Annotated in this window: 46 protein-coding genes and 1 pseudogene; 16 read left to right on the top strand and 31 right to left on the bottom strand. The window is 42.1% G+C overall.

Annotation, left to right across the window (positions count from 1 at the left end; translation table 11 throughout):
- Positions 1 to 79: 79 nt before the first annotated feature.
- The 3 genes from NBH15_RS21725 to ppdK all read right to left on the bottom strand — a co-directional run bounded on the left by NBH15_RS21725 (position 80) and on the right by ppdK (position 4,231).
- Positions 80 to 961, bottom strand: coding sequence for a fimbrillin family protein (locus tag NBH15_RS21725; protein ID WP_250823535.1), 882 nt, complete (start codon positions 959 to 961; stop codon positions 80 to 82).
- Between the two features lie 157 nt (positions 962 to 1,118).
- Positions 1,119 to 1,343 carry a hypothetical protein gene (locus tag NBH15_RS21730; RefSeq protein WP_244051049.1) on the bottom strand — a complete coding sequence of 75 codons (225 nt, stop codon included), beginning with the start codon at positions 1,341 to 1,343 and terminating at the stop codon, positions 1,119 to 1,121.
- Positions 1,344 to 1,510: 167 nt separating this feature from the next.
- Positions 1,511 to 4,231, bottom strand: a complete 2,721-nt coding sequence (gene ppdK / locus NBH15_RS21735) for a pyruvate, phosphate dikinase (protein ID WP_244051048.1) — start codon at positions 4,229 to 4,231, stop codon at positions 1,511 to 1,513.
- Between the two features lie 193 nt (positions 4,232 to 4,424).
- On the opposite strand from ppdK, the gene rlmD reads away from it, so the two are divergent.
- Together rlmD and NBH15_RS21745 are read left to right on the top strand one after the other, a co-directional pair.
- A complete protein-coding gene (gene rlmD, locus NBH15_RS21740; protein ID WP_244051047.1) occupies positions 4,425 to 5,840 on the top strand; it encodes a 23S rRNA (uracil(1939)-C(5))-methyltransferase RlmD in 1,416 nt (471 codons plus the stop codon).
- 11 nt (positions 5,841 to 5,851) lie between these two features.
- Entirely contained in the window at positions 5,852 to 7,246 is a 1,395-nt protein-coding gene (locus NBH15_RS21745; protein ID WP_244051046.1) for an MltF family protein, read from the top strand.
- Position 7,247: 1 nt separating this feature from the next.
- On the opposite strand, the gene NBH15_RS21750 is transcribed toward NBH15_RS21745, so the two are convergent.
- The 6 genes from NBH15_RS21750 to NBH15_RS21775 form a co-directional block, all read right to left on the bottom strand.
- Positions 7,248 to 7,772: an ATP-binding protein gene (locus NBH15_RS21750; protein ID WP_244051045.1), complete on the bottom strand. Its 525-nt coding sequence runs from the start codon at positions 7,770 to 7,772 to the stop codon at positions 7,248 to 7,250.
- A 150-nt stretch (positions 7,773 to 7,922) separates the two neighbouring features.
- Positions 7,923 to 8,666, bottom strand: coding sequence for a PHP domain-containing protein (locus NBH15_RS21755; protein WP_244051044.1), 744 nt, complete (start codon positions 8,664 to 8,666; stop codon positions 7,923 to 7,925).
- Positions 8,663 to 9,001, bottom strand: a complete 339-nt coding sequence (locus tag NBH15_RS21760) for a DRTGG domain-containing protein (protein WP_007656800.1) — start codon at positions 8,999 to 9,001, stop codon at positions 8,663 to 8,665. Before NBH15_RS21760 ends, NBH15_RS21755 begins: the two co-directional genes overlap by 4 nt.
- Positions 8,988 to 10,367: a [Fe-Fe] hydrogenase large subunit C-terminal domain-containing protein gene (locus NBH15_RS21765; protein WP_250823536.1), complete on the bottom strand. Its 1,380-nt coding sequence runs from the start codon at positions 10,365 to 10,367 to the stop codon at positions 8,988 to 8,990. The genes NBH15_RS21760 and NBH15_RS21765 overlap by 14 nt, the downstream gene beginning before the upstream one ends.
- A 6-nt stretch (positions 10,368 to 10,373) precedes the next feature.
- A complete protein-coding gene (locus NBH15_RS21770) occupies positions 10,374 to 10,796 on the bottom strand; it encodes an ATP-binding protein (RefSeq protein ID WP_007656804.1) in 423 nt (140 codons plus the stop codon).
- A 14-nt stretch (positions 10,797 to 10,810) separates the two neighbouring features.
- The gene (locus tag NBH15_RS21775; protein WP_007656807.1) at positions 10,811 to 11,155 is read right to left on the bottom strand and encodes a hypothetical protein; all 345 of its coding nucleotides are present in this window, start codon (positions 11,153 to 11,155) and stop codon (positions 10,811 to 10,813) included.
- Positions 11,156 to 11,351: 196 nt separating this feature from the next.
- On the opposite strand from NBH15_RS21775, the gene NBH15_RS21780 reads away from it, so the two are divergent.
- Positions 11,352 to 12,725 (top strand): aminopeptidase P family protein, encoded by a 1,374-nt coding sequence (locus NBH15_RS21780; RefSeq protein ID WP_250823537.1) that lies wholly within the window; start codon positions 11,352 to 11,354, stop codon positions 12,723 to 12,725.
- Between the two features lie 87 nt (positions 12,726 to 12,812).
- Here the strand turns inward: NBH15_RS21780 and NBH15_RS21785 are convergent, their stop codons facing one another.
- The 3 genes from NBH15_RS21785 to NBH15_RS21795 all read right to left on the bottom strand — a co-directional run bounded on the left by NBH15_RS21785 (position 12,813) and on the right by NBH15_RS21795 (position 16,665).
- On the bottom strand, positions 12,813 to 15,116 hold the full coding sequence (locus tag NBH15_RS21785) for a family 20 glycosylhydrolase (protein ID WP_244051042.1): 2,304 nt from the start codon (positions 15,114 to 15,116) through the stop codon (positions 12,813 to 12,815).
- Positions 15,117 to 15,222: 106 nt separating this feature from the next.
- Positions 15,223 to 15,723 (bottom strand): thioredoxin domain-containing protein, encoded by a 501-nt coding sequence (locus NBH15_RS21790; protein WP_250823538.1) that lies wholly within the window; start codon positions 15,721 to 15,723, stop codon positions 15,223 to 15,225.
- Positions 15,724 to 16,140: 417 nt separating this feature from the next.
- Positions 16,141 to 16,665 carry a hypothetical protein gene (locus tag NBH15_RS21795; protein ID WP_128133364.1) on the bottom strand — a complete coding sequence of 175 codons (525 nt, stop codon included), beginning with the start codon at positions 16,663 to 16,665 and terminating at the stop codon, positions 16,141 to 16,143.
- Positions 16,666 to 16,820: 155 nt separating this feature from the next.
- Here NBH15_RS21795 and serB point away from each other — a divergent pair, with 155 nt between their 5' ends.
- The 3 genes from serB to NBH15_RS21810 are packed head-to-tail and all read left to right on the top strand — an operon-like array spanning position 16,821 to position 18,855.
- On the top strand, positions 16,821 to 18,047 hold the full coding sequence (gene serB, locus NBH15_RS21800; protein WP_044246285.1) for a phosphoserine phosphatase SerB: 1,227 nt from the start codon (positions 16,821 to 16,823) through the stop codon (positions 18,045 to 18,047).
- A 15-nt stretch (positions 18,048 to 18,062) separates the two neighbouring features.
- Positions 18,063 to 18,365, top strand: a complete 303-nt coding sequence (locus NBH15_RS21805) for a Dabb family protein (RefSeq protein ID WP_007656822.1) — start codon at positions 18,063 to 18,065, stop codon at positions 18,363 to 18,365.
- 16 nt (positions 18,366 to 18,381) lie between these two features.
- Positions 18,382 to 18,855, top strand: a complete 474-nt coding sequence (locus NBH15_RS21810) for a C-GCAxxG-C-C family protein (protein WP_250823539.1) — start codon at positions 18,382 to 18,384, stop codon at positions 18,853 to 18,855.
- 4 nt (positions 18,856 to 18,859) lie between these two features.
- Here NBH15_RS21810 and NBH15_RS21815 read toward each other — a convergent pair whose 3' ends face one another.
- Positions 18,860 to 19,564 carry an MgtC/SapB family protein gene (locus NBH15_RS21815; RefSeq protein WP_007656826.1) on the bottom strand — a complete coding sequence of 235 codons (705 nt, stop codon included), beginning with the start codon at positions 19,562 to 19,564 and terminating at the stop codon, positions 18,860 to 18,862.
- Between the two features lie 139 nt (positions 19,565 to 19,703).
- On the opposite strand from NBH15_RS21815, the gene NBH15_RS21820 reads away from it, so the two are divergent.
- Positions 19,704 to 20,885, top strand: coding sequence for an MFS transporter (locus tag NBH15_RS21820; RefSeq protein WP_250823540.1), 1,182 nt, complete (start codon positions 19,704 to 19,706; stop codon positions 20,883 to 20,885).
- Positions 20,886 to 20,969: 84 nt separating this feature from the next.
- On the opposite strand, the pseudogene NBH15_RS21825 reads toward NBH15_RS21820, so the two are convergent.
- The 6 genes and pseudogenes from NBH15_RS21825 to NBH15_RS21850 form a co-directional block, all read right to left on the bottom strand.
- A pseudogene (locus NBH15_RS21825) lies at positions 20,970 to 23,128 on the bottom strand (alpha-galactosidase).
- 429 nt (positions 23,129 to 23,557) lie between these two features.
- Positions 23,558 to 24,469 (bottom strand): dihydroorotate dehydrogenase, encoded by a 912-nt coding sequence (locus NBH15_RS21830; protein WP_007656831.1) that lies wholly within the window; start codon positions 24,467 to 24,469, stop codon positions 23,558 to 23,560.
- A complete protein-coding gene (locus tag NBH15_RS21835) occupies positions 24,457 to 25,239 on the bottom strand; it encodes a dihydroorotate dehydrogenase electron transfer subunit (RefSeq protein ID WP_250823541.1) in 783 nt (260 codons plus the stop codon). Before NBH15_RS21835 ends, NBH15_RS21830 begins: the two co-directional genes overlap by 13 nt.
- Positions 25,240 to 25,302: 63 nt before the next feature.
- Complete coding sequence (locus tag NBH15_RS21840; protein WP_250823542.1) at positions 25,303 to 25,752, bottom strand: helix-turn-helix domain-containing protein; 450 nt, start codon at positions 25,750 to 25,752, stop codon at positions 25,303 to 25,305.
- Between the two features lie 891 nt (positions 25,753 to 26,643).
- On the bottom strand, positions 26,644 to 27,666 hold the full coding sequence (holA, locus tag NBH15_RS21845) for a DNA polymerase III subunit delta (protein WP_128135385.1): 1,023 nt from the start codon (positions 27,664 to 27,666) through the stop codon (positions 26,644 to 26,646).
- Positions 27,667 to 27,682: 16 nt separating this feature from the next.
- Positions 27,683 to 28,459 carry an AMP nucleosidase gene (locus NBH15_RS21850; RefSeq protein WP_007656836.1) on the bottom strand — a complete coding sequence of 259 codons (777 nt, stop codon included), beginning with the start codon at positions 28,457 to 28,459 and terminating at the stop codon, positions 27,683 to 27,685.
- 58 nt (positions 28,460 to 28,517) lie between these two features.
- Here NBH15_RS21850 and NBH15_RS21855 point away from each other — a divergent pair, with 58 nt between their 5' ends.
- Positions 28,518 to 28,970 (top strand): type I restriction enzyme HsdR N-terminal domain-containing protein, encoded by a 453-nt coding sequence (locus NBH15_RS21855; RefSeq protein WP_048315716.1) that lies wholly within the window; start codon positions 28,518 to 28,520, stop codon positions 28,968 to 28,970.
- A gap of 491 nt (positions 28,971 to 29,461) precedes the next feature.
- Here the strand turns inward: NBH15_RS21855 and NBH15_RS21860 are convergent, their stop codons facing one another.
- The 7 genes from NBH15_RS21860 to NBH15_RS21890 all read right to left on the bottom strand — a co-directional run bounded on the left by NBH15_RS21860 (position 29,462) and on the right by NBH15_RS21890 (position 35,881).
- Positions 29,462 to 29,644 (bottom strand): hypothetical protein, encoded by a 183-nt coding sequence (locus NBH15_RS21860; protein ID WP_007656839.1) that lies wholly within the window; start codon positions 29,642 to 29,644, stop codon positions 29,462 to 29,464.
- Positions 29,645 to 29,901: 257 nt separating this feature from the next.
- Entirely contained in the window at positions 29,902 to 31,191 is a 1,290-nt protein-coding gene (gene nqrF, locus NBH15_RS21865) for an NADH:ubiquinone reductase (Na(+)-transporting) subunit F (protein WP_007656840.1), read from the bottom strand.
- Positions 31,192 to 31,218: 27 nt separating this feature from the next.
- Entirely contained in the window at positions 31,219 to 31,836 is a 618-nt protein-coding gene (gene nqrE / locus NBH15_RS21870) for an NADH:ubiquinone reductase (Na(+)-transporting) subunit E (protein ID WP_028729401.1), read from the bottom strand.
- A 25-nt stretch (positions 31,837 to 31,861) separates the two neighbouring features.
- Positions 31,862 to 32,491, bottom strand: a complete 630-nt coding sequence (locus NBH15_RS21875) for an NADH:ubiquinone reductase (Na(+)-transporting) subunit D (RefSeq protein ID WP_044214429.1) — start codon at positions 32,489 to 32,491, stop codon at positions 31,862 to 31,864.
- A 3-nt stretch (positions 32,492 to 32,494) separates the two neighbouring features.
- Positions 32,495 to 33,292 carry an NADH:ubiquinone reductase (Na(+)-transporting) subunit C gene (gene nqrC / locus NBH15_RS21880; protein WP_128135387.1) on the bottom strand — a complete coding sequence of 266 codons (798 nt, stop codon included), beginning with the start codon at positions 33,290 to 33,292 and terminating at the stop codon, positions 32,495 to 32,497.
- A gap of 8 nt (positions 33,293 to 33,300) precedes the next feature.
- Positions 33,301 to 34,509: an NADH:ubiquinone reductase (Na(+)-transporting) subunit B gene (locus NBH15_RS21885; protein ID WP_128135388.1), complete on the bottom strand. Its 1,209-nt coding sequence runs from the start codon at positions 34,507 to 34,509 to the stop codon at positions 33,301 to 33,303.
- Positions 34,510 to 34,531: 22 nt separating this feature from the next.
- The gene (locus tag NBH15_RS21890; RefSeq protein WP_128135389.1) at positions 34,532 to 35,881 is read right to left on the bottom strand and encodes a Na(+)-translocating NADH-quinone reductase subunit A; all 1,350 of its coding nucleotides are present in this window, start codon (positions 35,879 to 35,881) and stop codon (positions 34,532 to 34,534) included.
- 132 nt (positions 35,882 to 36,013) lie between these two features.
- Here NBH15_RS21890 and NBH15_RS21895 point away from each other — a divergent pair, with 132 nt between their 5' ends.
- Entirely contained in the window at positions 36,014 to 37,282 is a 1,269-nt protein-coding gene (locus NBH15_RS21895; RefSeq protein WP_350472290.1) for a type IX secretion system plug protein, read from the top strand.
- Between the two features lie 16 nt (positions 37,283 to 37,298).
- Here NBH15_RS21895 and NBH15_RS21900 read toward each other — a convergent pair whose 3' ends face one another.
- Positions 37,299 to 38,039 carry a DUF5131 family protein gene (locus tag NBH15_RS21900; RefSeq protein ID WP_128135390.1) on the bottom strand — a complete coding sequence of 247 codons (741 nt, stop codon included), beginning with the start codon at positions 38,037 to 38,039 and terminating at the stop codon, positions 37,299 to 37,301.
- A gap of 86 nt (positions 38,040 to 38,125) precedes the next feature.
- Positions 38,126 to 40,438 (bottom strand): ABC transporter permease, encoded by a 2,313-nt coding sequence (locus tag NBH15_RS21905; protein ID WP_250823544.1) that lies wholly within the window; start codon positions 40,436 to 40,438, stop codon positions 38,126 to 38,128.
- Positions 40,439 to 41,243: 805 nt separating this feature from the next.
- Between NBH15_RS21905 and NBH15_RS21910 the strand changes: the two genes are divergently transcribed.
- On the top strand, positions 41,244 to 41,471 hold the full coding sequence (locus NBH15_RS21910) for a putative signal transducing protein (RefSeq protein WP_250823545.1): 228 nt from the start codon (positions 41,244 to 41,246) through the stop codon (positions 41,469 to 41,471).
- Complete coding sequence (locus NBH15_RS21915; RefSeq protein ID WP_250823546.1) at positions 41,440 to 42,438, top strand: 4Fe-4S binding protein; 999 nt, start codon at positions 41,440 to 41,442, stop codon at positions 42,436 to 42,438. Before NBH15_RS21910 ends, NBH15_RS21915 begins: the two co-directional genes overlap by 32 nt.
- Here NBH15_RS21915 and guaD read toward each other — a convergent pair.
- On the bottom strand, positions 42,403 to 43,743 hold the full coding sequence (gene guaD, locus NBH15_RS21920) for a guanine deaminase (RefSeq protein WP_250823547.1): 1,341 nt from the start codon (positions 43,741 to 43,743) through the stop codon (positions 42,403 to 42,405). The two genes, NBH15_RS21915 and guaD, sit on opposite strands and share 36 nt — an antisense overlap.
- 466 nt (positions 43,744 to 44,209) lie before the next feature.
- Between guaD and NBH15_RS21925 the strand changes: the two genes are divergently transcribed.
- Complete coding sequence (locus tag NBH15_RS21925) at positions 44,210 to 44,740, top strand: dihydrofolate reductase family protein (RefSeq protein WP_128135394.1); 531 nt, start codon at positions 44,210 to 44,212, stop codon at positions 44,738 to 44,740.
- Between the two features lie 947 nt (positions 44,741 to 45,687).
- Here the strand turns inward: NBH15_RS21925 and NBH15_RS21930 are convergent.
- Both NBH15_RS21930 and NBH15_RS21935 read right to left on the bottom strand, forming a co-directional pair.
- Positions 45,688 to 46,239, bottom strand: a complete 552-nt coding sequence (locus NBH15_RS21930; RefSeq protein WP_128133559.1) for a DJ-1 family glyoxalase III — start codon at positions 46,237 to 46,239, stop codon at positions 45,688 to 45,690.
- 6 nt (positions 46,240 to 46,245) lie between these two features.
- Positions 46,246 to 47,886 carry an ATP-binding protein gene (locus tag NBH15_RS21935; RefSeq protein WP_250823548.1) on the bottom strand — a complete coding sequence of 547 codons (1,641 nt, stop codon included), beginning with the start codon at positions 47,884 to 47,886 and terminating at the stop codon, positions 46,246 to 46,248.
- Between the two features lie 197 nt (positions 47,887 to 48,083).
- On the opposite strand from NBH15_RS21935, the gene NBH15_RS21940 reads away from it, so the two are divergent.
- From NBH15_RS21940 to NBH15_RS21950, 4 genes are read left to right on the top strand one after another with little or no spacing between them, the layout of a single operon-like run.
- Positions 48,084 to 49,385: a phenylacetate--CoA ligase family protein gene (locus NBH15_RS21940; RefSeq protein WP_250823549.1), complete on the top strand. Its 1,302-nt coding sequence runs from the start codon at positions 48,084 to 48,086 to the stop codon at positions 49,383 to 49,385.
- Between the two features lie 31 nt (positions 49,386 to 49,416).
- On the top strand, positions 49,417 to 49,842 hold the full coding sequence (locus NBH15_RS21945) for an ACT domain-containing protein (protein ID WP_007656879.1): 426 nt from the start codon (positions 49,417 to 49,419) through the stop codon (positions 49,840 to 49,842).
- Between the two features lie 57 nt (positions 49,843 to 49,899).
- Entirely contained in the window at positions 49,900 to 50,040 is a 141-nt protein-coding gene (locus NBH15_RS29410; RefSeq protein WP_199676250.1) for a symporter small accessory protein, read from the top strand.
- Positions 50,037 to 51,596 carry a sodium:solute symporter family protein gene (locus NBH15_RS21950; protein ID WP_128133561.1) on the top strand — a complete coding sequence of 520 codons (1,560 nt, stop codon included), beginning with the start codon at positions 50,037 to 50,039 and terminating at the stop codon, positions 51,594 to 51,596. The genes NBH15_RS29410 and NBH15_RS21950 overlap by 4 nt, the downstream gene beginning before the upstream one ends.
- The last annotated feature ends 197 nt before the right edge of the window (positions 51,597 to 51,793 follow it).

Raw genomic sequence — 51,793 nt, forward strand, 5'->3', positions numbered from 1 at the left:
ATGACCATTATCAATGCTTTACGGGCAAAACTTGTGGCGAGAATGTTCGCCGTTATCAAAAGGGATGAATTTTATTCTCCTATTTTATCGGAAAATTTTTGCTAAAAACATAAGAATATGAATTACCGGCTTTTAATGCACCGTCGGGAACAGGAACATCAACGGTGTAAATTCGTGATGCACTTTCTCCGTTTGCCATTATCTCCAAAGTCAAAGACATCGGTTCGGATGTTTCCAGCGGGAGCATGATATACTGAGCCAGAAAACCATTTATACCCATTTTGTCCGGTCTGTCGAATGTAGTTGCCGGAGGTATGGTTCCCGTTGCCAAATCCATGCTTGCTCCCGGTTCCGGCGGAGTGATCATTGCTGAAATTAATTTGTTTAACTGAATGCTTTCTCCTTCCGATATTTCAATAACCACTTGTGTCGCTGCATGCAAATAGACAATCGGTATATTAATCTGTGAACTTGCCACATCCAGATTCGGATTATGCCACCAAAGGTAATCGATCCCATTGAATAAAGGTTCTGATTTTCCTGCTGAGAATTTAGGCGGTATAGTAGAAAAATTATCCGATACTGCATAAAAGTCAAAAATACCGTTTCCCAGATACATTTTATATCCATCCACTCCGGTTAATACTCCGGGAGCAGAAGTGATGTATAATCCCTGTGCCGAAGGAGTTCCTTTTGTCCCGTTTTGGGTAGAGGGTTCGAATACTAATACTTTGCTTTTTATTCCCTGATTCATGGGTGACATTGCACGTGTCATCAAATTACGACCTTCAATTGAAGCATTGAAAGTCACCAAGTTAGATCCTTCCGTATTATTTCCTCCCGAAGGTTTATTCTCATCACCGACCTCCAGGATTATTGTGTTTTTGGAGCATCCGGCAAAGAAGAAAATCACATAGATTAATACCAGCAATTGTGTTGTTTTGAGTAATTTAGTTTTCATAACCAGCCATTTTATAATTATTCGTCTATATAATACATTTTAAAACCAGTTTTGGTTCAAATGAGTGGCGGATATGATCTCATTTAATAAAAAAAGAGAGATACTCCATTGGATGGAATATCCCTCTTTTATCGAAGGTATAAAACCTACATTCGATTTAACTCTTCATTTTTGCATTAATTGCGCGCACTAAACGCGTCTGAATTTTCATTAAGGTAGCCAGGTCCTCAGTTTCGAAATCGATATCAGAAATCTTAGTCTTTGTTTTCTGTTCTACAACTTCTTCTCCTTTCTTAGAACCATTTTCAATGTCCTTAACTAGCTCATCCAACTGAGCTTTAATTTTCCCAATCTTCTTTGAATAATTTACTGTACGTGCCATATAATTCTTTATACATTAATGGATAATATAAAATCATTAGTACAAAAGTAATTATTATTTGAAAATAAAGAAATAAATAACCAATAATACGTACATTTTAAAACGAATTAAGAAGGATATTCAAAGAAAATACCCTTCTTAATCACATTATTTATTATTTTTTCAGATCAATCCTCAATAGCGGCCTGTGCTGCGGCAACACGAGCAATAGGCACACGGAACGGAGAACATGATACATAATTCAAACCTACTTTGTGGCAGAACTTAACTGAAGACGGTTCACCGCCATGTTCACCACAGATACCACATTTCAGATCCGGACGGATAGCACGTCCTTTTTCCGTAGCCATTCTTACCAGCTGACCTACTCCATTCTGGTCTAATACCTGGAACGGGTCTACCTTCAGGATCTTCTTTTCCAGATAAATCGGCAGGAAGGAAGCGATGTCGTCACGGGAATAACCGAATGTCATCTGAGTCAAGTCGTTTGTTCCGAATGAGAAGAACTCAGCAGAAGAAGCGATACGGTCGGCTGTCAAAGCTGCACGAGGAATTTCGATCATTGTACCTACTTTAAAGTCGATACGGTCTCCTACTTCGGCAAATAACATTTCAGCAGCAGCACGGATTACCTTTTCCTGTTCTTTAAATTCATACAGAATACCGGTCAGCGGAACCATAATTTCCGGTTTAGCCACAATACCTTCTTTCTTCAATTCCAACGCAGCACCTAAAATAGCGCGTGTCTGCATTTCAGTGATTTCAGGATATGTATTACCCAGACGGCAACCACGGTGGCCCAACATCGGGTTATGTTCGCAAAGCGATTCAACACGCTGCTGAATTTCTTTTACAGAAATACCCATTGCTTCAGCCATTTCTTCCTGACCTTTCTGATCGTGAGGAACAAATTCGTGCAAAGGAGGATCGAGCAGACGAACGGTAACAGGCAGATCATGCATAGCCTTGAAGATACCCTTGAAGTCTGCTTGCTGATAAGGCAAAATCTTCTTCAATGCATTCTTACGTCCTTCGGCATCTTCCGCCAGGATCATTTCACGCATTGCTTTGATCTTTTCGCCTTCGAAGAACATGTGTTCCGTACGGCATAATCCGATACCGCTTGCTCCGAATGCACGGGCAATCTCCGCATCATGAGGAGTATCTGCATTTGTGCGAACCTGAAGTTTGGTATATTTATCGGCCAACTTCATTAATTCAGCGAAATCATCCGACAATTCAGCTGCCTGCGTTTCGATTTGTCCTTCAAAGATTTCTCCGGTAGAACCGTTGATAGACAGGAAGTCACCTTCTTTCAGCGTGATACCTCCTACTTCGATTGTTTTTTTCTTGTAATCGATATTCAAACCACCGGCTCCCGATACACAGCATTTACCCATACCACGGGCAACAACGGCAGCATGAGAAGTCATACCTCCGCGAGCTGTCAGGATACCTTCGGCAACAGCCATACCGGCCAAGTCCTCCGGCGATGTTTCGATACGCACAAGAACAACCTGTTTTCCGGCAGCATGCCATTCAGCAGCGTCGTCGGCAAAGAATACAATCTGGCCGGTAGCAGCACCCGGAGATGCAGGTAAACCTTTTACCAATACTTTAGCCTTCTTCAGCGCAGCCTTATTAAATACCGGGTGAAGCAATTCATCCAGTTTATTCGGTTCGATACGTGCCAGGGCAGTCTTTTCATCAATCATTCCCTGATGCAACAAATCCATGGCAATCTTTACCATAGCAGCACCAGTACGTTTACCGTTACGAGTCTGAAGGAACCACAGTTTACCTTCCTGTACGGTAAATTCCATATCCTGCATGTCGCGGTAATGATTTTCCAGTTTCGTCTGCAAAGCATCCAGTTCCTTATAGATCTCAGGCATAGCCTCTTCCATTGAAGGATAGTTGGCAGCTCTTTCTTCTTCAGGAATACCGGCGCGTTCAGCCCAGCGCTGTGAACCGATTTTAGTGATCTGCTGCGGAGTACGGATACCGGCCACAACGTCTTCACCCTGTGCATTAATCAGGTATTCACCGTTGAACAAGTCTTCACCGTTACCGGCGTCACGAGAGAAACATACACCGGTTGCGGAAGTTTCACCCATATTACCGAATACCATAGCCTGAACAGTTACAGCTGTTCCCCACTCTGCCGGAATACCTTCCATCTGGCGGTACAGGATAGCACGTTCGTTCATCCATGAGTTAAATACGGCACAGACAGCACCCCACAACTGTTCGTAAGCACAAGTCGGGAAGTCGCTTCCTGTTTGTTTCTTTACTGCGGCTTTGAACTTTGTAACCAATGTCTTTAAGTCGTCGACAGTCAGTTCGTTGTCCAGCTTCACCCCTTTGGCTTCTTTCACCTCTTCGATGATTGCTTCGAACGGGTCGATGTCTTCCTTGCTGGTCGGTTTCATACCCAGAACCACATCACCGTACATTTGTACAAAACGGCGATAAGAGTCCCATGCAAAACGAGCGTTACCGGTTTTACGTGTCAACCCTTCTACTACTTCGTCGTTCAATCCCAGGTTCAGGATAGTATCCATCATACCCGGCATAGAAGCGCGTGCTCCAGAACGGACAGAAACCAACAACGGGTTTTCTACATCTCCGAACTTGGAGTTCATCAACGTTTCTACATTAGCAATAGCTTTTTCAACGTCCGACTTCAGTAGTTCTACGACTTTGTCCTGGCCCAGTTCATAATATTCCGAGCAAACTTCTGTTGTGATAGTGAATCCCGGAGGAACCGGAACTCCAATCAAATTCATTTCGGCAAGGTTTGCACCTTTACCACCCAGCAGATTTCTCATATCTGCTTTTCCTTCGGCTTTTCCATTTCCGAATGTGTAGACTCTTTTTCTTTCCATATGTCAGACAGTATTATGTTTATTAGATTTCAGTTTTGCTATCTCTACTTTGCAATGCTGCAAATATATGCTATTTCAGAGTATGAAGGATATGGAAAGTTAAATAATTTTATGTGTTTTATAGCTATTCCTTATTATTCGTATTACCTAAATATGTACATTTGCGTGGGAAAAATTTAAAACTCAGATAAAATTGGCAAGAAATAAGAAGCAGTTACCCTTGTTGGAAAAGGTAACAATTACAGACGTAGCCGCTGAAGGTAAAGCGATTGCACGAGTAAATGAGAAAGTAGTGTTTGTTCCTTTTGTTGCTCCCGGCGACGTAGTAGACATCCAGCTCACCCGTAAAAAGAACAGTTATGCCGAAGGTAAAGCAGTGTACTTCCACGAATATTCTCCGGAACGTGCCGTTCCTTTTTGCGAACATTTCGGTGTTTGCGGCGGTTGTAAATGGCAACATCTGCCCTACGAAGCGCAGTTGAAATACAAGCACAAGCAGGTCATAGACAATCTCACCCGCATCGGAAAGATAGAAATGGAAGAGATTTTGCCTATATTGGGTTCCGAACGCACCACCTTCTACCGGAATAAACTCGAATTCACATTCTCCAACAAGAAATGGCTGACGGAAGAAGAAGTAAAATCCGGAGCTACTTTCGATTGCATGAACGGGGTCGGTTTCCATATTCCCGGTATGTTCGACAAAGTGCTGGATATACACAAATGTTGGTTACAGAATGATCTTTCCAACCGTATCCGCCTTTGCATCAAGGAATATTGCCTGTCACACGAAGGATATCCTTTCTTCGACCTGCGGAATCAGGAAGGTTTTATCCGTACATTAATGATACGTACGGCATCGACGGGCGACCTGATGGTGGTTGTCGTATTCTACCATGAAGATAAGGAACGCCGCGAAGCCCTGCTGTCTCATGTGGCAGAACAATTCCCGGAAATCACTTCCTTATTATATGTCATAAACGAAAAGTGCAACGACACGATCACCGACCAGGAAGTCCTGGTGTTCCGTGGTAAAGATCATATCATTGAAGAGATGGAAGGCCTTCAGTTCAAGGTTGGTCCTAAATCGTTCTATCAGACGAATAGCGAACAGGCTTATAACTTATATAAGATTGCCCGCGAGTTTGCCGGACTGACCGGAAATGAAATGGTTTACGACCTTTATACCGGTACCGGAACGATTGCCAACTTCGTTTCCCGCCAGGCTAAGAAAGTAATCGGCATCGAATATGTACCGGAAGCAATCGAAGATGCTAAAGTTAATTCGGCTTTGAATAAGATTGACAATACGTTGTTCTATGCCGGAGACATGAAAGATATCCTGACAGCAGATTTCATAAACCAACATGGCCGTCCGGATGTTATTATTACTGATCCTCCACGTGCCGGCATGCACGATGATGTAATCAACACCATCCTTTTCGCCGAACCGGAGCGTATCGTTTATGTAAGTTGTAACCCGGCAACACAGGCCCGCGATTTGAGCCTGCTTAGCGTGAAGTACGACGTGAAGAAGGTTCGTCCGGTCGATATGTTCCCACATACACATCATGTGGAGAATGTCGTTTTATTAGAGAAGAAAAAGTAACATATATAATAATGTATAGGAAAATCGTCTCCCTTTTGTGTATCACTTTGCTTTTGAGTAGCTGTTCCGGCAAGAAGCAAGAGCAGAAGGAAGACGATTTTGTGTCTATGGACCTCCCCCAGTTGAAGGCACAGGGCGAAATTACAGCTGTCACACTCTACAGTTCCACGTCTTATTTCCAGTATAAGATGGAGCCGATGGGTTACGAATACGACCTGATAAAAGACTTTGCCCGTTCCGAAGGACTGAAGCTGAATATCAAAGTGGCCGAAAATGCCACCCGCCTGATTGAAATGCTCGAAGCCGGAGAAGCCGACGTTATTGCCTATCCCATCCAGGTAAGCAATAACCTGAAAGAAAATTATCTCTACTGCGGACGGGAAGAGTTTACCAGCCAGGTATTGGTTCAGCGTGCCAACAAAGGCGATACGATTCTTAAAGATGTCACCCAACTAATCGGGAAAGACGTATATGTGAAACCTGATACAAAGTATTACGAACGCCTTAAAAACCTGGATAAAGAATTAGGTGGCGGCATCCATATAAAAGATATAAAGAAAGACACGGTAACAACCGAAGACCTGATAGCGATGGTCTCGCAAGGTGAAATCCCCTATACCATCAGTGACGATAATATTGCTCGTCTGAACAAGACCTATTTCTGGAATATCAATGTCTCACTGAAAATCAGCTTCATGCAGCGTTCTTCCTGGCTGGTGCGTAAGAGCAGTCCGCAACTGGCCGAAGCTATCAATGCATGGGCATCGGATAAATCAGGCTCGCACGTCTATCGAGCAGTAGTGAAACGTTATTTCGAGCTAGGTAAGCAACCATTAACGGCAGATCTTCCCCCGGTAAAGAACGGGCATATTTCTCCTTATGACGATTTGTTCCGTCGGCATGCCAAAAACATCGGATGGGATTGGCAGCTGCTTGCCTCCATTTCCTATCAGGAATCCCATTTCAACCCTTCCGTCGTATCCTGGGCAGGGGCCGAAGGTCTGATGGGCATTATGCCGAACACGGCAAAAGCACTTGGTGTTACTCCCCACGAACTCAAAGACCCGGATATCGGAATCCGTACGGGTGTAGATTGCCTGCGTAAATTCCGCCAGGGCTTTTCCGAGATTACCGACCCGCTGGAAAAGATAAAGTTTACATTAGCCTCTTACAATGCCGGCATCGGACATGTCTATGACGCTCAACGCCTGGCCGAAAAGTATGGAAAGAACCCGAACGTCTGGGAAGACAACGTTGCCGAGTATATCCGCCTGAAAAGCGATCCCGAATATTATAACGACCCTGTCTGCAAACATGGATATCTCCGCGGTTCGGAGACATTCAATTATGTGCGTGAAGTGATAGAGCGTTACAATTACTACAAGAGCAAGACTAAGCATAGTTGAATCACGCCAGATTCTCTGCAATCATCTCCTTTATGGCAAGTATTACCTTCGGATGACTTAGCGGTATGTCTTCAAAGACAGCCAGCAACTCTTCCGTACTCACTTCAAAAAGCTGTTCTCCCTTTTTATATGAAAAGCAGACATTGATTTCCGGATTGCCGCTTATCAACATGGCGACTGTTCCGGGAAGGTCTCCCCAGGGAGGACAATCAATATTAGCGGTTATAAAACAAGCTGTAACCTCCGTCCTCGCCCCCGGTTGGGAACTTATCTTGACAAAACCTCCGGTCTGTTCCGCATTTTGTATCAGGAAAGGGATTCCCAGACCTACCTTTCGGGTCGTACGGGTCGTATAGAACGGATCCGTTACCCGGGCAATCGTCTCTGCATCCATTCCACAACCGTTGTCTGCAATACGGATGGTTGTATTCTCCTCATTTATAGCAATATCCAATAAGATACGAGTCGCACCGGCACGAACACTGTTTGATGCTATATCCGTAATATGAAATGTAAGTGTATTCATCCTGATATTTATTTCCTGATATGCTGAATATTAAACTTTTTTCTCCTTTATTTTATAAAAGGAAGGTATGCCTTACATATTGGCAAGTATAGCCTTACTTATATGTAGAATATACCTTACATTTATGTATAGTATATCTTCCTATTTTAATTATGCGGAGGAAAAGACTAAATGTTCCTGACTTTTGGCGTAAGCCATCCTGATGTTTTCGAATAAAGGTGCAGCAGCCCGTATCAAACAGGGCTTAGTCCCGATTTGTTCCGGATAATGGGCATCGGAAGCCGGATAGGATGTGTAGTTCGATAAATACTTCTGCTCCGACAAAAGCCGGGCGAAACGGGAAGCATCCGTATATTCTATTGCATCCAGCGATAATGACGGATCAATAAATCCCAACTGGCTGATCAGGCTGAAAGAAGGCCGTTCCACATGTGCAGCAACAAAAAGACCGCCCAGTTCCTTTACAAATGCAGCCACCTGATTGACGTTCTGATCGAGTGCGGAAAGCAACAAGTACGGGGTCTCTCCCATTATCTCTTCTTTACGGTTTACCCAGACCTGGTCGCCGAAACGGTCGGGATCATTGGGAACAGGCGGTAGATGTTTCTCCAGATATTGCTGGAAAACGGCACGGGCTTCATCACTTCCGAAAAGGGCAATGCAATGTGCTTCCTCACGGGTACAGACTTCGGCTCCGGCAAAGACAGTCAATCCGGCTTCGACTCCCAACGATTGTACTTCAGGACATTGCAGGGTCGTGTTATGATCGGTTATGGCAATGATATCCAATCCGCGGGCAAGTGCCGTTTCGACAATGACCGTGGGACTCATATCCAGGCTTCCGCAAGGCGAAAGGCAGGTATGAATATGCAGATCGGCCCGGTAGAGGTTCATCCGTTCTGTAACAGTTGATACACTTTTCCACTGATAACAAAAGCAGAAAGAGATGTTCCCAACAAAGGAATATCCTCGTCCTTCCCCTTTTGCAATGTTTCTTCATCCGGCGAAGCACCATTGACAATCAAGACGGCGGCAGCATCCTTCAGCGTGGAAACGGCAACAATGTTCTGATGGGTTTGCATGGTGATCCACAACATACCCTCTTCCATATGTCCCATTACATCACTCAACAGATCGCTGGTATAGCCACCTTTGATTACCGTATCCAGATTCTCTTCTCCGCAAAAAACGGTAAGATTCAATTCTTTTACAAGATCACTGACCTTCATATTTAGCTCCTTTCTTATAACAGTCTTTATTTAAACGATCTTTTCCCCAGGTCTTTTCGACGAGGCGGAAGGCATGTTCCTGATCCAGTTTGCCATGCTTCTCCATATTACGCTGCATGAAAATGCAGTCACTGAACTGGGCTTCGTGACGGACGATATCTTCTGCCAGACTTTGGCAATTAGGGTTTCCACAAGCGCCACAGTCGATTCCCGGCAGATAACACATCAGACGACGCACCTGTTCCATCTTTTTCAGGACTTCTTCGATAGAACCGTCATAGAGCAGCTTCGGGTTGGGTTGGTGCGGACGGATTGTGATGTGCTGCTTCAAATAAGCCAAAGCTCCCAATCGTTCGGAGGCATAAATGAGCGGCGCTTTGTCACGTTTCATCGAACGCTTCATGATCCGTTCGGCCGTAAGGAAGCGGTTCGCAACAGCCAATACGCCTCCGGCACAACTGCGGTCACAAGCACGGAGTTCCAGAAAGTCCACATTACGGACCTCCGTTGTCGTTTCCATACGTTCCAGGAAATCGATCACATTATGTATTTCGTCGATGGCCAGGCAACGGCCAGAGAAGTGTTTGGCCTCCCCTCCCGTCTGGCTCCATCGCATTTCTTTCTTTGTCAGGGCGGGCGGAAGCACGCAATCCGGCTTATATCCTTTCGGTCGGTTTTGCAGGATATGGTATACCTTATTATATAGGGTATCCATATTGATCACGCCGTTAATGGTGGACGAATATCCGTCAGCACTCTTCAAGGCCGCAATCTTGGCAGCACAGGGAGTGACATAAAAGAGGCCGATCTGATCCGGGGAATGACCTTCCTCCGTCAATACCTGATGGTAATAGGTAGCAGTTGCATTCACCGGACTTTTCACCAGCAGGATATTATCGACCAAAGCAGGGAAGCGAATTTGTATCAGACGCACAATCGCCGGACAAAAAGAACTGATCACCGGCTTTTCTTCGGCCTGTTCCATCTGCCGGAGCATCTCGCGATGAATCATATCAGCCGTAAACTCAACCTGGTAGACATGGGTGAATCCCAACTCATACAAGGCGCTGAATATTTCTTCTTCCGTCGTATATTTGGAAAACTGTCCGATGAAAACGGTGGGAACAAGCGCCACGCGGCATTCGTAGTCGAATATCTTCTGGAAGTCGTCCTGCTCCACATAAATGGCTTCTGTCGGACATGCTTTCAGACATTCCCCGCAATCGACGCACCAGTCTTTGCGAATCACGGCTTTCCCATCCCGGATACGGACAGCACGAGTCGGGCATTTCGTCATACAATGTGTACAACCTATGCAGCGCTCCTTGTCGATTTTCAGGGCATGATAAAATTTAGTATCTTCCATGGTCTTCTACTCCTTCTTTCTGAACCAGGTAACCATGCGTACGATTGTTCCTACGCCTACCTCGCTCTCTATAGTTAATTCGTCTACATTCTTTTTCATATTGGGCAATCCCATTCCTGCCCCAAACCCCATTTCACGCACAGCCGGCGAAGCCGTGGAAAAGCCTTCCTGCATGGCTTGCGGAATATCCGGAATACCGGGACCTTCATCTTTCAATGTCAGCGTAATCTTATCCGCATCCAGTTCTGCCGCCACTTTTCCGCGCCAGGCATGGGCAACAACGTTCACTTCCGCTTCATAAAGCGCCACGACCACTCTCTTGATGACACGGGAATCGATCGATAACTGTTTCAGTATCTTCTTTATCTGGCTGGAAGCATATCCGGCCTTCGAGAAGTTTCCTCCTTCCAATTCAAACGTTAGCTGCATATCCTCTCCTTTCTTTAATAGACCGGCACAAGACCGCTGCAATACAACTCGCCAGCCACATGATACATGGAATGACAGGTTTCAAGCAAGATCATATTATTCTCGGACGCAAGTTGCAACATCTCCGGCGTAGCTTTCTTGCCACGGACGAAAAGGATACAATCGACATCGGCCATTTCGGCTGTACGGATCGTTTGCAGATTGCAAAGTCCGGTAATGAGAATCATTTCATCACAGCACAATGTCAGAACGTCGCTCATCAGGTCGCTGGCAAAAGCACATTGTACTTCATGGCCCAGCTTATCGTTTCCACACGCCACGGTCGCATCGGTAAGTTCTTGTATTTGCTGAATCTTCATAATCGCATGCAAGGTTTAATTTCGTGATGCCAATGTAAGAAATATTTTTTAATAGATGTCCGTTAGTCTATATTAATTACTATCTTTGTTCCAAAACGAAGATAAACTGCGCCTCGACATAAAAAATGAACTCGTTCATTTTATTCTGTTCTCGGCTTGCATTATCTTTGGTAGCAATAAATAAAATTCTATTCTTATGTTTAGTAAAGAAACCTATATGGGCCGCCGGGCCAAACTAAAACAGACAATAGGTTCAGGCCTGTTGCTTTTCCTCGGAAACGATGAGTCGGGAATGAATTATGCAGACAACACCTATCACTTCCGCCAGGATTCCACGTTCCTGTATTTCTTCGGGCTTCCTTATGCCGGTCTCTCCGCCATTATTGATATTGACAATAATAAAGAAATCATTTTCGGTGACGAACTGACGATCGATGCAATCGTATGGATGGGAACTCAGCCGACACTGAAGGAGAAGAGCGAAGCAGCCGGTATCACCGAAGTTCGCCCTTTCAAAGAAATTGAATCGTATCTGAAAGCAGCACAACAGAAAAGCCAGCGTATCCATTACCTGCCGACTTACCGTGCGGAACATCAGATCAAACTGTTCCAATGGCTGGGTATCGTGCCGGGAACGGAACAACCTTCGGTGCCTTTCATCTTCGGTGTAGTAAATCAGCGTAATTATAAGACTGCGGAAGAGATTGTCGAAATCGAAAAGGCTTGTGTGGTTACTGCCGACATGCATCTGACTGCCATGCGTACCGTACGTCCGGGAATCCGTGAGAGCGAAGTGGCTGCTGCCGTGGTTGAAGTGGCTTATGCGAATGACTATCAACTCTCCTTCCCCATTATCGCAACGATCAACGGGCAGACGCTGCATAACCATGATCATAGCAATATGATTAAGAGTGGTGATATGCTGCTGCTCGATGCCGGTGCGGAAACGGAAATGGGATATGCGGGTGATATGTCTTCTACCATTCCGGCTGATTCTAAATTCACGACTCGCCAGAAAGATATTTATGATATTCAGGTAGCGGCTCACGAAGCGGCTGTTGCGGCGTTGCGTCCGGGTATTCCTTTCGTCGATGTGTACGAACTATCCTGCAAAGTCATTATGGAAGGTTTGAAGGATCTTGGTTTTGTCAAAGGCGATCCGATGGAAGCTGTAAAGGCCGGAGCTCATGCAATGTTCATGCCTTGTGGCCTGGGACACATGATGGGATTGGATGTACATGATATGGAAAACCTGGGTGAAGTATATGTGGGATACGACGGACAACCGAAGAGTACTGAGTTCGGCCGTAAGTCTCTCCGCCTGGGACGTAAACTGGAACCGGGATTCGTTCTTACTATCGAACCGGGTGTCTACTTTATCCCTGAATTGATGGATCTTTGGAGAAGTCAAAATAAGTTCACCGAATTTATCAATTATGAAAAGCTGGTAACTTACAAAGACTTCAGCGGTATCCGCAACGAAGAAGATTATCTGATTACAGAAGACGGTGCCCGTCTGTTAGGAAAAAAGATTCCTTTGCACACGGAAGAAGTGGAAGCACTGCGGTAAATAAGAAATAGTTGAATATAAAACAAAACGTCCCGTAAAGCATCTCAAATCTTTACGGGGCGTTTATATTTCTAGTCGTTTACCTGATCAATAAGCAAACATATCTGCATTAACCGGCAGTTCTTTGCCATCAGCCGTCAAAACCTTTAGCTGAAGCATACCGCCATTATGGTCGAAATACTTAACTTCGATCGGATGAAGCCCCTTTGCCAATGCTTTCTGTCCGGTTACTTCACGGGGTGAATGAGGACCGTCATTGTCAACAACCAATTCTCCGCCAATCTTTAATGTACTGCCATCGTCAGACAACAGATTGAAAGTATAAATACCATCTTCCGGAGCATTGAAATATCCTGTAACGACCAAACCGATATTACCTTTCACTTCTTTCGGGATAGTCACTTCAGATATTTCATACGTACCGTTTACCGGAGCATTATCAATATCGGCACATTTATTGCCTTTAAACTCATGCCATACAGCCTGCAAACCTTTCTTGGAAGGTGTAGCATCCGCAGCTGGAGCATATTCACTCTTAACGTAACGCGTCTTCACGATATCACCTTTCTTACCATTCGGACGGAAAGAGCGGAAAGTGAAGTCTGTCGTTTCCGTTATCTTGATCGGACTGTTATACTGAGGCGATTCCAAAGTCGGGATACTGCCATCCGTTGTATAATGGATTTCAACACTTGGGTCAAGACAAGTAATTGCCGCTGTACCTTCACCGATAAATGCATTTGTGTTATTGAATCCTTCCAAATCCGGCATACGGTAATTTACGTTCATGATATTCAAGCGTGGGAATTGCTTAACCAGTCTTTCTTTAAATCCATCCCAGCTTTTTACGGAAGGATCGCTCCAGGCCAATTCAGCCAATGCCATCATACGGGGCATAATCATATATTGTATCCGTTCACGAGATGGGATATATTCGCACCAGAGATTTGCCTGCATACCCAAAATCAATGCTTTCTGTGCATCATTCAACGATTCAAGCATCGGATTGTAATTATATACACCGGACAATGAATTTTTATCCTGCTGATAGTCAAAATAGAAATTAGCATTCGGAGTCATGATTGCATGGTTGCCTTGTGCCGTTGCGTCAGGAACTGCGTTCGGACTCCAGGTACGCCACCACATGATTGTTGCCGTCGGAGACAAGCCGCCTTCCAGAATTTCATCCCAGCCGATCATTTCTTTTCCGTTATCGTTAAAGAACTTCTCCATGTTATGAACAAACCAGGACTGCAACTCTTCTTCTGTCTTCAGCCCGTTATCTTTCATCCGTTTCTGGCAATCCGGACATTTCTTCCAGTTCGTTTTTTCTACTTCATCGGCTCCCAAATGGATATATTTATAAGGGAAGAGCGGAATGATTTCGCTATAAACGTTTTTGCAGAACTCAAGAGCCGAGTCTTTACCCGGACAAACCGGAGAAGAAAAAGTCGTTCCCCACCCTGTCTGATTAAAACAAGAAACACCTGAATAATTACTTACCGCAGCCAGCATATGCCCCGGCATATCTATTTCCGGAATTACATCAATACCACGTACACCGGCATATTCAACGATTTCTTTAATATCTTGCTGAGTATAGAAACCACCATACAAAGTATCGCCCTGAGTGATACGTAACTTTTCAGCCGGAATTTCATAATCGGGATTATCCTGCTCTTTTGCTAATCTCATACACTCCCGGTCATGATTGTTAAAGGTACGCCAAGCCCCTTTCTCTATCAGCAACGGGTATTTCTTTATTTCGATACGCCATCCCTGGTCGTCGGTCAGATGCCAGTGGAATTTGTTCAGTTTGTAAAGAGCCATCATATCCAACAGTTCCTTCACTTCTTCCTTAGTAGAGAAATGACGGGAAACATCCAGCATCAACCCTCTCCAACCGAAACGGGGTACATCAGTGATCTGAACAGCCGGAACACTCCAATTAATATCCTTTACCACTGCCGGCGACTCTATCTCTGCCGGCAAAAGCTGGCGAAGAGATTCAATACCGGAAATAACACCTCCGTAGGTATTTCCCTTGATCTGAACTTTACCGGAAGTAACGTCCAAAGAATAGGCACCTTCATTTTGACCGGCAATATCACTTACAGCCAAAGATATATCACCGTCTCCCTCGCGTACATTATATATATAACCGGTTGAACGGGATAAAAGGCCGGAAAGATAGTTTGCAGCCGGCAGTAACTGCTTATCGGCAACACCGATTGTCATGCCATCTTTCAAAGTAAACTGCCCATTGGCATTCTTAATCTCTTTGGGAATAGGAATAATAGAAACATCATGTGCCACAGGGGTCGTGGGTGAACATGAACTCAGCATTAAAGCTCCGGTCAGGGAACATGCTGCGATAAACTGTCTGTACATTTTAATGTGTTTATTTGTTTGGTAATAAATTAGAAAACAAAAATACAAAAAAAGAGCTGTTCCTCGTTGGGCGGAACAACTCTTTTTTAAAATAATAATCTACTGATTAAATTCTATTCAAAATGTCAGTCAGTTTATCCGGAGTAACATTTGCTGCAATAATAACTCCTTTGTCGTCAATCAGGAAGTTCTTCAAACCTTTCTGTAGGTTAAACTTTCCATACAACGCTGACTTTTTACCGAGTCCTTCATGAAATTGCTTTGTGCCGCTAAGCTTGTCTGCCTTTACCGTCTCGGTAAAGATTGATTCTTTCTCGTCGAGAGAAACAGAATACATGGCAATTTTGTCTGAACTCAGTTTGTTTACTTCATTCCATAATTGAACGTTACGGACCCGCGATTCAGCATCGTAAGCTGCCCAGAAATTCAGCAACGTGTAACGTCCGGAATGATTTTGGAAACTGAAATCACTTTCGCCTCCCAAAGACTCTATTCTCGGAGCCAGATCACCAGGATTAGTACCCACGGTAGGTCTTGCTTCTTTTGTACCGGATGACATTGTTGCCAACGCAACCGTTACAATGAGAACATAAGCTCTTACCTTCATAATTTATTATTTACGTTAAACTTAATCGGACGAGACTCTCCAACAGCTTACTTACCGGTCTGCGGGCGGTTTTCGTCTGCCATCCTTTATGTCCGACTCCTGATTTTCAGGAAGTAAACAAGCGTTTCTCCTTCGCTAAGGAGCTACTTTCTTGTTCTTAACGCTGGCAAAGATAAGCGCAAAATACCTTTACCTCCAAACGATATAACATAAATCGACTAAAAAGCAAGATTTTTTATATGTTTTATCGCATGAAAATCCACTAAAACGGTTGCTTTATAACATAAATTTAGGATTTGGAACAGGGATAAATACGAATAATCTTTCACCTTTCTTCAAATTAAACCTAATTCAACTGCTTTCCGGTAAAGAGAATCCGAAAATAAAAAACCCGGCTTGAAACCGGGCTTTTTTATTTTACTTATCATCATACGGCGAAGGCATCGGCATCCCTTCCTTGATATATTCATCATAAACAATTGTTGGATGGTCCTGTAATGATGTTCTGTTATACTCTTCTTTGAAATTATCGCGACGGAAGTTCTTCAGTTTGAGGTTTTCCGAACTGTAGGTTCGCAACGTTTCTTTTTTATTACCTGTCAACGAACTTTCAATAACTACCGAATCAAGAATGTTCATTTTAGGAGTCAATGTTGGGAGTAAGGTCTGCTCCAGCAGTCCTCTGTAGGCTCCGATATACTCGCACCAGCAAGAATCACCCCGTTTAAAAACACGGTAGGTGTAATTTGACCATGCCGTACGGACGTGAATCTCATGTTCCCAGATCTCGATACAAGCTTCTGAATCATAATTAGGGTCTTTGATAGTAACCCTCTCCAGGCCATGCGTTTTTTCCACTACTGTTGTTTGCCATTTGTCTGAATGCCGTACTTCGGCAATAATCTCAGGCAGCTTTTCCTTAATTTCAAACTGAATCTTCATCTCATTTGCCTGCCAGTCAGGACTTATTAAGGTTGCCAGGTTCTAAATTAAATATAACGTCTCTGTAAAAATAACAATTTCATTTGAATTTTTGTTTATCTAAATGCCATTATTTGCATATAACTTATTTACCTTTGCCTTATAAAACAAAAAACATGGGACAAAAAGACGAAATTATACTGATAAATATAAACGGAGCCGACCGTCCGGGGGTCACTGCCGCCCTGACAGAGATACTGGCAAAGAATAATGCGGTGATTCTCGATATCGGCCAGGCTGATATCCATGACAACTTATCACTAGGAATTCTTTTCCAGAGTTGCGAAGGCAATTCTGGAGATATCCTGAAAGAGTTACTTTTTAAAAGCTATGAGCTGGATGTAAATATCCGTTTTAATCCGATCACGGAGCAAAAATACAGGAAATGGGTTGATATGCAGGGAAAGAACCGTTATATCATCACTATTCTGGGAAGAAAGTTAACTGCCAGACAGATAGCGGGCGTAACCCGTGTCGTTGCCGAACAGGGAATGAATATAGATGACATCAAACGTCTGACCGGCCGTATTCCTTTGGATGAAGATGCCCGTACCCCCAAAGCCAGCGTCGAATTCTCTGTGCGTGGGACTCCTCGCGACAAAGAGTTGATGAAAGCAGAGTTCATGAAGCTCTCGGCCGAACAGGTAATGGATATTTCTTTTCAGGAAGACAGCATGTATCGCCGTATGCGTCGCCTTATCTGTTTCGATATGGACTCAACTCTTATTGAAACTGAAGTAATCGATGAGTTGGCTGTTCGTGCCGGTGTCGGCGATCAGGTCAAAGCGATTACCGAATCGGCCATGCGGGGAGAAATTGATTTCAGCGAGAGCTTCCGCCAACGTTGTGCCTTATTAAAAGGATTGGATGTCTCTGTTATGCAAGAGATTGCCGAAAACTTGCCCATTACGGAAGGTGTCGACCGTTTGATGCGTATCCTCAAAAAGGTAGGTTTCAAGATCGCTATCCTCTCTGGTGGATTCACTTATTTCGGTAACTACTTGAAACAGAAATACAATATTGATTATGTATATGCCAATGAGCTTGAGGTTGAAGACGGAAAGCTGACAGGGCGTTACGTCGGAGATATCGTAGATGGCAAGCGGAAAGCAGAACTACTCCGCCTGATCGCTCAAGTTGAGAACGTCGATATCCGTCAGACCGTAGCTGTTGGTGACGGAGCAAACGACCTGCCGATGATCAGTATTGCCGGGTTAGGTATCGCTTTCCATGCCAAACCAAAAGTAAAAGAAACAGCCAAGCAGTCCATCTCCACGATCGGTCTGGATGGTATTTTATATTTCCTGGGATACAAAGATTCCTATTTGGACGAACAAATGTAATTAATTAAAGCGTTTATGGTAAGACACATTGTAATGTTTAAGCTGACGGAGTTTGCAACTCCTGCCGATAAACTGGCAAAAATGCAGGAAATCAAAACAGGTCTGGAAGCGTTGATCGACAAGATCGATGTTTTACGTTTGATCCGTGTCGATTTCAATATTAACCCCGAAGAAACCTGGGATGTTATCCTGACTACAGAACTCGATTCGCTCGAAGATGTAAAGACATATGCCAACCACCCTGAACACGTAGCTGTTTCAAAAGGGATTATCGGCCCGGTAAAAGCCGACAGAGCGTGTGTTGATTATGAATTCTAAATAACACTTCTCTTTTATGAAGGAGTTTGATATTGAAGAACGTGTAAAAATTGCCGTTCAAAATTTTGAGTCGGGATACAACTGTGCGCAGTCGGTATTCCTGGCTTATTCGGATGTTTTTGAACTGAACCTGGATATGGCAAAGAAGATGTCCGTATCTTTTGGCGGTGGCGTTGGCCGGATGCGGGAGATATGCGGAACAGTCAGTGCCATGGCTATGCTGGCCGGATTCAAATATCCGGTATTGGACCAACAGGATCAGAAAGCCCGGGCAAAGAACTATGCAATGGTTCAAAAGATGTCCGACCTGTTCAAGGAAAAGCATGATACGATCATTTGCCGCAGCCTTTTGCCTGCCGCAGAAGCCAGCCAGACTGCTCCGGAACCTTCTGCAAGAACGGCTGAATATTATGCAAAACGTCCTTGTAGTAAATATGTGGAAGATGCAGCCCGTATAGCAGGACGAATGCTGAAAAACGAATTGGATTGATGGCTCAGGCCATCAATCTTATTTGAGAAACATATCCCAATGTCCTGATCTCACTGAATAAATTCATATAAGACGACTGGGCTTTCACATTCACTTTATAGGTTATGATAGACTTGTTCTGTTCATAAATAGATTCAAAGGAAACACTTACAATATAAATGTTCTTTGATTCAAGAATTTTGCGGACAGCTTTCAAATCAGGAGTTGCGGTCGTACAAATAATCGTCAGGATCTTATTTACCCCATTCAGGAACATTCTTTTTTCAAGTCTTTCAAGGCTAACCAATATAACTAATGTAAGGCCTGTCCCAATCAATGCCGGAACATACATCCCCGCTCCCACGGCCAGACCGATTACGGCAACAACCCAGATACAAGCCGCTGTTGTCAATCCATGAATACTCCCATGGCTTTGCATAATAGCCCCGGCACCTAAAAAACCGATACCGGTAAGTACCTGGGCAGCAATACGTCCGGGATCACCGTTCAGGAAGTTAGGATAACATTGCGGTATCCAGATAGATATCAGCATGGCTGCTGCCGATCCCATACAGATCAATGTAAAGGTTCGCATTCCGGCTTCCCGACGGCGAAACTGGCGCTCCACACCAATAATCGCACCTAAAAAGAAACTGACTAATAATTTCACAGCCGCAGTAGTCGGAGTTATAGTTGTATTCTGTAATATATCATTAATTTGGTCAATCATATTTTTCTTCTTTATTTATTGGCAAATATAACTATTTATTTGAATATCCCTATATACTTTTCCTAAGCTGTATCCCTTTAGAAAAAGGCTTTATCGTTTCAATTATTTAGGGTAAATTTGCCGGCTTAAAAGACAGCTTATGAAACAAACATTGAAAGAAAACGGTGGACTTCCACCTTTGATCCTCTGGACATTATCCATTGTTGCCGGTATTTCGGTCGCCAATCTATATTATAACCAGCCTCTTTTAAATATGATACGGCATGATCTCGACGTATCTGAATTTACGACCAACCTGATCGCTATGGTTACACAGATTGGTTATGCTTTAGGATTGTTATTCGTTGTGCCACTGGCAGATATGTATAAACGTAAAAAGATAATCGTCACCAATTTTGCTCTTTTGGTACTTTCACTTTTATGCATCGCCACAGCACCTAACATTCATATAATCCTGACTGCTTCATTATTTACAGGCATTTGTTCGGTAATACCACAAATATTCATACCCATCGCCGCCATTTATTCAAAACCGGAAAACAAAGGACGTAACGTAGGGCTGGTCGTTTCAGGATTACTATCCGGAATATTGGTTTCACGGGTCATTAGCGGAGTGGTCGGAGAACTGTTCGGCTGGCGTGAAATGTATTATATTGCTGCCATGCTGATGGTTGTGTGCAGTATCGTAGTGGTTACCGTTTTGCCGGATATACGACCTACTTTTAAAGGAAAATACGCAGACCTCATGAAATCTCTTCTATCCTTAGTAAAGGATTATCCGGCTTTACGGATTTATGCTGTCCGGTCAGGATTGGCTTTCGGCTCTTTTCTGGCTATGTGGTCGTGTCTGGCATTCAAAATGGGACAAGCACCTTTCTTTGCAAACAGCGATGTGGTTGGTATGTTGGGACTTTGCGGCGTAGCCGGAGCCATGTCGGCCTCGTTGGTTGGAAAATATGTCAGGAAAGTGGGAGTCAGAGCTTTTAATTTCTGGGGATGCGGTTTGATACTGCTAGCCTGGTTATTACTTTATTTCGGAGGAAACTTTTATACCTCTATCATAGCCGGCATAATTATTATAGATATTGGCATGCAATGCATCCAGTTAAGTAACCAATCCAGCATTTTCGAATTATGCCCGGCAGCCTCCAACCGGGTTAATACTATATTTATGACAACCTATTTTGTCGGAGGTTCCTTGGGAACTTTTCTTTCCGGAACCGCCTGGCAGCTGTTTGGCTGGGCCGGGACTGCCGGTGTAGGAGTCTTTCTTTGCTGTGCTTCTCTATTGGTTACTTTATTATCCGCAAAGAAGATATAAAAATACGCTTATCCATATCCGTAGAAAAAAACGGAGAGACTTATTTATCAAGCCTCTCCGTTTTCTATTAATGAATATATCCTTTTATTTTTTCGATATTTCAATCACCCGGCTAGCCAATTGTCTACCGGAAAATACCGGAATACCGACTTTCATCAGATATTCACCGGAATATGTCTTTCCGTTACATTTTAATATAGATTTGGTATCCGGGAGCAAATTGATCTCTTTTATCTCATACTGAGCTTCCGGAGACAATCCCTGCAAACGAACAGGTTGCAACGTTTCCGCATATCGGGGATGGATATCGAAAGCAAAAAGAACAGCCTTATCCGTCGCTTCATTCACATACATCACCGCAGAATGATTTCCTTCGTAAGGAGATACCAGACGATACTGGTCGCCATCCAGAATAGCGTTACCCAAACGATTGAAATTCTTCACCGCCCCTTTGCAATATTCCTGTTCTGCCGGAGTCATATCATGAATACGGATATCAAAACCCAATTTACCCATCATCGCAACATCCGTACGGAATTTCACGCTGGCATTCTTATTCCAGCTTGTCACATGGGCTGCCATTGTTTTGGAAGGGAAGAAATGAGAATACCCCCACTGGATGAAGATACGTTCTATCGGATCTGTATTATCACTCGGCCAGAACTCGGTGAAGTATTTCAACGCTTCATAATCAGAACGTCCGCCGCCACCGGAGCAAAGCATCATCGGCAGGTTCGGATATTTGGCTTTTACACGTTCCAAAACATTATACAATCCTTTTACATGTTCAATATATAAATGAGACTGCTGATCTTTCAGATAAGGAGAATAAATATTTGTAATCGGACTGTTGCAATCCCATTTAAAATAAGCGATACCCGGATATTTCGTCATCAGATTGTCTACAATTCCAAATACATAATCCTGAACTTTCGGATTACTAAGGTCCAATACCATTTGATTTCTGAAGTAATATTCATCTCTGTTCGGCAGATGGATTACCCAATCCTTATGTTTTTCATAGAGTTCGCTTTTAGGATTCACCATCTCCGGCTCAATCCATAATCCGAATTTTATACCTTTGCCGGTTGCTTCTTTCACCAGTTTACCGATGCCGTTCGGCAACTTCGTCACTGTTTCATCCCAGTCACCCAAGCCCTGACGGTCACTGCTACGAGGATATTTATTGGCAAACCATCCGTCGTCCAACAGGAACATATCAACTCCCAGCGATTTGGCTTCGTCCATAATATCGACCAGCTTGTCTTCATTAAAATCGAAATAAGTGGCTTCCCAGAGTTATTCAGCAAAGTCATACGCGGTTTATCGCCGTCTTTTACCTGATATTTGCGGGCCCATTTATGGAAGTCGCGGCTTGCTTTTCCTTTCCCTTCCGCACTGAAAGTAAAGATAAACTCAGGAGTCCGGAATATATCCTGCGGCTTCAATGAATATTCTGAAGCATAGTTGTTTATACCGGAAAGGATACGCAAATTATTCAAATTATCCACCTCAAAAGTAAAACGGAAATTCCCCGTCCAACCAATGGTTCCAAAAAGGACTTCTCCTTCATTTTCCTTTGATTCCTCATTCAGTGCCAGTAAAAAGAAAGGCGAATTGAACATATTGGCACGGCTTCCCAACTTGGTATCCAATACTTTTTTACCAAATGAAAGCTGTTGTTCCGTCATGTTGACTTCATGTGCCCAGTCTCCGGCAAATTCTGTCAGAAAATATTTACCACCGTTCAGATGAAGCAGCGAAGATGCATAATTATAAAGCATAACCGGCTTCTTCTCCTGATGAGATATCTCGGTATACGTTTTGATTATATTTTCTTTGGCATAAGCAATAAAATGAAGATCAACCGTTACGGGATAAACGTCATCTTTCAGTTTAATAACGGTTTCCGTAACACCCGGTTGCAAATCGCTGGTTTTGTAAGATACATACTTCAGCAGCAGGGAAGGATTGCCGTCATTGTGCAATATCCGGATAGCCGGTTCGAAATAATCTTCCATACCATGTGTGATATAAGCCTCGCCAAGCATAGGCAACTGGTCGATATCACTATTAAAACGGAGCTTTTGCCCTACATATGATTGGTACAAACGTCCGTTATTACCTACTTTATAAATCAGACTGATATTGTCTGTTGTAATAGGAATAACTGTTTTATCGTTGGCTTTCAACGATATAGATATAACAATCAGGCAGATTAAAAGAAATAATTTGTTTTTCATTTCATTATTTTACTTGGTTTACAATACGTATTTACTCTACTTGAAAATTGAAAACAACTATCATACTATCATACTTTTCCTACATCTTACTGTTTACTAAAGGTTTACACAGCTAGAAAACATCCTTCAACTATCATAAAACTATCATTATACTATCATACAACTGTCATGCTTTTCAGGATATAACCAGTGGAATCATTAGTGTAGTCAGTTATCCGATGATACTTGTATTTTTCATGAAACCTATTGTCTTTTTTGACAAAGGTAGGTATTAAAACAAATTGACACCCGGGTGTCAGGTACTTTGAGACCCGGATGTCGACTATGGTTACACCCGGGTGTATCTGTCGGTAACACCCGGATTGGATAAATAATAAGTCCCTTTTTTGTCAAATAAAACAAGGATATCTTTCTATTTAATCAATAGTTTTATACATCCAAAGCCCCTATAAGTTCTTTGGCGGATTTGAATCCATGTCTGTCCAGGTATTCATTCATGCCATCAATCACTTTTACAGAAACAGTCGGATCTATAAAATTATAGGTTCCAATCTGTATGGCAGTAGCTCCGGCCAGCATAAACTCGACGGCATCTTTCCAGTTGGAAATACCTCCCAAACCGATGATAGGAATCTTAACTGCCTTGTAAGTTTGCCATACCATACGCAGGGCAACCGGCTTTACACAAGGACCGGAAAGGCCACCGGTTATTGTAGATAATATAGGTTTACGTTTCTCTGCGTCAATGGCCATGCCAAGCATGGTATTGATAAGTGAAACAGAGTCGGCACCTTCGGCTTCGACTGCTTTTGCAATCTCGGTAATGTCGGTCACATTAGGAGAAAGTTTTACAATAAGGGTCTTGGGATAAACCTTACGGACAGCCTTCACAACCTCGGCAGCACCACAGGTTGTAACCCCGAAAGCCATACCACCTTGCTTCACATTCGGGCAGGAAATGTTAAGTTCGATAGCCGGAATTTTATCCAGTTCAGCTATTTTTTCTGCACATTCCACGTATGTTTCCACCGACGAACCGCTTACATTTACGATCATATGCGTATCAATATCCTTAATAGCAGGGTAGATATGATCGACGAAATATTGTGCTCCTTTATTTTGCAGGCCTACCGCATTTAACATTCCGGAAGGAGTTTCCGCCATGCGGGGATACAGATTTCCTTCACGTGGTTGGATGGTTGTTCCTTTTACAAAAATACCACCCAGTCTTGAAATATCCATAAAGTCGGAATATTCGACTCCGTATCCAAATGTACCCGAAGCAGTCATTACCGGGTTTTTTAACTGCAAATTTCCTATGTTTACATTTAATTCAGCCATCTCAATTTCTCTATATTAAATACGGGACCTTCAGTACAAACACATACATGACCTTCTTGGGTATTTTCCACACAGCATAGGCAAGCACCTATACCACAAGCCATTGTATTTTCCAATGAGACTTCGCATGTGATCGATTCGGCGGCGGCATATTTGGCAACAGCTACCATCATCGGTTTCGGTCCACATGTGTAAATCCGGTCAAAATGAACATTTTTCAATACGGAATGATTTGTTACATAGCCTTTTTCACCCAAAGTGCCGTCTTCGGTAGTTATGTGAACAGTTCCTATCTTCGCAAACTCATCCAACTGCAACACATCATCCTTTGAACGGGCTCCCAACAGAAATACCGGTTCAAAACCGGCGTTCTTCAAAGCTGATCCCAGGCATAGCATCGGAGCAGTACCAACACCACCGCCAATAAGCAGTAATTCCTGATTTTTATCTTCACTGGCAGGAATTGTAAAGCTGTTACCCAATGGCAACATGATATTTACAATATCTCCGGGGCGGTATTCTGCCATACGACGCGTTCCATCTCCAACTAATTGGATAAGCAACCACAATTCGTTGGTTGTTTTATCTACAAAGTTGATTGAAATAGGCCGGCGAAGAAATGTTGTAGGAGAGTTATCCACGAGCACCTGAACGAACTGGCCGGGAAGCATTTCCGGCAAAGTGTCGTCGCAGGTTAACTTTAACAGGCAATAATTTTTATGAAGGCGGTTGTTTTCAGTTACCTTCATATCTAACATGTACTTCTTCATATAATATGATTACTCAATTTCTATACAAAGATACATGAATAAGATGTATATAGCAATGTTGGGTTAGTCTTTCTTGGTTTTTTCGGGGGTAAAAGTCTCAAACGTATTATCTGAATAGAATATCATTATTTTGCTCACATTTCTGGAAGGTTTATCCTGGCATACAATCTGCTCAATAACAGGCTGTTTAGTAGTATTTACAGGTGTTTCAACCCTAATTTCCTTGCGATATTCGGGAGAATCTTGTACGTTGGACGGAATTATCGTCGTATTTGTAAACAAATTGGGCTCAGTTAACACATGTTCACGCATCATAGTGCCTTTACCAAATAAAAGCCAATCGGAGTCTACGTATGTAAACCGTTCCAATATTTTAATTAGTACATCCAGGCTCGGATTATTTCTGCCGGATATAATATGCGACATAGCCGAACGTTGGATACCGATTGCTTCGGCAAATTTAGAAGGAGTCAATCCTTCGTGTTCCATTACTGCTAAAATACGTTCTTTCATTACCAAAATACGATTTATTTACCAAAAATCACTGCCAATCTGTCTGTTTACATGAATATAGTATAGAATTATATACTGATACAAATATAAATCATTATTTCCAATTGTGCAATTTATTTTTATAATTATATACGGATATATTTGTAACGCACAGTATAATAATGTGGCGCATACTTTTGTAAACCCCTATAACAAGCCTCTAAAAGAGATTAAAGTAACATTGGTGATTTTATTAAATAATAACCTGTTGTATAGATGGTTAAGGCTTATTATTTCAGCTAAAATGACTTATATTTCACATTTATATACGAGAATATAGCCATAAATTAATGTAAACGATTAATTTAATTAGATAACAGGCTGGGTTTTGATATTTTATCATACATATTAGCAATAACAGTATTTAAACCTATTTTTATTGATTTATATTAGTAATGTATATTGGTTACATTTATATTTACGCCACTATAGATACATAAGTAACGCACTTGTTTTATTTACGTAAACGCATCTGATCCAACACAAATGTTGCAGTACATATATCTGTTACTGCTGTAAACAGACAATACACTGTTGAAAAATGTTTCTGACAATTTGTCCTATCCTATGTGAATAATTCAGGAAGAAAGCGGATACTTTTGTATCCTTCACTCTAAAACTTGATTTTTTCGTGATATTTGTGAACAATTATACGGGAAGAAAGAAATATTGAATTCTCAGAGGGGTAAAATGTAAACTAAGTTATTGAAAAACAAAATAAAGAAGGTCATTTTGAAGGTTCGTAAATCCGAGCATTCCAGAGAAATAACGATAAAAAACAAAAACTGCATGTGCACTAATTCAAATTTTCAGCGACACATGCAGTTTTTCTATTGTTAAGTACATTTTATGCTAATGAAGAATTTTATATAATAATTCCTTGAGTAGATCAGCATCAGATGCGGAAGAATTATCTACCCCTTTCGATCTGGCATCGGTAGTCCGGATATCACTTATCAGATTAAAAACTTTCATAGCCGGATAATTTCTCAATCCGGTCATATAATCTTTTACCTGAAAAGTTCCTCTTAATCCTAAGGCTGTCATCAATCCGGTTTCCGATCTGTCTTTCGTATAATAACAAATCAACAGGTTGGAAAAATAATTAAAAATTACAGGAAGAGTCATCTGTATAGGATTACTCTTGGGGTTCTTTTCAAAGTACTGGGCAATCCGGTTTGCTTTTAAAACATCCTTTACAGCAAGTGCTTTTATTAACTCAAAGTTATTGTATTCTTTACTGATTCCTATATTCTGTTCTATCAGTTCCGGAGTGACGCGTTTTGGAGCCTTTTCAGGCAAAATCAACGCCAGCTTGTCCAATTCCTTACTTAGACGGCTTAAATCGTTTCCAAGGAAGTCTGAGAGCATTTGAGCGGCCTTCTGATCGATTCCTATGGAACGTTGCTGCATAAATGAGACGATAAACCCCGGCATTTTATAATCCGGAATCTTTTTCGATTCGAATAGAATCCCGTTCTTTTCGGTTGCAGCGGCCAATGTTTTCCGCCTGTCCAGATTCTTATACTTATAGTTAACAACCAGCACAGTCGACTTAAGCGGATTTTTCACATAGTTGGTCAGCAATTCTATATCACGGACCAACTGGGCTTCCCGCACAACCACCAATTGATATTCCGACATCATCGGAAACCGGCGAGCTGCATTTATAATCATAGCCGCATCCGTATCCGCCCCATACATAATCATCTGATTAAAGTCGCGCTCGGATTCAGCAAGCACATTTTCAATAAGCAGGTCTGTAATCCGGTCCATAAAGAAAGGCTCTTCACCCATTAATATATAAACGGGCTGGAACTTCTTGGCCACGATATCCCGGCATATTTCTTCAAACGTATTTTCTTTTTTTGCCATAATAAAGACTTAATTATTACCAACTAAAACGGATGTGGCGTACCGTTTTCTTCTCATCTATGATCTGATGGAGTGCTTCAATACCCAATTTCACATGTTCCGGAGCAAAGCTACGGGTAACGATACGGTCGCTGGCTTCTGTTTTTACACCGTCTTCCTCCATCGGCTTATCCGAGATCATCAGTAAAGCACCGGTCGGAATCTTGTTTGCAAAGCCGGCAGTGAGTAATGTGGCGGTCTCCATATCTATGCCGGTCGCATGTGTCCGCTTCAGATAATCTTTGAATGCCGTATCATATTCCCAGACACGCCGATTGGTTGTATAAATCGTCCCGGTCCAGTAATCTTTTCCCTGGTCGCGGACGGCAGAAGAGATGGCACGTAACATGGAAAAAGCGGGAAGCGACGGCACCTCCGGCGGCAGATATTCATTGGAAGTTCCTTCTCCGCGGATCGCTGCAATTGGAAGAACATAGTCTCCCAGATTATTAGCCGTTTTCAATCCTCCGCATTTTCCCAGAAACAGCACAGCCTTGGGGGTAACAGCCGATAAAAGATCCATGATCGTTGCAGCATTCGCACTTCCCATCCCAAAATTAATGATAGTAATACCTTCGGCCGAAGCATTCGGCATCGAGCTTTTCAGTCCAAGTATAGGAACATTAAAATTCTCGGCAAATAGTTCTACGTATTTGGTAAAGTTCGTGAGTAGTATATACTTATCAAAATCTTCCAGCTTACGTTCCGTATAACGAGGTAGCCAATTTTCAACGATTTCTTGTTTTGTTTTCATAAATCATTACCTTTGAGGGTATAATTATTGTGTATAATATAAACGACAAATATAATAAATGCTGTCATTAAACTTACCAACATTCGCTGCGAAAGTAAAGGAAAAAGACGGGAAACACACTATATTCGATCCCGTACGCCGCAAATATGTTGCACTGACTCCTGAAGAATGGGTCCGCCAACACTTTGTAAATTACTTGATTACGCATAAAGGATATCCCAAAGAACTATTGGCAAATGAAGTTCCATTAAAATTAAACGGAACATCCAAACGATGCGATTCAGTCGCATACAACCGCTTTTTAGCCCCTTTAATGATCGTAGAGTACAAAGCCCCCTCCATTGAGATAACGAGTGCTGTATTCGACCAGATAGTACGTTACAACATGGTGCTGCATGTACGTTACCTCGCAGTCAGCAACGGCATCAGCCATTTCTGCTGTAAAATAGACTACGAAAATCTCACTTATTCTTTTCTGGAAGGTATCCCTGAATATAAAGAGCTGGAATGAGAAAAACAGATAAGAAGAGACAATAGCTTTATTCTTATTTACCTGAAAACAGACAGATAAACAAGTATTACATTTTTTACACAAAGCATCTCCCCTTATCCTTCAACGTATGGTTGCCGGACAAGGGTTCGTCAGCCCAACCAGTGACTGTAATTCCTTATCAAAAATTTAGTTTGAAATATATGAGGCATCATGCAGACCTTATATTCAGTTGTTCCTTCCTGTTCCCCCGCAAAAACAGAATCAGAAGCAACCGGAATTAATCGGGTCGCATTATCAGTTTGAAAAAACTTGCTTATTTCACCTGTGACAACAGGTAAACACAAAAAAGCCAACACTCCCAGGAGCATTGTCATCCAAAATTCAGAAGTATATATAGTAATAAACTGGTATAGCATTTCCGTATGTTAACAATTATACGGAACAAACATAGCAATATTTATTTAATAAACAAACATTTACAGAATAAATATTGCTATTAGGAGTATTTTTTATAACACAGAAGCGGTTCTGTTATGATAGATAGCGATAGAATCGATTCTCGGCGTATCCGCTTTATGGATATACACTGAATTATCAATCCCATGGATCGGCTGGCTGATTTCTTCTTTCTCATTGAAAAGAAGAGAATAACCCAGTATGACTGCAAAAAAAGATAAAATCAACGGCTTCATAATCTTGCTCAATTTTTATGTCTCTATTAGCTAAGATGTAATAAGAACGAAAAATGCTGCATGATATTACATAGGAAAGTACATTTTATTCGTTTTTCTATAGAAAATTTGTTGAAATTCAGGTTTCAGAACTATATAATAAATTGGGTATATGTATTTTATATAGCTTTTTAATAAATAGAACAGAAAAGAAAAAAGGGAAGAAAACTTTAATTTTCCTCCCTTTCCATTATTTAGATCTATAATCGACCTTTCAATTATGCACCGAAGTCATCGAAATGTAACATTTCACGAGGTACACCCAGATTGTCAAGCATATTTTCTACAGCTTTCGACATCGGGCCCGGACCACACATGTAGTATTCGATATCTTCCGGAGCTTCGTGATCCTTCAGATAAGTATCGTAAATTACCTGATGAACAAAACCGGCTGTATATTTTACTCCGGCTGCATCAGCAGCTGGATCAGGACGGTCAAGCGCCAAGTGGAATGTGAAATTCGGGAATTCCTTTTCTATTTCCAGGAAGTCCTCCAGATAGAACACTTCGTTCAAAGCACGTGCACCATAGAAATAAGACATCTTACGATCTGTAGTCTTCAGTGTCTTAGTCATGTGCATAATCTGAGCACGCAACGGAGCCATACCGGCACCACCACCGACCCACATCATTTCCCTCTTAGAGTCGAAGATCGGATGGAAATCACCGTAAGGACCGCTCATTGTTACCTTGTCACCCGGTTTCAGGGTAAAGATATAAGAAGAAGCGATACCCGGCATTACATCCTGGAATCCAGGACCCTGTTCTCTCGGTTTGAAAGGAGGAGTAGCGATACGTACAGTCAACATAATACGGTCGCCTTCAGCAGGATAGTTAGCCATTGAGTAAGCACGGATAGTCGGTTCGGTGTTCTGGCACTTCAAGCCGAACAAACCGAAGTTCTTCCATGCCGGCAGGTAACCTTCACCGATCAAGTCTTTATCGATATCCTTGTCATAATCCATAGTATATGCAGGAATCTTGATCTGTGCATAAGAACCCGGAACGAAATCCATGTGTTCACCCTTAGGCAATGCCACGATAAACTCTTTGATAAAAGTAGCCACGTTCTTGTTGCTGATTACTTCGCATTCCCATTCTTTTACACCGAATACTTCATCAGGAACTTTGATTTTGATATCTTCTTTTATCTTCGTCTGACATCCCAGTCTCCAATGATCCTTGATCTGCTTACGGGAAAAGAAACCAACTTCCGTAGGAAGAATGTTTCCGCCACCTTCCGGCACCTGGCAACGACACTGTCCGCAGCTACCGCTACCACCACAAGCAGATGACAGGAAAATACCTTCGCTCTGAAGTGTATTCAATACGGTTCCCCCGATAGGAACGTCGTATTCCTTCTCTCCGTTAACAACCATCCTCACATTGCCCGATGGTATTAATTTTGCTTTCGCAAATAAAAGCGCACCTACAAGGATCAGTGTAATCACCAGGAATACAACCGCTCCCACTGCAATGGTAAGTCCGCCCGACATTAATATAATCATCTTTATTTTTGTTTAATGCGTTAATACTTAGATCTTAAGTCCGGAGAAGCACATAAATGCCATACCCATCAGACCGGTAATGATAAAGGTGATACCCAGACCTTTCAAAGGCTTTGGAATATCTGAATAAGCTAATTTTTCGCGGATTGCAGCCATACCAACGATAGCCAGCATCCAACCGATACCAGAACCCAAACCGTATACAGTAGCAACCCCTACATTAGAGAATGCTTTCTGCTGCATAAACAGAGATCCACCCAAAATCGCACAGTTCACAGCGATCAGCGGCAAGAAGATACCCAGAGAAGCATACAGGGCCGGAGCAAACTTTTCTACTACCATTTCAACCAACTGCGTAAATGAAGCGATGATGGCAATGAAAATGATCAGCGAAAGGAAACTCAGGTTCACACCTGCATATTCAGCGCCCAACCAACTCATGGCGCCTTCTTTCAAAATATAATTTTCGAGCATATAGTTGATCGGTAACGTACATACCAGGATGAACGTTACAGCCATACCCAATCCTAAAGCAGTCTTTACGTTCTTGGAAACAGCCAGGAAAGAACACATACCCAGATAGTATGCGAAAATCATGTTGTCTACGAAGATCGAGCGGACAAACGTGCTTAAATATTCTTCCATTCTATTATTCGTTTAATAGTTTGCATTAATTTTCTTGAAGTTCTTTGTTCTTTGAACGGTGAACCCATATAATCACGGCGATTACGATCAAAGCCATCGGAGGCAGGATCATCAAACCGTTGTTTACATAGCCGAAGTCGTAGAAAGCCTGCGGAATCACCTGGAATCCAAGTAGCGTACCTGAACCCAGCAATTCGCGGAAGAAACCTACGATCACCAGAATCAAACCATATCCAAGACCATTACCGATACCGTCCAGGAAAGATTCCCACGGACCGTTACCCAGGGCGAATGCTTCCAGACGTCCCATCAGGATACAGTTGGTAATGATCAGACCAACGAACACAGAAAGCTGCTTATTTACATCATAGGCAAATGCTTTCAATACTTCACTTACGATAGTTACCAGCGCAGCAACAACAACCAACTGTACGATAATACGGATACGGTTAGGAATTGTATTACGCAGTAACGAAATAATCACGTTGGCAAAAGCCACAACAGCCGTCACGGAAATACCCATAACAATAGACGGCTCAAGTTTAGATGTTACAGCCAGTGCAGAACAAATACCCAACATCTGAACGATAACAGGGTTGTTTTTGCTCAACGGGCCTAACAGTACTTCTTTATTTTTACTTGACATTAATCCCATCTTTTACTGATTTTGCGAGGTTAAAAACTTAACATAACCACTCAGGCTATTAAATAACATATGGTCAACCCCCTGACTTGTGATCGTACCACCTGAAATACCGTCCACATAATCCTGTCCGGCAACGCTTTTACCCGGCTTAACTACAGCTATGGATTTGAAAGATCCGTCCATAAACAGCTTCTTACCTTTAAACTCGTTACTAAATGCAGGTTTTGCGATCTCAGCACCCAAACCTGGAGTTTCCCCCTGATGGCTGAAGTCTGCACCAAAAACAGTATTCTTATCCGAATCTACGGAAATATACCCCCATAACGGACCCCAAAGACCCGCTCCGGACAAAGCCATGATATATTTTGTTTCACCATTAACATTTGCCACATATACTGGGTGTTGATCGGCTGTTGCAGTAAAAGCATCCCCTTCAACTTTCTCTCCGTTTTCATTAACAAGGAAAGCTTCCTTGATCAATTCTCCATATTTCACTTTAGCCTCGTTAGCCGGAACCGAAACATTGATAGAACGCAAGATCTGCTGTCTCTTATCATTATCTTCATTTTCTTTCTGGAAACTTCTCAGTGACTGTGAAGTGAAAGCCAACACAACCGCTACCAGAAGAACCATTACAGATGCATATATTATAGTATATGCATTACTATCTCTGTTCATACCACCTTTCTTTTCTGGTTTGATCTCTTCAAAATCTGAAGAAGGGGCTGCACATAAAGGGCATACATCCGGAGCTTTGTCTCCTTCGTGGATATAACCGCAAACTTTACATTTATATTTTTTAGTTGCCATACTCCTTCTTATTTATTCAGTTTTACACGATTGATTCTTCTGTTAATGTTTGCTTCAACTACATAATAGTCAATCAGCGGAGCAAATACGTTCATCAACAGGATAGCAAGCATCATACCTTCAGGATAACCCGGGTTCAACGCACGGATAATGATAGCCATAGCACCTACAAGGAAACCATAGATATATTTACCAGTTTCAGTACGGGCAGATGTTACAGGGTCTGTAGCCATAAACACGGCACCGAAGGCAAAACCACCTAAGAACAAATGATCCAGAGGAGATACACACATAGCAACCGTTGTTCCGATCATATTGAAAATGGCAGCCATAAACGCACCACCCACAAATACGGAAACCATTGTCTTCCAGCTGGCAATGCCGGTGTACAGCAATATCACAGCACCGATCAGGATAGCCAGTACGGAAGTTTCACCGATAGAACCCGGAATCAATCCCAGGAACATATCCCAGGTTGAAATCGGCTGACCTAATACGTCAACTGCCTGGAACGAACCGATCATTTCTTTACCGGCGATAGCAACCTGTCCCAGCGGTGTTGCACCAGAGAAACCGTCAACTACCTGTCCGGCACCCATACCGAATGTATCGGCAGTGCGAACGAATACCTGGTCGCCAGACATGGCAGCCGGATATGCAAAGAACAGGAATGCACGGGTAACCAATGCAACGTTAAACACGTTGTAACCTGTACCACCAAATACTTCCTTGGCAAAAACAACTGCAAAAGCCGTAGCCACAGCAATCATCCACAGCGGAGTATCGATGGGAACAATCATCGGAATCAATATACCGGAAACCAGGAAACCTTCCTGAATTTCTTCTTTTTTCACCTGGGCAACAGCAAACTCGATACCCAGACCAACTACATACGAAACAATAATCTTAGGCAGTACGGCCAGGAAACCGAAGATGAAGGTCATCAAAAATCCCGGATCAGTACCAACAGCCAAATTGTGTTGATAGCCGACGTTGTACATACCAAAAAGCAAAGCAGGCAACAAAGCGATAATAACCACAGTCATAGTACGCTTAGAATCGATATAGTCGTGAATATGCACGCCTGATTTCGAAGTGGTGCTCGGAACAAATAAGAATGTTTCAACACCTTCGAATACAGAACGGAACATCGCCAGCTTTCCGCCTTCCTCAAAGTTAGGCTTAATCTTGTCGAGGTAATTCCTTAACGCTTTCAATGTATTCTAATTTTTTATGTTATTAATTCATTTCCTTGTATAACAGATCCAATCCCTGACGTACGATCTTCTGGATCTCGATCTTGGAAGTGTCAACAAATTCGCAAAGTGCAAAATCTTCCGGAGCAACTTCATAAATACCCAGATTTTCCATTTTATCAATATCGAAAGCGATAATAGCTTTCAACAGGTATTCAGGATAAATGCTCATCGGGAACACTTTTTCATATTCATTCGACATGATCATGGCACGTTTGCCACCCTTGATACGGGCATCAATTACATACTCTTTGCTTTTAGGAGCCAGCCATGTAAAGAAAGAGTGACTTACACTGTATTTTCCAAACCCGGGAGTTGCCCAACCAAAGAAGTCGTAAGTTTTATCTCCTTCCGGAATCACAGTGATCTGGTTATCATAAGCACCCAGATAATCGTCCTTACGAACTTTAGTACCGGTCAGCACGTTACCGCTGATTATACGGAGGTCTTCCTTGCCTTCCAGGATCTTTCCTGAAACAAGACTGTTGATCGTACAACCGGAAATAGTCTTGATATAACCTCTTTCTGTTGTTTCAGAACCGGTTAATACGACTAAACGGCTAAAATCAGCCACGCCTTTATTGAACAGGCGACCAATAACGATCACATCTGCCGGGTTTACCACCCAAACAACTTCCGACTTGTTGATAGGCTTGATATGATTGATCTGCACACCTACGTTTCCAGCAGGATGCGGACCTTCAAACTCAACTGTTTCAACACCTTTCACATTCACGGAAGAACCATTTCTGACACCGACATACACTTTACCTTTGGTAAGTTTTGCCAATGCATCCAACCCAGTCTGGAAATCAGCTTCCTGTCCTTTCAGAATGAAATCGAAATTCGGAGCCAACGGTGCAGAATAGAAAGCCGACACAAAAATGTCGCGCGGTTCATCTGACGGCGTAGCTACGATATCGTACGGACGCTGTTTGATAAAAGGCCACATACCACCATTGAGCAGGGCTTCTTTTACCTCTTCACTCTTCAGTGAAGACACATTTTTCTTGCCGAAATCTTCATATTCGATCTGCGTATCCGGCTTAACAACGATGCTAAGCACTTTACGCTTCTCTCCTCGGTTTACGGCAGTTACTTCGCCACTCACGGGCGAAACAAACTTGATCTCCGGGCGGTTCTTATCGATCATCAATACAGAACCGGCTTTGACTTTTTCTCCTACTTTGGCAACAACTTTGGGGGTAATACCGTTATAATAGTCGGGAACGATAGCATAGCTATCACTTTTCCCGGCGTTTAGCAGTACTTCCGAAGCTTTACCCTTCAGATTAATGTCTAAACCCTTTTTAATCTTAATCACATTTGCCATGATACAACTAAAATTGTTTATATGTAATTTTCCCGCAAAAGTACATAAATTTTTATGCTTTAAAGCAGGATTAAAGAAATAATTAGAGAAATAATTCCATAATTTTGTACCGTCAAAGAAAGATATATGAAAATGAGAGTGTATTGTTTACTATTTTTGTTGTTTTGTGCCGCTACAATGCAGGCCAATGCTCAGCAAACGTACTTTACCGACGTTAACAGCAAGCTGATAAAAACCCTTCAGGTGAAGGTGGCCGGAGAGTTTATTTCCGAGCCTTATATCGAACTGAACGGAGATCAACAGATCCAGATCAACTTCGATGCGTTGGAACAGGGAGGCGTGCGCTATTCCTATTCTATCATTCATTGTGATGCCAACTGGCAGAGGTCCATCCTCTCTCCCATTCAGTATATGAGTGGTTTTCAAGGATTAACGATAGATGACTTCGCCAATTCCATTAACACCACAACGCAGTATACAAACTACAATCTGCTGCTTCCGAATGAGGACATCCAGTTCAAAGTTTCGGGAAATTATGCCGTGCAGATCTACAACGAAGACATCCCCGACCAGATAGTCCTTACCGCTTGTTTTTCGGTTGTGGAACCGATGGTCGGCATTTCAGCCTCCGTTAGCGGAAATACGGATATCGATACGAACCAGACTCACCAACAGGTAAGTTTCACGGTCAATAACAAAAACTTCCCGATACCTTATCCGCAAACAGACCTGAAAATATATGTCTATCAGGATAACCGGCGCGATAATGCCGTATCAGGGCTTCAACCGACGACTATTCTTGAAAATCAGATTGGTTACACAAACAACCGCAGTCTGATCTTCTCTGCCGGAAATGAATACCGTCGCATGGAATTTTTGAGTACGAAATATAACGGGATGCACATAGAAAGCATTTCGTACCACAATCCTTATTATAATGTAGAACTGATGACCGACCACAAGCGCAGCGACCAGACCTATCAGTATGATCAGGATCAGGACGGCCGTTTCTTTATCCGTTGCAGCAGTTGTGACGACCCAGATACGGAAGCGGATTACTGTATCGTGCATTTCGCTTTGGCTTGCGATCCGTTCCTTGACGGAAATGTCTATCTGAACGGCGAACTGTTCCACAATGTCCTCGATGAAAAGAGTAAAATGGGATATAACTTTGAAACCCACCAATACGAAAAAGTAGTACTCCTGAAACAAGGAAGCTATAATTATCAATACCTATTCGTACCCAACGGCAGCACAGTCGGAGAAACCGGCCCGATAGAAGGTAATTATTACCAGGCGGAAAACGAATACACCATTTACGTCTATTACCGTCCTATGGGAACGCAATATGACCGTTTAATCGGAGTCACAAGTGTTAAAAACGCAATGCAGGTATTTTAAAACCTGCATTGCATTCTTATTTTTCCTTCTTCCGTTCATAATTTATCCCAGCTTTCCTTGCCTGTGAGTGTTGAAACTGACGGGCAATTTTATATTCGCAACCTTCTTTCAGCAAATACGAACCGGTTTGCTTAAACCAGAAACCGACATCTGCCTCCATACATTGCCGGCGGATATCCAGCACCCAGTCATAATTGCATATACGGGCCTCTTTACCGGATTCCCCGCCGGCCACCACCTGTTCCACCCAATCTCCCAGTTCACCCCTGAAATCAATGGGACCGAGAAGCGGTTCGCAAATAATGATTTTATGTTTTATCGGAGCTGCTTTATAGATAGGCAGGCGATAATCTATCCGGTCCTGATTTTCCATGGTACAACAAATAGTTACATGGTCATAGCCATCTCCCCAGTCATCCGGAAGACATTCATGCAACCGGTCGATCCGTTTGGTAATAAACAGAAAATCAAGATCCCGTCGCGTCCGTATCATTTCCCAGGCTTCGGCACGCCATTCATCCGCATCTTCAATCAGAAAATCGGAAGTAAAGCAGGTATAAACAAGGTTTCCCGAAGGAATCTTATAGGTCTTATTCTTTTTCTGCTGCAAAGGCAAATCAAACTTTTCCGTCTTTGCGATGACAGAACTGTCTTTACCATATTTACCGTCGGTACGATAAACATAGCAATGCCGGCACCCTTCACTCAATTTGTGACAGCCGTGCCAGGGATTCCATATAGATGCTTTTTGGCTCATCCTATCCTTTTTATACCTTAATAAAATCAGCACGAAAGTACTATATTTTACGTCCTCTGCCAACAAGAAACAAATAAATACCACACTTAATTGACAGACAAGGACTTCACTGGATTCTCGTTTGCCGTCCGCCAGGTTTGCAGGGTAACAACAAAAACCGTTAGTAGCAGGATAGAGAAAAACGATACTACATAAACCATCCAGTCTAGCGGTACTTTATATGCAAAATTCTTCAACCATTCGCCTGCCAAATAGACGGATACAGGTACAGAGATAACAAAACTCACGATCAACACCATCAGATACGTCCTGTTAAACCGGTATAAAACATCTTTTACGGTCGCACCGAGTACTTTCCGTATCGCAATCTCCCTACGCCGATATTGTGTTTCAAATAATACCAATCCCAAAATACCCGACAAAGAGATCAGGACAGAGGCAAGACATGAAGCGGAAACAATCCGTCCGGTATGTATTTCATCCCGGTAAAGTTGCCTGATAATCGTTTCATAATACTCTATTTCAACAGGATAAGCAGGATCGATCTCTTTAAATGTTTGCCGTATATGCTCTGTCGCCTTTTCCATATCCGCCCCTTGCCTTATCTTTATACAGGCAACCGGCATGCCGGCATTCTTTTCATTAATGACGAAAGCCAACGGGTAAGCACCGGTCCGCAAAGAATTTATCTTCAATTCATCTGTAATACCGATAACAATCCCTTTATCCTTCCAGTAGGTAATGAGCCTGTCCCCGACCTCCAGTCCGTATTCTTCTTTCGCTTTCCGGTTAAAGACGAATAATAAATCCTTTGACTGCCGGTCTTCCCGGCGGGGACACCTTCCTTCCATTACTGGGATATCCATCACCGACAGGAAGTTGGGCGAAACATTCAAATAATGAAAATACATCATTTCGTTATTCTTTTCTGCACCGCCGCCCCGGTATAACTCTTCTGCACCGACCTTTGCGGAAGAGAATGCGACATCTTCAATACCGGAATATTTCTTCAATTCATTCGTAAACAGGTCGATCTTCCCGACCGTTTTCCCATTCAGCACAACTACTGCAATACGGTTTTTACCATATCCGAATGAACGGGATTCCATATATCTGTTCTGCTGATAGATCACAAATGCCAGAATAACCAAAGTAAAAGAAATTACATATTGGATACCTATAAGCATTTTCCTTAATGCCAAACCTTTGGGAGACAATCCATAAGAGCCTTTCAATGCCATCTGCATGGAAATGGAAGTGGCGCTAACAGCCGGATAGATACCCGCAATCAATCCTACCGCCAAAGACAAAGAAACCAGCCGCAAGAGAACCGGTATATCAAGAGACAAGTTCAACAATACAGCCGGCAGACAAGCCACCAGCGAAATCACAACGGATTCAAACAGTTGGGCGCAGCGTAGCCTAGCAACCGATGCGCCGGCAATCTTCCGGATATTGATGCTTTTAATCCGGTAAGGTATAAGGGCCACCGAATAGTTGATATAATTGATCATCGCAATCAACGCCACCAGAAAAGCCACCATCAGCATCCGGTTCATGTTTTCTTTCTTTCCTGATTTGATAAACTTCATCTGGGAAGTGACCGGCTCATAATAAATATCCGCCAGGTTCGTCAGCTTGACTTCCGCTTCTTTATAGTCCGGTGCATCTTCCACATTGAAACAACGGGCAAAAGCGGAACATATCTCCTTCTTATCCGCTCCCTGAGTGACAAGGATATAACAGACATAGGTATAATCATCCCATGATTCATACTGGTAAGAGGGACTAACTGTCGTATAAACAGCATTTGCCAACTGACTATTTTCCGGAAAATCTTTATAGACACCTCCTACGGTCAATGATTTCCTGTCTTTCGTCCAGATATTTCCTTCTGCCGTCAATTGTTTTCCGACAACCGAAATACTCCCGAATATCCTGCGGGCCAGACTTTCAGGTATCAGGCACATCTCCGGTTGCTTCAAACAATCGGGAGTCCCCTCGCGGAAAACAAAATCAAATATCCCGGTGATATCCGGAGAGCAAGTTTGTACCGTTTCTTTGAAACCTGTCTGATTTCCGTTGACATCGGTTGTAAAATAACATTCTCCGATAAAGGGGTTGATCAACGTACTTTTCTGTATATAAGGAGAAGTAGACACAAAAGCATCGATCAGCAATCTGGAATGTACGGACCATACAGATGCAGGGGTTTTACAGTCTATCCTGTAAATATGATCCACTTGGGGATGGAACCGGTCAAATTTATTGGCAAAATCAACCTGTGCATAAATCGTTGCAAAAACGATATAGGCAATCGCCAATCCCATAATATTCAGTATGGCTGCTGTTTTATTGAATCGCAGTGCGGAAATAAAATTCCTGTATATGGCATGCATAATAAATTGTTTTAGTTTGTATTTCAGGTAATAAAGCAACTAGATGTATCCACCGGATACACCAAACGTTTCCCCTGCCAGACAGCAGGGATTCAAATTTTTCCTGAAACAGATTTAATTAAGCATGCAGCAAAGGGTGAAGCAGGAATACCGCTTCTGCCAAAGGAATATTTTATATCGTAAGAAGACTTTTTCCTGATCAAAAAGTTTGTGCAGGCACAGTCTGCTTGAAAGACTGACAATTAATAATACAGCCGGGATCAACAACAGAATGAACCAGTCAAGACTATTAAATAATGCGGGGACCGGTTGGATATCACGAATCAGAAAAACAGCAGGCTGAATTGCTTGTTCCCGAAAATCTGAAAGATTAACCTCCAGAGGGTTTTGAACATACGATGCCTTCTTCTCTGCAATGATTTGCAGCGTTACAAAAGAGAAAAGGCATAGTAACAACACTTTCAGGAGTTTCATATTGTTATTGTATTCAATATTGAAAAGGTGAACTCACAATCTGTAATTCAATTAACAGATAAGACAAATATACAAAATATACATCAATGTATAATGCAACAATGTATAATGCAACAATGTATAATGCAACAATGTATAATGCAACAATGTATAATGCAACAATGTATATTTTTTGCAGAATAGCCATTTTAATGGAACACGGACGACACGGAACACGCGGAGAATCACAGAAAAATAACATCATCCGGTTCTTTATTATTTCGTTCATACAATATGTTTTAGGGATAAAAAAAGTATCTTTGTACATAAGTAATACATAAAACTCAATAGTATGGAAACGATTCTTTTGTCAACAGTGGATAATAATGTTCAGGCTAGCCTGTTACAAAGCGCGTTAAGAAATGAAGGTATAGAATCTTTTCTCAGGAACGAACATCTTTCTACGGTATTCGGGAATATTCCGGGATTCCAGATCGAGATCTATGTTTTTGAGAGTGATTACGAAAAAGCGAAAGAAGTCTTGAAGAATGGATTTCCGGAACTTGTGGGAGATGAATAAACAGTATCTTTGTACTTCAGCTATAACGGCGATACTGATTGCTATTTTATTGACGATCGTGCAGGTCGTTCCTGAAAAACCATTGCTGCTATCGGAACGGCTTATGCCATCTGCAGGATGGATACAGGTTGGTATCGCCATTATTTACGGGGCACTGCTCAGTTATAAAATGCAGGATCGGAAAGAACGTCCCAAATGGCGAGTCCGGGCCTGGTTGCTTTTTTCTATTGTTTTCTTCGGGCAGTTACTTTTAGGCGTAACTGTCGATTCTGTCTTTCTGATGACCGGAAAGCTGCATTTACCCGTTCCGGCAATCATACTGGCCGGCCCGATTTACCGGTTGGAGGGATTGTTTATGCCGATACTTTTCCTGAGTACATTGCTGCTTTCGGGACCAGCCTGGTGCAGCCAGCTTTGTTATTTCGGGGCATTTGATGCATGGAGCGCAAAAGGGAAGACAGAAAAGAATGTTTTTCGCTATCATAAGCAATTGCGTTACAGTGTATTTTTTCTGGTAATAGCAGGGGCCATTGCATTACGGTTATCCGGGGCAAGCGGATGGATGGCAACGGTTGCCGGACTGATTGTCGGGATTATCGGACTGGGTATCATGTTGATACTATCGCGCCGGAAGAAAAAGATGATCCATTGCAGTAGTTATTGTCCGATAGGAACACTGGTGTCTTTTATGAAATACCTCTCTCCTTTCCGGGTAAAACTCAATACAGACTGTACACACTGCATGGCTTGTCTGAAATCATGTAAATATGATGCGTTGCACAAAGAAAATATAGAGAAAGGAAAAATCGGTTACACCTGTACTTATTGCGGCGACTGCCTCTCCGCCTGTAAACATGGAGGACTGGAATATCGTTTCTTCAGATTGCGTCCGGCTACTGCCGAACGCCTTTGGATTATTATTACAGTCGTTTTACACACCTGTTTTCTGATGATTGCACGTATCTGACTGGTAAACAGGATTCCCCGCCACATAAGTGGCAACTATATTACGGTCATCCCCCAACGTCTGAATACCGAACAATTTATTTTCAAGATTCCATTTCCCCTTACGTTCAAGATATTCTTTCCGCATTTGCTGGGAAGGAGTAGCCGTAGAATCAACTACAATAAAATCAGCATCTCTGCCCTGGTCGAAACTGCCTATCTTATCATCCAGTTTCAAGGCTTTAGCCGTACCGCGCGTACATTTATATAATGATTCGAATACAGACATGGGATACCCGTTCAGTTGTTGTACCTTATAGGACTCTCCCATGGTCCGGAATAAAGAGAAAGATGTGCCGGCACCAACGTCTGTAGCCAGTGTCGTTTGGATATTGATCCGGTTGGCCTGTTGCATATCGAACAGGCCGCTTCCCAGAAACAAGTTTGACGTGGGGCAATGGGCTATTACCGCTCCAGCCTCGGCCATTCGGCGACATTCCGAATCGGATAGATGAATGCAATGGCCGAATATGGAACGTTCGGTAACTAATCCTGCCCGTTCATAAACTTCCAGATAGTCCGAACATTCCGGAGACAATTCAAGGGCTGAATCTATTTCATTCCGGTTTTCCGACAAATGCGTTTGAATGTAAGTATCGGGATATTCTTCATGCAAACGGGCGGCACTAATCAATTGACCATGAGTGGAAGTAATAGAAAAACGGGGAGTAATCACATAAAGATTACGTCCTTTTTTATGCCAGGCTTCGATCAGCTCCCGACTATCAGCCTCCCCGCTTTCTTCAGTATCCATCAAAGACTGCGGTGCGTTACGGTTCATCAGGACCTTACCGGTCAGCATTTGCATGTTATATTCGGAAGCTACCGAAAAGAGAGCATTAACAGATTCTTTATGAACCGTTGCATAAGCCATACAGGTCGTAGTGCCGTTGCGAAAAAGTTCATTTACAAAGAAACGGGCTACCCGTCCGGCATATTCAGAATCTCCAAAAGCTTCTTCCGTGGGATACGTATATTCGTTCAGCCAATCGAGCAGCTGTTTGCCATACATACCTATCATTTCCGACTGAGGATAATGGATATGTGAATCGATCAGGCCGGGCATCAGTAATTTCCCGGAATAATCAGTAACGAATGCCTCCGGATAATGCTCTTTTATATTTTCATAAGCTCCGGCTTCTATGATTTTTCCTCGATAGACCACCAATGCTCCGTCGGGATAATAACTATAAGATTCATCAAACTTCAGGGGAGAATCCTTAAAATAAAAGACTTCACCTTTATACAAATATACCGTTTCATCCATCTTCATTCTTTACTTTTATCAAATCAACAGATAATATAACAATGTAACATCAAAGGTAAGAAAATTGTTAGAATCCGACTAAAAGCAGAAACAACTACATTAAAAATAATAATCTGATACATCAAAGAGAAATCGTTCTGCTTCTTTCTTGCCATAAAAAAGTAACCCTTTATTTTCAAGTATCTCCACTTGTTCTGACAAACTGAAAGATTTCTTGTTGTATATGTTTGCAGCCATAAATCTATAAACTCAAAGACCTCCCGGGTGCGCTGATCTTTGAGAAGCGTGGGAGGTCTATCGTTTGTAAAAAAGGCTGTTTCTTAGCAAAATCGCGACAATTCTTAATATTAATTTGTAACTTTACACACGGATTTGGCTATAACCATCTCCAGAGATTTGAAATATAGAACAGAAAACTTTGTCTCTCTAAAAGACTATAAAGCAATAAATATCAATTGAGAATATTATGAAGAATGTCATATTATATATAGCAGTAAGTCTTGATGGGTATATAGCTGATTGCCAAAAATCTGTAAATTGGATAAAAGGGCAAGATGATTCTGTAGAAATGCAGGACACATATTCGACTTTTTTTACCACTGTGGATACTATAATAATGGGTAAAACCACTTATGACCAAATAATAACAGAGCTATCTCCCGATAAATGGCCTTATTTGGGTGCCAAAACTTATGTTTTTACTCATAAGCAAATAACTAATACAGAGGATATAATATTTACAAGTGATAATCCCTGTCAACTTGTTAAAACAATTAAACAAGAAGAAGGGAAAAATATTTGGGTTTGTGGAGGAGCTGATATTATAAATCAACTGCTTAAAGAAGATTTAATAGATACCTTTCAAATCTCAATTATACCGACAGTTCTTGGGGGAGGTATAAGATTATTTGAGGAAACCAATACGATGATAAATTTGAGATTAGTGAATACTGTAAAATACAACGGAGTGATAGAGGCTATTTACAAACGAAGATAAATATAATGCCTCTAAGTCCCTCGTACTCGAAATTTCCATACCTGACTTTGAGCTGCTTGATATATCTCACAACTATGACGTGATAAAAGAACTATCATACTATCATATTTTGTATAATACACATATAATCAATATGTTACTCTATGATAGTTCCTGTTTTCAACTATCATTTACCTATCATGCAACTATCATAGTCTTGTCCTGAAACCCAATATATGCTTCTTATTTTACTGAAGTATATGACTTATTTTCAGGGGAGTAGTTACTTATGTTGTTCGAGACCCGGGTGTCGACAATGTTGAGACCCGGGTCTGGGCACAGTCAACATCCGGGTGTAAAACAGGCTGAAAAGGGCATCTTGAGAACAAAAAGTATGTGTTCCTGTGAAATTAGTCTATATATTCTCGCAAAACATATAGAAGGGAAAGCGATATATAAGTGCAATTATATCCTATTTATAAAGCCTTTTTTAGGTCCTAAACAAGGTCTGTTTAGTTAAAATTTAGTCCAAATGATGGTTTTATGACAGTATTATGATAGTTAAAAATGGCAACTGTCATAAAATAACATATTGATTATATGTGCATTATATAAAAATATGATAGTATGACAGTACATTTGATGAAACATTATTATGAAGTTCCAATCTGGAGAGGAAGCCGGGAGGGGGATTGTTAAAGCTAGTCAATAAAACAAGCCTTATTACAGGTTCATTTGCCGTCTGCTTCAGCTGACGGATTGGTAAATTATCTATTTCTCCAGACTTTAGTCACATTTATTACTAATCTCTATCTAAGAAAAATGTGGCTGAAGCCAAAAGAAAGAAACTACTTTAAACCGTCAGCTGAAGCAGACGGCAAATAAACCTGGTAATAGTCAAGTAACTCTGATTATGGCGGTTGCATAACAGGAGCTATTGTTATTAATAACTCCCGTTTCTTTTATTTTCAGTTTCTTACCAGCAAGGCATCCGCCACTTCTCCCGCTATTTCATCATCCCGTAAAACTTTCAATAAGGATAATCCAAATTCGAATACAAAACCGGGGCCCTGGCAAGTTATGATATTTCCATCTTGCTCAACACCATTATCGGTAGGGATGGCTCCTATCATAGTCGGTTCGAAGTTCGGAAAACAAGTGGCCTTACGTCCTTTCAATAATCCTAAGCCGCCTAAAACCATAGGTCCTGCACAGATTGCTCCCAGAATTATATTTTCTTTATTCTTTTCCAGTATAAGTTCTTTTAGGCGGGTACAAGTATTCAGATGATTACTTCCTGGAATACCTCCCGGGAGAATTAAAGCATCTGCTACACTAAAGTCGGCCTCTTCAAACAGGTAATCTGCTATCACCGGGATATTATGCGCCCCCATTACCCGGGTTTCACCGTTAATCGAGATGGTAGAGACTCTGACACCTCCCCTACGTAAAATATCGGCTGTGCCTAACGCCTCTATTTCTTCAAATCCTGTAGCCAGGAATATAAACGCTTGCTTCATATTATATTATTTTTTATTGAGATAATACTTGATCTTATATTTCAACAATGGAATATCTACGGGTTTCACCAGATAATCATTAAACCGGCAACATTTCGCTTTCTCTTTTTCTTCATCAAATGCAAATGCAGAAAGAGCCAAAACAGGAACATCCGAAGATAATTCACGTATTTTACAAGTGGCGGCGTAACCGTCCATCACCGGCATTTTTATATCCATCAAAATAATATCCGGCTTGTAATCCTTAAACTGCTGTACGGCAATCTGTCCGTTTTCTGCATAAATCAGACGATAATGTTGCTTTAAGACTGCTTGCAGCAAAAGATAATTTTCCAACACATCTTCTGCAATCAAGATTGTATATTGCCCTGGTAAAGCATCCGGAATGATCTCCATAGGAATTTCATTGCCTGCTTCTTTCTTTTCAGACTCTTCCGGAACAACTAATGGCAGCGTAAACCAGAATGTAGACCCTTTGCCCAATTCCGACCGAAGACCTATCTCTCCACCTAACTTTTCTATGATCATCTTACAGATAGACAGTCCCAAGCCGGTCCCTTGCCTGAAATCATCCAATTTCACAAACCGCTCGAATACAGATGCCTGCTTCTCCTTATCGATGCCAATCCCGGTATCAGTGACAGATACCCGGACAAAATCTCCTTCTATCTCATACGACAAAGAGACAAATCCCAGGTTCGTACATTTTATAGCATTGGATAAAAGATTCAGCAATACCTGTTCAATACGCTGCGTATCTGTCCGTAACCTGACAGAAGGCAACATATCCCCATTATACAGCAATGCCACATCCGAAGTCATTTTCAACGATTGTGAAATATAAACCTCCTGGCATACATCTTTCAGATCCACCCACGACATATTATAATTCAACGTCCCGGATTCTATCTTTGCAAAATCCAGAATATCGTTGATCAATTGAAGCAACAGGTCACTGTTATTATTAATAATTGTAAGATACTCCTGTTGCTCACTGGCATTATCCGTTTCGGTAATCAACCGGGAGAAGCCTACTATCGCGTTCAATGGCGTACGGATCTCATGGCTCATATTAGCGATAAAGGCATTCTTCATTTTATCCGCCTCCTGGGCCTTGATCAGATCCAGTTCATTTTGCCGCTGTTCCGTAATATCCCAAAGCATAGCCAATAACAAAGGAGAAGCTCCCGGGTCCGGGTTGGTTATCAATAAACGGATGATGTTCACAATACGGATTTCCCCATTCGGTTTCTCATATTCAACCACCGATTTATGGATTCGTCCGTGGTTGATCGTTGAATAATCTTCCGTACGGATTTCATGTGCCCTTCTCGGATCAGAAAACAAATCAAAGTCTGTCTTACCTAACACCTCGGAAGATTTAACCCCCATAAAGTCTTCGGCCGCCTGATTGAAGTAAATATATTTAAAACTGTCGAAAACATCTTTTACGGCTATAACGACAAAGATATTTGACAGAATAGTATTCATTAAGATATTCAGGAAATTAATTTTACGCTGGTTAAGAAGATTTTCGCTCATTTTCTCTATCTCGGCATTCTTCATGACTGATGCTGCCAAATCTGTCTCCAACACTTTAATGCGCTGGATCAGTTCTTCTTTTGAAAGGTTTTCGTACATGTTCATATATTAGAAATCAAGGTTTATAATTGTAACTTACTGTTGGAGGCAAATGTAAAGATATTTTTTCAGGAACCTTAGAAAATCAACATTTAATTTACCTGTTTTTATAATTTTGAGCAAAAATGCTGCATCTAATCAAAATAAAAGATACATTTGCAGTCTAATTTCATGAATTAAACACAATATAATACGAAAAAGCTATGATGTATTGGCAGAAAGATATTGAGACGATGAGTCGTGAAGAACTGAATAAACTACAGTTGGAACGACTGAAACAAACAATAGAATTAGCCGGACACTCTCCTTTCTACAGCAAAGTTCTTAAAGATAACGGCATAACGGCAGACAGCATCCAGTCATTGAATGATCTGCAAAAAATTCCGTTCACAACGAAAGACGACCTGCGTAATAATTATCCGTTCGGAATGGCAGCTATTCCCATCAAGGATTGCGTAAGAGTACATTCTTCCAGCGGTACAACCGGAAATCCTACCGTCGTATTACATTCGGCAAAGGACCTGGACCAATGGGCCAATCAGGTGGCACGCTGCATGTATATGGTCGGTTTACGTGATACAGACGTTTTCCAGAACACCTCCGGATATGGTATGTTCACCGGTGGTTTGGGATTTCAATATGGCGCAGAAAGACTTGGAGCATTAACTGTTCCTGCCGCCGCCGGTAATTCCAAACGCCAGATCAAATTTATTACTGATTTTGGAACGACCTGCCTGCATATTATTCCCAGCTATGCCACTCGCCTGGCTGAAGTAATGTATGAAATGGGACTGGATCCGCGCAAAGACACCAAACTGCACACGGTTTGTATCGGTGCCGAGCCTCATTCGGAAGAACAACGCAAACGCATCGAACAACTGTTGGGTGTAAAAGCATATAACTGTTTCGGTATGTCTGAAATGAATGGCCCCGGTGTTGCATTCGAATGTACGGAACAAAACGGATTGCATATCTGGGAAGATTATACGATTGTGGAGATTGTAGATCCCCAGACATTACAGCCCGTTCCGGAAGGGGAAGTAGGCGAACTGGTATTAACGACAATCAATCGTGAAGCCATGCCGCTGTTACGTTACCGTACCCGTGACCTGACCTGCATTATCCCAGGTGAATGTCCTTGCGGAAGAACGCATAAACGTCTGGCCCGCTTCAAAGGACGCAGTGACGATATGATCATCCTGAAAGGTGTGAATCTCTTCCCGATCCAGATCGAAAAGATTTTAATGCAGTTCAAAGAACTGGGAAGTAACTATCTGATCACTCTCGAAACAGTTAACAACAGTGACGAAATGCTGATCGAAGTAGAACTGAGCGACCTGTTTACCGACGATTACAGCGTCTTGCAACGTCTTGCAAAAGACATTACCCGACAGCTGAAAGATGAATTGCTGTTGACCCCGCGTCTGAAACTGGTAGCCAAAGGCTCATTGCCCGTTCAGGACGGTAAAGCCGTAAGAGTAAAAGACTTGCGTAAGTTCTGTTAAAACAATTGTTCAACAAATAAAAGATACAGCTATGACAGTAAATCAAATTTCTATTTTCCTGGAGAATAAATATGGAAAGCTAAGTGAAATCCTGGCTCTGCTTGCTGAAGAAAATATACGGATCATTGCTGCTACTGTTGCGGATACGTCTGAATATGGTATTCTGCGTATTATTGTAAGCGATCCGCAGAAAGCATACAAGATATTGAAAAGCAACAATGTAAGTGCAAATCTGACAGACGTGCTGGCTATCGTGACTAACTCTTGTGCCGGAAGTTTTGCACAGGCATTGACACATTTTACAAAAGCCGGTCTAAGCATAGAATATATGTATTGTTTTTCACTGAATGACAAATCGATCCTTATTCTTCGTACTAATAACCGGGAAGCAGCCCGTGAAGTAATCCGTCGTCAGAATCTGGAATGCATTTGCGAAAGCGACTTGATGAAATTATAATATTATTTATCGTGGGGAGGTTTACAACAGCCTCTCCACCCTAAAAACAAATAACAAATGTTCGGAATAGAAGATCCCGGTATCTGGTTAGCCTACCTGTTAGCCTTTGTGTGTTTAATTTTTTCTTTATGGTTCGGAATTACCAATTGGAATAAAGGAGATAAAGAGAGTGATAACCCTAAACAACCTGATAAATGAGTACCCTTACCCTTGGAATTGTTGTTATCCTTTATATGTTTGTCATTGCCTGGTTAGGGTATATCGGATATAAACAGACAAAAAATGCCAGTGATTATCTGCTAGGAGGAAGAAAAGTCAATCCTATCATCATGGCCCTCTCCTATGGAGCTACATTTATTTCTGCATCGGCTATCGTGGGTTTTGGCGGTGTCGCAGCTACTTTCGGTATGGGTATCCAGTGGCTATGTCTGCTGAATATGTTTATGGGAGTGGTGGTAGCCTTTATCTTCTTCGGTAGAGGAACGCGTAAATTAGGAGAACAGCATAATGCGCGTACATTTCCACAATTATTGGGAATGCACTATAAATCGCGTAGTATACAGATATTTATAGCTACTATCATTTTTATAGGAATGCCATTGTATGCGGCCGTTGTCATGAAAGGAGGCGCTGTTTTCATCGAACAGATGTTCCATATCGACCTGCATCTGGCTTTATTGATATTTACTTTGATTGTGGCTGCTTATGTAATTACCGGTGGTATAAAAGGCGTTTTATATACAGATGCCTTACAGGCTGTGATTATGTTCGGCTGTATGTTATTCCTTTTATTCTGGTTTTACAAAGTCATGGACATGGGCTTCATTGAAGCGAACCAGAAATTGACGGAGATTGCCCCGCTTGTTCCCGACCGTTTCAAAGAGTTGGGACACCAGGGATGGACGGCGATGCCGGTCACCGGTTCTCCCCAATGGTACACCTTGGTTACATCGCTTATCTTAGGTGTCGGAATAGGTTGCTTGGCACAACCTCAGTTAGTTGTACGTTTCATGATGGTGGAGAGTACCAAACAGCTGAATCGCGGAGTGCTTATCGGTTGCGTGTTCCTGATTATAACCGTAGGAGCCATTTACCATGTCGGAGCATTGTCGAATCTATTCTTTATGAAGACAGAAGGAGTTGTCGCTTCGGAAGCCATCAAAGATATGGATAAAATTATCCCGTTGTTTATTGACCGTGCAATGCCGGAATGGTTTAGTGCCGTCTTCATGCTTTGTATCCTGTCGGCCAGTATGTCCACATTGAGTGCACAGTTCCATACGATGGGAGCTGCATTCGGGGCGGATGCATTTCCGAACCTGGGACGCCGTAAAAATACAAACTCAACGATGGGAGTCCGTATCGGAGTTTTATGTTCTATCCTGTTGAGTTATATTATCTGCTATACGTTGAGTGCCGGTATTATAGCCAGAGGGACGGCCTTATTTATGGGTATTTGTGCAGTCACATTCCTCCCCGCCTATTTCTGTGCATTGTATTGGAAAAAGGCGACAAAGCAAGGAGCTTTAGCCAGTCTCTGGACGGGAGCATTGGCAAGTATGTTTGCCATGCTGTTTCTCCATAAGGCAGAAGCCAGCGCGGTTGGTCTGTGTAAAACATTGACGGGAAAAGATGTGCTGATCGATACATACCCCTGGTTTGCGATAGATCCTATTCTATTTGCTCTCCCGTTGTCTGTTATTGCTATTGTCGTTGTCAGCCTGATGACGCAGGAAAAGACTAATAAGATATAATATGGAATACATTAGTATTTATTGCATGTTAGAAAACATATATTAGCATTTTAACTATTGCTACTTATGAAAAGACAGGGCGACCGCACCAAAATTCCTCTAAAAAGTTTATCATTGCAAAATGAATACCTCTAATTATTTTTCAGAAGTGACAGATCCTCGTGTAACAGGTCGCTGTCTACATTTGTTGTCAGATA

Origin of the sequence: Parabacteroides caeci (assembly GCF_023656795.1) — a bacterium.
In the GTDB taxonomy this organism is placed as follows: Bacteria; Bacteroidota; Bacteroidia; order Bacteroidales; family Tannerellaceae; genus Parabacteroides; species Parabacteroides segnis.

Excerpts from the sequence above, each read along its gene's own strand:
- NBH15_RS21755 (WP_244051044.1), bottom strand. The coding sequence starts at position 8,666 with ATGAACCTCTACCGGGCCGATCTGCATATTCATACCTGCCTTTCGCCT.
- nqrE (WP_028729401.1), bottom strand. The coding sequence starts at position 31,836 with ATGGAAGAATATTTAAGCACGTTTGTCCGCTCGATCTTCGTAGACAAC.
- NBH15_RS21850 (WP_007656836.1), bottom strand. The coding sequence starts at position 28,459 with ATGAAAACAAAACAAGAAATCGTTGAAAATTGGCTACCTCGTTATACG.
- NBH15_RS21820 (WP_250823540.1), top strand. The coding sequence starts at position 19,704 with ATGAAACAAACATTGAAAGAAAACGGTGGACTTCCACCTTTGATCCTC.
- NBH15_RS21765 (WP_250823536.1), bottom strand. The coding sequence starts at position 10,367 with ATGGAAGATACTAAATTTTATCATGCCCTGAAAATCGACAAGGAGCGC.
- NBH15_RS21750 (WP_244051045.1), bottom strand. The coding sequence starts at position 7,772 with ATGAATACACTTACATTTCATATTACGGATATAGCATCAAACAGTGTT.
- NBH15_RS21795 (WP_128133364.1), bottom strand. The coding sequence starts at position 16,665 with ATGAAGATTCAGTTTGAAATTAAGGAAAAGCTGCCTGAGATTATTGCC.
- serB (WP_044246285.1), top strand. The coding sequence starts at position 16,821 with ATGGGACAAAAAGACGAAATTATACTGATAAATATAAACGGAGCCGAC.
- nqrC (WP_128135387.1), bottom strand. The coding sequence starts at position 33,292 with ATGGCAACTAAAAAATATAAATGTAAAGTTTGCGGTTATATCCACGAA.
- NBH15_RS21875 (WP_044214429.1), bottom strand. The coding sequence starts at position 32,491 with ATGGGATTAATGTCAAGTAAAAATAAAGAAGTACTGTTAGGCCCGTTG.
- NBH15_RS21830 (WP_007656831.1), bottom strand. The coding sequence starts at position 24,469 with ATGGCTGAATTAAATGTAAACATAGGAAATTTGCAGTTAAAAAACCCG.
- NBH15_RS21855 (WP_048315716.1), top strand. The coding sequence starts at position 28,518 with ATGCTGTCATTAAACTTACCAACATTCGCTGCGAAAGTAAAGGAAAAA.
- NBH15_RS21925 (WP_128135394.1), top strand. The coding sequence starts at position 44,210 with ATGAAGAATGTCATATTATATATAGCAGTAAGTCTTGATGGGTATATA.
- NBH15_RS21815 (WP_007656826.1), bottom strand. The coding sequence starts at position 19,564 with ATGATTGACCAAATTAATGATATATTACAGAATACAACTATAACTCCG.
- NBH15_RS29410 (WP_199676250.1), top strand. The coding sequence starts at position 49,900 with ATGTTCGGAATAGAAGATCCCGGTATCTGGTTAGCCTACCTGTTAGCC.
- NBH15_RS21790 (WP_250823538.1), bottom strand. The coding sequence starts at position 15,723 with ATGAAGGTAAGAGCTTATGTTCTCATTGTAACGGTTGCGTTGGCAACA.
- NBH15_RS21780 (WP_250823537.1), top strand. The coding sequence starts at position 11,352 with ATGTTTAGTAAAGAAACCTATATGGGCCGCCGGGCCAAACTAAAACAG.
- nqrF (WP_007656840.1), bottom strand. The coding sequence starts at position 31,191 with ATGATTATATTAATGTCGGGCGGACTTACCATTGCAGTGGGAGCGGTT.
- NBH15_RS21935 (WP_250823548.1), bottom strand. The coding sequence starts at position 47,886 with ATGAACATGTACGAAAACCTTTCAAAAGAAGAACTGATCCAGCGCATT.
- NBH15_RS21895 (WP_350472290.1), top strand. The coding sequence starts at position 36,014 with ATGAGAGTGTATTGTTTACTATTTTTGTTGTTTTGTGCCGCTACAATG.
- NBH15_RS21905 (WP_250823544.1), bottom strand. The coding sequence starts at position 40,438 with ATGCATGCCATATACAGGAATTTTATTTCCGCACTGCGATTCAATAAA.
- NBH15_RS21785 (WP_244051042.1), bottom strand. The coding sequence starts at position 15,116 with ATGTACAGACAGTTTATCGCAGCATGTTCCCTGACCGGAGCTTTAATG.
- NBH15_RS21810 (WP_250823539.1), top strand. The coding sequence starts at position 18,382 with ATGAAGGAGTTTGATATTGAAGAACGTGTAAAAATTGCCGTTCAAAAT.
- NBH15_RS21915 (WP_250823546.1), top strand. The coding sequence starts at position 41,440 with ATGGATTTCCGGAACTTGTGGGAGATGAATAAACAGTATCTTTGTACT.
- NBH15_RS21930 (WP_128133559.1), bottom strand. The coding sequence starts at position 46,239 with ATGAAGCAAGCGTTTATATTCCTGGCTACAGGATTTGAAGAAATAGAG.
- guaD (WP_250823547.1), bottom strand. The coding sequence starts at position 43,743 with ATGGATGAAACGGTATATTTGTATAAAGGTGAAGTCTTTTATTTTAAG.
- NBH15_RS21835 (WP_250823541.1), bottom strand. The coding sequence starts at position 25,239 with ATGAAGAAGTACATGTTAGATATGAAGGTAACTGAAAACAACCGCCTT.
- NBH15_RS21900 (WP_128135390.1), bottom strand. The coding sequence starts at position 38,039 with ATGAGCCAAAAAGCATCTATATGGAATCCCTGGCACGGCTGTCACAAA.
- NBH15_RS21805 (WP_007656822.1), top strand. The coding sequence starts at position 18,063 with ATGGTAAGACACATTGTAATGTTTAAGCTGACGGAGTTTGCAACTCCT.
- NBH15_RS21950 (WP_128133561.1), top strand. The coding sequence starts at position 50,037 with ATGAGTACCCTTACCCTTGGAATTGTTGTTATCCTTTATATGTTTGTC.
- NBH15_RS21945 (WP_007656879.1), top strand. The coding sequence starts at position 49,417 with ATGACAGTAAATCAAATTTCTATTTTCCTGGAGAATAAATATGGAAAG.
- NBH15_RS21940 (WP_250823549.1), top strand. The coding sequence starts at position 48,084 with ATGATGTATTGGCAGAAAGATATTGAGACGATGAGTCGTGAAGAACTG.
- NBH15_RS21730 (WP_244051049.1), bottom strand. The coding sequence starts at position 1,343 with ATGGCACGTACAGTAAATTATTCAAAGAAGATTGGGAAAATTAAAGCT.
- NBH15_RS21725 (WP_250823535.1), bottom strand. The coding sequence starts at position 961 with ATGAAAACTAAATTACTCAAAACAACACAATTGCTGGTATTAATCTAT.
- NBH15_RS21760 (WP_007656800.1), bottom strand. The coding sequence starts at position 9,001 with ATGAAGGTCAGTGATCTTGTAAAAGAATTGAATCTTACCGTTTTTTGC.
- ppdK (WP_244051048.1), bottom strand. The coding sequence starts at position 4,231 with ATGGAAAGAAAAAGAGTCTACACATTCGGAAATGGAAAAGCCGAAGGA.
- NBH15_RS21910 (WP_250823545.1), top strand. The coding sequence starts at position 41,244 with ATGGAAACGATTCTTTTGTCAACAGTGGATAATAATGTTCAGGCTAGC.
- holA (WP_128135385.1), bottom strand. The coding sequence starts at position 27,666 with ATGGCAAAAAAAGAAAATACGTTTGAAGAAATATGCCGGGATATCGTG.
- NBH15_RS21860 (WP_007656839.1), bottom strand. The coding sequence starts at position 29,644 with ATGAAGCCGTTGATTTTATCTTTTTTTGCAGTCATACTGGGTTATTCT.
- NBH15_RS21775 (WP_007656807.1), bottom strand. The coding sequence starts at position 11,155 with ATGAAGATTCAGCAAATACAAGAACTTACCGATGCGACCGTGGCGTGT.
- NBH15_RS21840 (WP_250823542.1), bottom strand. The coding sequence starts at position 25,752 with ATGAAAGAACGTATTTTAGCAGTAATGGAACACGAAGGATTGACTCCT.
- NBH15_RS21745 (WP_244051046.1), top strand. The coding sequence starts at position 5,852 with ATGTATAGGAAAATCGTCTCCCTTTTGTGTATCACTTTGCTTTTGAGT.
- NBH15_RS21890 (WP_128135389.1), bottom strand. The coding sequence starts at position 35,881 with ATGGCAAATGTGATTAAGATTAAAAAGGGTTTAGACATTAATCTGAAG.
- NBH15_RS21770 (WP_007656804.1), bottom strand. The coding sequence starts at position 10,796 with ATGCAGCTAACGTTTGAATTGGAAGGAGGAAACTTCTCGAAGGCCGGA.